Source organism: Flavobacterium sp. DSP2-3-1 (assembly GCF_049896865.1).
In the GTDB taxonomy this organism is placed as follows: Bacteria; Bacteroidota; Bacteroidia; order Flavobacteriales; family Flavobacteriaceae; genus Flavobacterium.
Genome location: NZ_JAFCVD010000001.1, coordinates 1 through 57671, shown reverse-complemented (window position 1 = coordinate 57671; position 57671 = coordinate 1). Strand labels below are relative to the sequence as shown.

Below are 57671 nucleotides of genomic sequence, written 5' to 3'. Positions count from 1 at the left end.
CTTTAAAATGACAAAAACAAAGATAGACAATTAGAAAACAAATATAAATTCACCTCAAATGACTATTTTTACAATAACCAGATTCTAAATGGGGTAAAATCAACGGCGGTAAACAAATGATGCTTATGAGAATTGTGCACTGGATTCTTCTTTTATTTTTATTTTTTCCAACAACAAAATCAAATGCGCAACAAAAAAAATATGTCATTCACACCGTTGCGTTTTATAATTTCGAAAACCTTTTTGACACCATAAACGATCCGGATACTTTTGATGAAGAGTGGACTCCAACTGGTTTGCAGCGTTGGACCTACGATAAATACGAAAAGAAACTGGCGAATTTAGCCCGAGTTTTATCGGAGATAGGTTCTAATGAAAATACTGATTCACCTACATTCATTGGCGGATGCGAAATAGAAAACCGGGGCGTTTTGGAAGATTTAGTGAAACAGCCCAAACTAATCGAGAAAGATTACGGAATTATCCATTTTGATTCGCCTGACAAAAGGGGAATCGATGTGGCGCTGTTGTATCAGAAAAAGAAATTTCAGCCCACGAGTTACAATAATATTCCGTTATACATTTATAAAGAAGGAACTGTTACGAATGAAAATTCCAAAGCCAATGCTGAAGAAAAAACAGATGATGAGTTGCAAATAAGCACCAAAAATTATCGGGTTTACACCCGTGATCAGCTTCTGGTAACTGGATTTCTCGATGGCGAGGAAATCAATGTCATTGTCAATCACTGGCCGTCGCGTTCTGGCGGAGAGAAGAAATCAAGTCCGTTTCGTGAAGCCGCAGGAGCATTAAACCGAAAAATAATCGACTCTTTGCAACGGATAAATCCTGATTCAAAAGTGATTGTTTTGGGCGATTTGAATGATGGACCGTATAATAAAAGTGTCAAATTTGGGCTTGGCGCCAAAGCAAAAAAGGCAGATGTGCTTCCGTTCGGAATTTACAATCCATTTGAAGAAATGGCCAAAAAAGGATTTGGAACCATTGCATTTCGAGATGCTTGGGATATTTTTGATCAAATAATGGTTTCCGAAACTTTACTTCAAACGGATTATACGAGTTTTCGGTATTGGAAAGCAGGAATTTACAACAAGTCATTCTTGATACAAACCAGCGGACAATACAAAGGATATCCGTTACGACATTCCGCCAGCGAAATAGGATTTAGCGACCATTTCCCCGTCTATATTTATTTAATAAAGGAAAAAAAATAACGATTTATTATTTCATAACTTTACATTTAAAATAAAAATCATGGCAATAGCAAAATCTTTCAACCTCAATAAATGGATTGACGAAAACCGTCATCTGCTCAAACCGCCCGTTGGGAACAAGAATTTATACACAGAATCCGGTGATTATATCGTTATGGTGGTTGCGGGTCCAAACGCCCGAAAAGACTATCATTACAATGAAACCGAAGAATTGTTTTACCAACTTGAAGGCTCCATAAAAGTAATTATTCAAGAAGACGGTGAGCGAAAAGAAATGGAATTACATCCCGGTGATATGTACCTTCATCCCGCTAAAATTCCGCATTCTCCAGTTCGTTCCGAAGGTTCTATAGGACTTGTCATTGAACGAAAAAGAGCCGGACAAGGATTTACAGATGGCTTGCTTTGGTTTTGTGATAATTGCAATCATAAGCTTCATGAAGTATATTTTGAACTTGTTAATATTGAGAACGATTTTCTACCTCATTTTGAATATTTCTATAATTCAGAACACTTGAGAACCTGCGAAAAATGCGGGACTATAATGGAAACCGACCCAAGATTTGTTGCTAAAAAATAATTCAATGCTGAATTTATATCGGTTTTAGGAGCTAAGTACTTCGTCAGTTCGCTTCGCTCGTGTCCGCTATCCGTTCTATCTTTTGCGGTCTCGTAAAAAAAACGAGACCACAAAAGGATGCCACTCGTATCGTGGCTAAAAAGCGTAAAATAAAAGTAGCAATGTTTACTATTTCACGTTAAATCAATATATTTGTAAAAAAATATAACAATTTTTAATAAAAAAGTTACAATGATAACAATAGCAGATCAATTCGGAATCAAAGACGCCCTTAAGCAATTAGGGATTGAGGAGATAAATGAAGGAACATCAACTGGAGCAGCTAATTTTGCCAACGGAAAAATCATCGAAAGTTATTCACCAGCAGATGGCACTTTAATTGGAAAAGTAAAAACATCTTCTAAAGAGGATTACGAAAAAGCGATGCGAAAAGCTTCAGAAGCGTTTCTGGAATGGCGTATGGTTCCAGCTCCTAAAAGAGGTGATATTGTTCGTCAGATGGGAGATGAATTAAGAAAATTCAAAGAGCCTCTTGGAAAGCTGGTCTCTTATGAAATGGGAAAAAGTCTTCAAGAAGGATATGGTGAAGTACAGGAAATGATTGATATCTGTGATTTTGCGGTGGGATTATCCCGTCAATTGTATGGATTAACAATGCATTCTGAAAGACCTTTGCACAGAATGTATGAGCAATACCACCCAATAGGAACTGTTGGAATCATTTCAGCATTTAACTTTCCGGTAGCTGTTTGGAGTTGGAACGCAATGATTGCGTGGGTTTGTGGTGATGTTGCGATTTGGAAACCAAGTTCAAAAGTACCTTTATGTGGAATTGCTTGTCAAAATATTATCAAAACAGTTTTAAAAAGAAATAACGTTCCCGAAGGCGTCAGTTGTTTAGTAACTGGGAACGAATCAGGAGATTTAATCAACAATGATAAAAGAATTTCGTTAGTTTCTTTTACAGGATCAACCAGAATTGGACGTCACGTATCAAAAACCGTTGCAGAACGTTTTGGAAATACCATCCTTGAATTAGGAGGAAACAATGCTATTATCGTTTCGGAACATGCGGATATCAGTATGGTATTGGTTGGAGCCGTTTTTGGAGCGGTAGGAACAGCAGGACAACGTTGTACATCAACCAGACGTTTAATTATTCACGAAAGTGTGTATGATAAAACTATCAGTGTACTGAAAAATGCCTACGGTCAGCTGCAAATTGGAAATCCATTGGATGAAAATAATCACGTTGGACCGCTTATCGATAAAGGAGCTGTTCAGGATTATTTAAATGCGATTGAAACCGCCAAAAAAGAAGGCGGAAAAATCATCGTTGCAGGCGGATTGGTTGAAGGCGAAGGATATGAAAGTGGTTGTTATGTAAGACCATGTATCATTGAGGCTGAAAATCATTTTGATATCGTTCAAACAGAAACGTTTGCTCCTATTTTATATGTAATGAAATACAGCACGATTGAAGAAGCGATTGCGTTGCAAAACGGAGTTCCACAAGGACTTTCTTCTTCTATTTTTACAAACAGCATGAGAGAAATGGAATTGTTTCTTTCTCAATCAGGTTCTGATTGTGGAATTGCCAATGTAAATATTGGTACTTCCGGAGCAGAAATTGGTGGTGCTTTTGGTGGTGAAAAAGAAACCGGTGGCGGACGTGAATCCGGTTCTGATGCATGGAAAGCCTACATGAGAAGACAAACTAACACGATCAATTACGGAACCCAATTGCCATTGGCCCAAGGAATAAAATTTGATTTGTAGGACCAAAATATAATATACTAAAAAAGGCAATTTGAATATTTCAAATTGCCTTTTTTAGTATTACAAATTCCTTGGAAACTTATTAAAAAAAACACAACAATCTTTGTGATGTAATCTAACCCGACGTACACATCGAAAAAAAACAAAACCTTTTCTACAGCAATAATAAAATCCAAAGTGCCCAGACAAAAATATTTGACTTAAACAATCTTTTTTTATTTTTTAAAGCTCGTACAAGTGTTAATGTAACAGTAATAGATCACTTTTTAGCACAGGTTAAAGAAAATAGGACATTTAATTTCTTCCTTTCTCGTCAAAATACAATTGGTCCAAAGGTTCGCTTTGCCAGAATTGTTTGGTATCAACATCCATAATGCTCAATGGTCCTTTGAAAGCCGCTCCGGTATCTACGTTCCAAACATTTGCTTTTTGAACGGGAGTCGTTTCACCTATTCGGGTGACGGGCGTGTGACCGATGTAGATTTCTTCGTACAAGGTAAAACGTTTTGGATAAAACGGGTGCTCCACTTTCATTTTTGTGTCTAATGCCAATGCAGTTTCCCACAAAGTTCTGTCCCAATAGAAAAGTCCCGGGAAATATTCAAAATCAACACCATTCATATTAGTAAAACCAGCATGAACAAACAGACGACGTTGCTCATCCAGATAAAAATTTTCCAGCGATTTTAGGAATTCAATGTGCTTTTGCTTTGTTTCTTCATTAACGGATTCGTAGGCCAATACCGTTGCTTCCCCGCCATGTTTGTACCACAAGAGATTGTCTTTGCTTTCGTCAAGCCATTCCAGCAATAAATCATCGTGGTTTCCGCGGATGCAAATGCAGTTTTGTTTGGTTTTTAAATCAATGATAAAATCAAGTACCTGAGGAGATTGACTCCAGCCATCAACGTAATCTCCCAGAAAAACAAGGGTGTCTTTTTTAGTAACGTTAGCTCTTTCCATAATTTGGTGCAATGCTCGCAAACCACCGTGGATATCGCCTATAACAAGTGTTCTCATGGACTTTTTTTCGTTTATTAATACAAAAATAGCAGAAAATGAATACTATTTTTCAAGTTATAAAATTAAGTAAAAGAGTGATGAACGAAGCTTTTTTGGTTTATTTATTTTAAAAAAATAAAAGAATTTGTATTTTAATATAAAATTGAAATATCACGGTTTTAGGTGATTGTTTTATTTAGTTTTTCAGATTAGTTTTACAAATAATTAAACTTTTTTCAAATGAGTACATTACTTGCGTTATCGTTACTGTTGGCCAAAATGATTTGTCAATTTTTAAAAGAATTGTTGGCTTTTATATAGAATTATAAATCAATAAATTTGTGTCAAAACTATTAGTGCAATCAGATATGCGCTCGAAATTTATATGAAAACATACCTACAAATACTAGTTTGTTTGCTTTTGTTCAGTTGTATGTCCAATAAAAACGTAACAAATGCTAAAGTCAATAATCAGGAATTTGAAGTCAAGTCAGATAGTGCCAACTGGTTGGACAGTTCCAGAAACAGATTAATTCCGGTCGCGTTTTATAATTCGATTGTAAAAGATAAAATTAGAAATCAACAATTGGTAATTGTAAGTCATGGTTATGGAGAAAATAAACCCGGCGCAAATAAATCGTACTCATATTTAACGAAAAAATTAGCGTCTAAAGGCTATTATGTAGTCAGTATTCAGCATGAATTACCAACGGATGATTTGTTGCCTTTGACAGGAATACCTCGAGTTGTACGACGATCAAATTGGGAAAGGGGAGCAGAGAACATTCTCTTTGTTTTAAACGAATTGAAAAAAATAAAACCAGAATTAGACTTCAAACATGTAAATTTAATTGGACATTCAAACGGAGGTGATATGACAGTTTTGTTTGTCCAGAAGTATCCAGATTTGGTTAATAAAATAATTTCTTTAGACAACCGAAGAATGGAATTACCAAGAACTTCTCAGCCTAAAATCTACTCGCTTCGTTCGAGCGACCAGCCTGCAGATGAAGGAGTTTTGCCTACTATTGCAGAGCAGGAAAAGTTTGGAATAAAAATTATTAAACTCGCCAATACCATTCACAATGACATGAATGATAGAGGGAGTAAAAAACAAAAAAGAGAAATTAATATGTATGTAATGGGATTTCTTAGCGAATGATATATCTAAAATAGGGCATTTACTGCACATCATATTTCATCTTTCTCAAAATCCGCAACGCTTCTTTAAACGATAAATATACTTGGTTGAAAGGTTTCAAAAGTACTTTTGCATCAATCAGTTTTTGTTTGGCTTCTTCAAAACCGTTCAGGTAACAAATCATGAAGGTGGAAGGCAGGTTTTCTAAATCTTTATGCTCTCTTTCGGTTAAAGAAAGTCCTTTCTGGAGTTTTTTTAGCAAAGCAATATTGGTATTGTAAATGTGAAAAAGCATTTTCTTGTTGAATTCTGGCGGCTGAAAAAGAATCTCTCTTTCAATTTTGTAATAGCCATTGTCATGAAAATGAATGGTCTGTTTTTCTAAAGGATAATAGCTGGTTTTGTCGTTCAAACCTAAAGGAACATATTCAATAATGGTAAAAGTATCATCATCAAAAGTAATTTCGACCACATCCTGAGCCGAATAAAAAAGCTTGATTTGTTCGTTTATCAATTCAATATCGACGCGTGATAAATAGGTTTTGTCACGCGATTTTTTTGCGACACCTGCCCAGCAAATCACAAATAATTCTTTAAACACTTTATATTTTGGCGCCATATCCTTGTGGCGAAAATTCATGAAATCAATCACGCCATCAAGTGTGTTTTCGATGCTGTTTCGAGAGTTGTTTTCTATGCCAATTACGGTTTCTGTGTTTTGGTAATTTTTTTCAATTTCGCCTTCAATCGGCATTGTGTTACTGCCTCTTCGGATAAAAACACTGTTGGCAGGAATTGTGTAAATTCCTTTTTTGAAATGGGAAGTTTTGCTTTTTGGCTTGACCGTTACCAGTCCGATAACTTTATCTTTTGGTAAATTTGGAAAAGGTACATTTTCGTACTGAATTTTGGGAGGATTTTCCAGATAAGCATTCACTAGATTCTGAATCCTGCTGTCGTCAAAAAAATCATCGCCCACAATAATATTGTCTTGATCTTCGACACCCACAACAATATAGGAATTATTTGCAGGATTTGAATTGGATAGTGCGCAAATGTGCTTAAGGAACTTGGCTTTGCCTTCCCGTGTATGCAAATTCAACTGACGCTTTTTGTCATAAAAACTACTCTCATCATTGTGAGCGAGCAGGTTCTTGATAAGAATGCGTTTGTTGATCATTTGCAATTAATTATTATTTATTTCTATTTTTTATTGTTTTTAAGTCACAGTTATTAGTCATATTTTGAACCTTTTCTATCAGAACTTTTTAAAAAATTCATGAATTTTGAAATTTGGTCGATTATATTTTGAGATTTCAAAGTTAACTCCAAATAATTTTCTTCGTTGATATGTTTTCTGTCGAAGGTTCTTTGCAGTTGTGCTTTTGTTTCACAGCATGAACCTCTTGAATAACTCAGAAAAGTAATAAATTCTTTGTTTCCTCCTCGGCCAAAACCCTCCGCAATATTATCCATAACTGATCCGGAAGAACCATTGATTTGATCTTTCAATTTATAATCTTGACCAAGAGTGGTGTTTTGAATTAAATGCCAAACATGATTGCTTTGTTCTCTAGCTAATTGATAAATTGCCATTTCCTCAAAAGAATTGTAATTCGACATATTTCAGTATTTTATAAGGAATAATAAAAATAAATAATAATTAATGGTGAAAATTAATCTCTTTTTAAAATAGTCGCTGCGGCTTGTGCTGTCGGCAAAACCATTAGATCAGCAATATTTACGTGATACGGTCTAGAAACTACAAAGTGAATAATATCAGCGATATCTTCTGGATGTAATGGTTCAAAACCTTTGTAAACATTGGCGGCTCTGTCTGCATCACCCTTGAAACGCACTTCGCTAAATTCAGTTTCTACCGCACCGGGATTAATGGCACCAACGCGAATTCCGTAAGGATTTAAATCCATTCGCATAGCTTGGTTTAAGGCGTCAACGGCATGTTTGGAGGCGCAATAAACGTTTCCGTTTGGATATACTTCTTTTCCGGCGATGGATCCAATGTTGATAATATGACCTGATTTTCGTTCAATCATTTGCGGAATTATGGCTTTTGAAACATATAAAAGCCCTTTGACATTGATGTCAATCATGGCGTCCCAATCGTCTAAATCCCCGTTTTGAATAGGATCTAAACCATGCGCATTTCCGGCATTGTTAATTAAAACATCGATTGTAGCAAAGGCTTCCGGTATGGAATTGATGTTTTCAAAAACCGCTTTTTTATCCCGAACATCAAAGGTTAAAGTATGCACTTCTGTAAATTCCGAAAGTTCTTTTTTAAGATCATTTAATCGGTCTTCGCGGCGTCCGCAAAGAATAATTTTATAGTTATTTTGAGCTAATATTTGCGCTGTTGCTTTACCAATTCCGCTGGTAGCTCCAGTCACTAAGGCTGTTTTAGTCATGATTTTTTTATATTTTATATTCTAAAGTTTCTGAACGGAACACTAATTTAGGCTACATTATTTCCCATGCTTTCTGCCCAAATAGCAAACCAATCCTCTTGGTCTAATTCTAATTCAACAGCTTTCATCAGTGATTGAATTCGGGCCACATTCACCGTTCCCGCAATTGGAATTACTTGTGCCGGATGTTTTAAAATCCAAGAAAGTAAAATGGAATCCGACCCCAAATGGTATTTTGAAACTAAAGTCGCCAGTAATTTTTTCAATCGTCTGGTTTGTGGAATATCTTTTCTAAAAACAGATCCCAGCGGATTCCAGGACATAGGACGAATTTTGTTGGCTTGCATGTAATCAAAACTTCCATCGACCATAGGCTCAAAATTTGTTGCCGAAAATTGGACTTGATTGTACAAAACTTCTGTTTTTTGTCGAATCAATTCGGTTTGTGTAGCCGTGAAATTAGAAAGTCCAAAATCATTAATTTTACCATCTGATTTTAGTTTTAAAACCGCTTCGGCAATTTCATCAGCCTGCATCAATGGACTTGGTCTGTGTAATAAAAGAACATCCAGATAATCCGTTTGTAGATTTTTTAAGGAATTTTCAACAGACCAGATAATGTACTCTTTTGAATATTCGTAATGTTTTATGGTATTATTACGGTTTTCCGTTACCATTTGGATGCCGCATTTTGATATTAATTGCATTTTTTCTCTGGCAATTTTACCCGAAGCAAATGCTTTTCCAAAATCAGCTTCGGTCGTGTAATCCCCATATATATCGGCATGATCAAAAGTAGTAATTTTGTTCTCCAAACATACGTTAATCATGTTTTCCATTTCTTTGGTGTTGAGATTTTTATCCCAAATTCCCCAATTCATGACACCCGCTACAACAGGGGATAATTTTGTTTTATTCATGGTTTTTATTTTTTAATGATATTCATAATTCTACTATTTCAAAGTATATTTTTCAAAGTTCTTAAAAATATAAAAATTGTATCATAATTCGTCCTTAAAATTAGAGTTTTTGTCGAAGTTTTAACCATTTATTAACATCTTACTTCTAAAAAAAAATTCAATTTGCACCTTCAAAACGAAGGCATTAAATTCAAGGTTTTAAAAATAATAAAATGGAAGAAAATACATCGACTTTAGATATCAGAGCAATTAACGAAAAAATTGAAAGAGAGAGTGCATTTATAGACCTTCTCACGATGGAAATGAACAAGGTTATTGTGGGTCAAAAGCACATGGTGGAGCGTTTATTAATTGGACTTTTGGGTCAGGGCCATATTTTATTAGAAGGAGTTCCCGGATTAGCAAAAACTTTAGCAATAAATACTCTTTCACAAGCCGTTCAGGGATCTTTCAGCAGAATACAGTTTACGCCAGATTTATTGCCAGCCGATGTTGTAGGAACAATGATTTACAACATTAAGGCTAATGAATTTTCGATAAAAAAAGGACCAATTTTCGCTAATTTTGTCCTTGCCGATGAGATTAATCGTGCTCCTGCCAAAGTGCAATCGGCATTATTGGAAGCGATGCAGGAAAAGCAAGTTACTATAGGCGATACCACTTTTAAACTAGACCGACCATTCTTGGTTTTGGCTACTCAAAATCCAATTGAACAAGAAGGAACTTACCAATTACCTGAAGCGCAGGTCGATCGTTTCATGCTAAAAACGGTGATCGATTACCCAAAAATGGAAGATGAGCGTTTAGTGATTCGCCAGAACTTGAAAGGAAGTTACGAAAAAGTAAATGCAGTGGTTTCGGTAGAACAAATTTTACGTGCTCAAGAAGCAGTTCGTGAGGTTTATATGGATGAAAAAATAGAAAAATACATACTTGATATCATTTTTGCCACGCGTTATCCAGAGAAATATAAATTGGCTGATTTAAAACCATTAATCAGTTTTGGAGCGTCACCGCGTGGAAGTATCAATTTGGCGACGGCCGCAAAATGTTACGCCTTTATTAAACGTCGCGGCTATGTAATTCCTGAAGATGTTCGTGCGGTAGTTCACGATGTGTTGCGTCATAGAATTGGAGTTACTTACGAAGCGGAAGCCGAAAATATTACTTCAGTAGACATCATTAACAAAATTGTAAACGAAGTAGAAGTACCATAAGCAGTTGGCAGTTTTCAGTGATCAGTTTTCACTTAGAACGCATTAATGACTTATGAATTAAATAAAACTTTTTGCCTTTGCGCCTTTGTGGCAAGAAAAAAATGGAAACAAAAGACCTCTTAAAAAAAGTACGAAAAATAGAAATTAAAACCCGAAGATTGAGCGATCACATTTTTTCGGGAGAGTATCATACGTCTTTCAAAGGGCGTGGAATGACGTTTAGCGAAGTGCGTCAATACCAGTACGGAGATGATATTCGTGCCATTGATTGGAATGTAACCGCACGCTACAATGAAGCACACGTAAAAGTTTTTGAGGAAGAACGAGAGTTGACCATGATGTTGATGGTTGATATTTCGGGTTCAGAAAGTTTTGGTTCGAAAAATCAATTCAAAAAAGATATTGTTACGGAGATTGCCGCAACGATGGCCTTTTCGGCGACCCAAAACAATGATAAAATAGGTTTGATTTTGTTTTCAGATGAAATTGAATTGTACATCCCGCCAAAAAAGGGAAGATCACACGTATTGAGAATCATTCGGGAATTGATAGAGTTTCAGCCGAAAAGCCGTAAAACAGATATTGCTCAAGCCTTAAAATTTTTATCGGGAACCCAAAAAAAGAAAGCGATTGTGTTTGTAATTTCTGATTTCATGTCGGAAGATTACGAGCAAACATTAAAAATAGCCTCCAAAAAACACGATATAACGGGGATTCGCGTATACGACATTCGAGAAGAAAAAATGCCGGATTTAGGGATGGTTTCCATGCTTGATGCCGAAACCGGAGCAATAGAATTGATAAATACCGGTTCGAAAGCAGTTCGAATGAATTATGAAAAACAGTACCGCGACAAAGTAAACTATTTTAAAGAGACATTCAGTAAATCAGGTTCAGGTGTTGTAAACACAAGGGTTGACGAAAGTTATGTGACGAAATTGTTGAGCTATTTTAAATCGAGATAAAACGAAACCTAGCCCTACCAGAGTTTTAAACCCTGACAGGGTTAACTAGATAAAAAATGAAAATTAGACTTTACCTACTATTATTGCTGCTTTCTACGGCTGTTTTTGCACAACAAAAGCAAGTAGTCACAAGTATTGACACGATTAAAAATAAAATTGGCGCGGAATTTAAACTATCCATAAAAACTACTGTTGATACTTCTTCTAAAGTAATTTTCCCGAAATTAAAAAACTTAGGCGCTTTAGAGGTGATTCAGTCATATCCTATTGACACTGTCAAAATGGACGGTCGTTATGAATTAATCAAAAAATACGGTTTAACCCAATTTGATTCTGGTAGATATGTAGTTCCAAGTATCAAGATTTTTATCAACAGCAAACCGTTTATGACGGATTCACTTTTGGTTGAAGTGGCAAATGTTCAGGTAGATACTTTGAAACAAAAAATGTTCGACATTAAAGATATTGCTCCAGCGGATAACCCGATTGGAGACTGGTGGAAATACCTATTGATTGTCGCATTGATTGTGGGTATTGGAGCATTTATTTATTGGTTTATTAAAAAGCGTCAAGAAAAGAAATTACAGGAAGAAATTTTCAAGACGCCAATCGAGAAAGCGACTAGTTTGCTGGACACTTTAGAGAAAAAAGAACTTTGGCAAAAAGGAGAAGTTAAAGCCTACTATAGTGAATTGACGGATATTGCCAGAAATTATATTGAAGAAGCGATAGAAATTCCGGCTATGGAAAGCACAACTTCGGAATTGATTCAAGGACTTAGGGCTGCTTCTGTCAAAAAGAAAATGACGCTTTCTCAGGAAATAATCGAAAATCTGGAGCGTGTTTTAAAACAAGCCGATTTAGTAAAATTCGCCAAATCAAAACCATTGGATTTTGAAATCACAGAAGACCGAAATAAAATTCAAAAAGCAATTCTGACATTAGACAATTCAATTCCTGTGGAAGTACTAGTTGAGGAAGATATGCTGTTGAATGAAGCGCAAAGACAAAAACAAATCCAAATTCAATTGCGCAAACAAAAGAACAAACGCATCTTGACTGCGGTGGTTTCGGTTGTTTTTTTGTTGGCAGCGACTACTACTTTTTTCATCGTTACCAAAGGGTTTGACTATGTAAAAGACAACATTATTGGTCATCCTACCAAAGAATTATTGGAAGGCGAATGGGTAAAAAGCGAGTACGGAAATCCGGGAATTATCATAGAAACACCAAAAGTGCTCAAGAGAGTGGATTTGACTAAAACACTTCCTAAAAACGGAATGGCTTTGATTAAAGAAATGCAATCCTTTGCGTATGGAAGTGTTTTGGACCGTTTTTATGTGATGGTTTCTACTTTAAAATTTAAACAAGAGACGCAAATCGATTTGGCTAAATCTATGGATGGAGCTTTGCAATCACTCGAAGCGCAAGGTGCTCAAAACATGATTGTAAAACAGGAAGATTTTGAAACCAAAGAGGGAATCAAAGGATTAAAAGCGTACGGAACCTTCTCACAAGTTGATAGCGATAATAAGACCACTGCGAAAATGTATTATGAAGCAATATTGTTCAGTCAAGAAGGCGGATTGCAACAGATTTTACTTTTTCATGAAGAGGGAGACAAGTATGGCAGTGAAATATCAGAACGCGTTTTGAATGCTGTCGAATTAAAACAAGCGAGTAAATAATGGAGAAAATAACTTTTTTAAACTCGGAATTTTTTTGGTTGTTTCTGCTGATTCCAGTTGTAATTTTCTGGTTTATGCGAAAAAAGAACCATCAATCCGCCACATTAAAAATAAGTTCGTTAGAAGGATTTAAAGGGAATAAATCGTATTTGACAAAGTTAAAACCGATGTTAAATGTGCTTCGGGTTTTGGCTTTATGTTCTTTGATTGTAGCTATGGCACGCCCAAGAACGGTCGATGTAAGTAATAAAACTAAAACGACGAAAGGAATTGATATTGTAATGGCAATAGACGTTTCCGGAAGTATGCTTGCCAAAGATTTGAAGCCAGACCGAATGCAAGCACTGAAAAGAATAGCTGCAGATTTTGTTGAAGAACGACCAAATGACAGGATTGGACTAGTTGTTTATGCCTCTGAAGCGTATACAAAAGCGCCGGTAACCAGTGATAAAGCAGTTATACTTGATGCGATCAGAAGTATAAAATACGATAATGTTTTAGTAGACGGAACTGGAATAGGAATGGGATTGGCAACCGCTGTCAACAGATTGAAAGACAGTCAGGCAAAGAGCAAAGTGGTTATCCTGATGACTGACGGGGTGAATAATGCAGGGTTTATTGAACCAGATACTGCTTCGGATATTGCAAAAGAATACGGAATAAAAGTATATACAATAGGAATAGGAACAAACGGAATGGCCATGTTTCCGTATGCTATTGCACCAAACGGAAAATTTCTTTTCCAAATGATGAAAGTGGAGATTGATGAGCAAATGATGAAAAAAATTGCTAATCATACTGGTGGAAAATATTTTAGAGCAACGAGCAATAGTAAATTAGCCGAAATTTATGCAACAATAAATAAGCTGGAAACTACTGAAATCGAAGAATTAAAATTCTATGATTATGATGAAAAATTCAGACCTTTTATTTGGTTTGCCGGTTTTTTATTATTGCTGGAAGTAGGGTTAAGGAATACTGTTTTTAGAAGCTTTATATAAAATCCCCACTCCAGCGCTCCCGAAGGAAAGGGAGTAAGAACTGGAATATTGGAACTGGAATGACCAAGTTTAGAATTTTGATTTAGAGTAAAAATCTAAGATCGAAATTCATAAATCTAAAATTAAAAATGGAATTAGACGAAAAAAAATATTTATATCTCCTCTTAATACTGCCTTTAGTGGTGTTGATTTTTCTGTTCAATTTATATTGGAAAAGAAAAAAACAACGCGAGTTTGGAGATTTAGAAATGGTGAAAAAGCTGAGTCCTGAAAGTTCAGTTTTTAAACCCGTTTTGAAAGTGTCAGTACTGATTTTAGCATTGCTAGGTTTAATTCTCGGTTTGGTAAATCCAAAAATTGGTACCAAAATGGAAACCGTTAAGAGAGAAGGAATCGACATTGTTTTTGCAGTGGATGTCTCCAAAAGTATGCTGGCTGAAGACATAGCCCCAAACCGATTGGACAAAAGCAAGCAGATTGTTTCGCAAATCATCAACCAGTTAGGAAGCGACAGAATAGGAATCGTGGCGTACGCCGGAAGTGCGTTTCCGGTATTGCCCATCACTACTGATTACAGTGTTGCAAAAATGTTTTTGCAAAGCATGAATACTGATATGGTTTCCTCCGTAGGAACATCGTTCAACGAAGCAATCAAATTATCGTCAACCTATTTTGACGATAAAAAAACGAGTAAGCTATTGATCATGATTTCGGATGGTGAAGACCATAATGAAGGTGCAGAGGAAGCCGCCGAAGAAGCCAATAAGTTGGGAATTAAAATTATTACAATTGGTGTTGGAACTGAAAAAGGAGGTACAATTCCATTGAAAAGAAATGGAATTATCGAAGGTTTCAAGAAAGACAATAACAATGAAGTGGTTATAACGAAATTGGTTCCAGAAAGTTTGACAGCCATTGCTAAAGCCACAAAAGGGGGTTATGTAAATGGCAATAATACCAAAGAAGTGCTTGAATATGTAAAGAATGCATTAGATAATATTCAAAAAACCGAATTTGAAGCGACCGAAATGGCGGATTTTCAATCACAATTTCAATGGTTCTTAGGTTTTGCTTTTTTGCTGTTATTTGTGGACGTTTTCCTGTTGGAAAGAAAAACAAGTTGGGTTAAAAAATTAAATTTATTTAACGAGAATAAATAATTATTTCTAAAAGGTTTCAAAGCCTTCTGGACATATAGATACAATAAATGAAAAGATTTAAAATTATCATAATTGCCTTTTTAATCGTTGCTTTTTCGGGTACAGCCGGATTGCATGCGCAACAAAAAGATCGAATTTTGCCCAAAGCAAACCAAGATTATGCGGACAATAAATTCGTGGAAGCTGAAGCCAATTACCGAATTTCAGATTCAAAATTTCCTAACAAAGCCGCTGCGCCTTTTAATCTTGGAAACAGTATTTACAAGCAAAAACAATCCTCCGAAGCTAAATTTGCGTTTGCTAAGGCCTTAAAAAATTCAAAAACAAGACCTCAGAAACACCGTGCTTTTCATAATCTTGGAAATGTGTTCATGATTGAAAAAGATTATACACAAGCGGTAGAAGCGTATAAAAACGCATTGCGTAATGATCCGACTGATGAGGAAACCCGTTATAATTATGCTTTGGCAAAAAAAATGCTGAAAGACAATCCACCAAAAGACGATAAGAAAAAAGACGAGAAAAAAGATCAGGATAAGAAAGACGATAAAAAGGACGAAAAGAAAGACGGCGAAAAAGACAAAAAAGACGACAAAGACAAAGATAAAAAAGACGATAAAGGCGATCAGGACAAACAAAACAAAGATCCGAAACCCAACGATAAAGGAGAACCAAAACCTGCGCCAGGAGGAATCTCAAAGGAACGTCTGGAAAATCTATTGGACGCCGTAAACAAAGAGGAAAAGAAAGTTCAGGACAAAGTGAATGCCCAAAAAGTAAAAGGAAAACCAGTTAAAACGGAAAAGGATTGGTAATTCAATTAGAGAGTTTGAAAATGAAAAAATACTTAGCAGCGATTGTTTTATTGGTGTGCAGCACACTTAGCGCTCAGGTCCAGTTTGAGGCCAGAGTAAGCAAAACTACGCTGGGATTGAATGAAAGACTGCGTATTGATTTTATGATGAATGTAGATGGCGATAATTTTGTGCAGCCGTCTTTTGATGGTTTTCAAATTATAGCCGGACCAAGTCAGCAGGTGAGTCAGTCATGGGTAAACGGGAGAAGCTCTTTTGAAAAAGCGTACTCTTATTTTTTGGTACCCAATCAAAAAGGAACATTCATAATCAAGCCGGCGGCTATTGAGTACAACGGTCAAATCTATAAAACTGCACCTGTAAAAATCATTGTGACCGCTGCTACGGAACAGCCCAGAGACCCTAACGACTCGCAAATATCTGGCGATGAAAACCTGTATCTGGTTGCTGATGTTTCTAAAACAAATCCATACATAAACGAACCCATTACGGTTGTTTACAAGTTGTATTTCGCTAACATTGGAATTTCAAATCTAGGGGAATCAAGTAAGCCTAAATATAATGATTTTTGGAGCCAAAATATCGAAATCAAACAACTTGCTGCCGAAGAAGGAATTTTCAAAGGCCAGAATTTCAGGTTTATTGTACTCAAGAAAGTAGTGCTGTATCCGCAAAAATCAGGCAGACTTAAAATTGAGCCATTATCATTATCGGTAGATGTGCAATTACCAACAAACCGTAGGGATATGTTTGGTCGAATGATGCTCACGGAAACCACAAAGCGAGTTTCGGCTGGAGCCAAAATCATCAACGTTAAGCCATTACCCGAGTCAGGAAAACCAGAAGATTTTAGTGGTGCGGTTGGAGATTTTGACTTTAAAGTTACACCATCAAAGACTAATTTGAAACATGGAGAAAGCCTGGATTTGGTTGTAAGTGTAACTGGAAAAGGAAATTTAAAACTATTCAGCTTGCCAAAACCAGTAGTGCCAAATGCGCTGGAAATGTACGATGCCGTTCACAGCGAAGATATTAGTACACCACTTTCTGGAATGGCTGGAAAATCGTCAGACAGTTATGCAATAATTCCACAATATAGAGGGAATTATCCGGTCAAACCAATGCAGTTTTCTTATTTTGATTTGAGCTCCGGAACCTATAAAACACTGCGTTCTCCACAGATTATGATTAATGTTCTGGATGGTCCGACACCGGCTGATTCTACTGCAGCAGGTGGAAATAAAAATAAAATTGCAGCCGCAGAAGAATTTAAAGATATTAAGTCACAAACCAATCTTGTTACCATTGACAAAGAGGATTTCTTTGGATCGAATTTGTTTATTGGATTGTTATTGGTTCCTTTTTTACTTGTGCCAATAATTATTTTATTCAAAAAGAAGAAAGAAGCTATGGATGGTGATATTTCCGGAAATAGAATCCGAATGAATAATAAGCTCGCCAAGAAATATTTATCAGAAGCGAAGAAACAAATTAACAACAAAGAATTGTTTTACATTGCGCTGGAAAAAGCGATGCATAATTTCCTGAAAGCGAAATTACACATTGAAACTTCAGAAATGAGCAAGGATAACATTCAGGAATTATTGTTGTCCCGAAATGCAAAACCAGAAGCGGTAAATGATTTTATTGCGCTTACTGAAAATTGCGAAGTTGCTCGTTATGCACCTTCGTCAAGTGTTACAATACAACAGGATTTTGATAAAGCGGTATTTATAATATCTGAATTAGAAAAACAAATTGCTTAATAGTTTGCTTAACCACAAAGTGAGTAAAATTTACATAATTACTAACGTATTTGAGATTAGGATTGCTAATTAATTTTAATGTAAAATTGCTAAAAGAAGGAGTAAGACGAGTCATAAATGGAGCGCTTTAAATAGTGGTCTTTGCGACTTCCTTGTAACCTTCGTGTTTAAATTTTTATGAAAAACATACTATACATACTTTTACTTTCAACTCAGGTTTTCTTTGCCCAAAACGGCTTTGAAAAAGGAAATACGCACTATGCAAAAGGAAAGTACACCGAAGCTGTGGCGGCCTATGAAGGTGTTTTAAAAGACAATAAGCAATCCTCAGAATTGTATTTTAATTTAGGAAATGCGTATTATAAATTGAATCAGATAGCGCCTTCAATTTACAATTATGAAAAAGCATTAGTACTGAATCCAAATGATAAGGAAAGCATAAACAATCTGAAGTTCGCTCAAAAAAGGACTATTGATGAGATTAAAGTAATTCCAAAAGTAGGTTTTGGAAAATTACTTCGCGATTTCACGGGAATTTACCACTATAACACTTGGGGATGGGTTTCTGTAGGACTGGCGACATTTTTTTTATTGTTTTTTATCGGGTACTATTTTTCTCAAAAAACGCTTTCTAAACGGATTTTTTTCTTTGGAATGTTTGTGGTAATTTTTATGATGCTTATCACGTTATCCGCTGCAATTATGGAGAAAAGTCATTTTGACACTGAAAAACCGGCCATAGTTTTTGCTGAAAAGACTAATGTAAAACCAGAACCCAGAGATGGCGGAAAGCCTTTATTTGCGCTTCACGAAGGAACCAAAGTCTATGTGTTTGAAACTATTGGAAAATGGAAAAAAATACAACTGACGGATGGAACCACAGGCTGGATAGAAAGTAGTGCGATAAAGGAAGTGAAATAATAGTGTTCAATGGTTAGTTTCTACTATTCAGTATTACTATTTAGTTTGAAAGCTGCTTACTTTTTCTTCAAACTACTATACCATTCCTTTAGTGAAGGATACATGTAACCCGCTATTTTTTGGATTGGATTGTAAAAAAGAGAATTGTCCAAAGTTTCTTTTTTGGCTAAAATATGATTGTAATTTATTTTTTCGAAAACTGCAAAGACGATACTAATAATCAAAATTGTTTTCAGCACTCTAAAAAAACCACCGCCCAATTTATTCAACCAACCTAAAAAAGCAAAATCTGCTATTCCAGTCATGAACTTCCCTATTATAGAGACAACAACAACCACAATCATAAAAGTAAGGACAAAAGCCACTATTTGGATTGTATTGGGATTCCATTTGACAAAGCCCACTAAAATATCCCTCATGTAGGAGGAAAATTTGACAGCAATATAAATTCCCGCCAAAAGCGAAACTAAAGAGGCTAGTTCAACAAAAAGTCCGTTTTGTAGTCCTTTATAAAAAGCAAAAGCAAGCAGTACACCCAAAATGATATCCAAAAATCCCATAATAATTCATTAGTAAATAGAAAGGCAAATATAAAAGAATTGTTCTTTACCATTGCCAATTTTCAAGTTCTTATCTTTGCCAAAATAATTTTAGGAGCTATAATTTCATAACTCATAATTCATAATTCAAAAAAATGGCAAGAGACACACAACTTAAAGAACGCTGGGAACAGCTAGTTAATATACTTTCCAATCAATTTTCTCAAGGAGAGGACTTGGATTTAGACGCCATTATTTATTTAATTGGGGTGCAGGAACTTGGGAAAGTACATAAAGAATTTAAAAAAGACGAGAAATTAAACCTGATGCACATCGCGATTTGCCGTTTATTGGAGCCGTATGGTTTTTATGAATTCGAATTTTTTGATGAAGAAGGATGGCCTCATTACAAAGTAAAAGAGGAACTGCCACCACTTAAAGCTGGAGAACAATCGGTTTTGATGAAAGAAGCTATTGTGAATTATTTCCTGGAACGGGAAGTAATTTCGTAGTTTACAGTCTCAGTCTCCCTTTTCAGAACGAATCTAATGAAAACGGAGACTGAAAACTAAAAACTTTTTCTTAAATTTGCACTCTCAATTACGGAAGGAAAATGATAGATAAGATAAAAGAATATATTGGCGAAGCACAAGCCTTTTCAACGCAAAACACAGCAGAATTAGAAACGTTCCGCATCAAATTTTTAGGAAGTAAAGGACTTTTGAAAGCGCTTTTTGCCGAATTCAAAAATGTTCCAAACGATCAAAAAAAGGAATTCGGACAGGTAATTAATCTGCTTAAAACTTCTGCTGAAGAAAAAGTAAAATCAATACAAGAAGCTTTGGAAAGCAAAGAGGAAAGTAAAGGTTTTTACGGGGATTTAACCCGCTCAGCTGAACCAGTGATTATTGGCTCTCGTCACCCTATTTCATTGGTAAAAAACCAAATTATCGACATTTTTTCTACCATAGGTTTCAATGTTTCCGAAGGTCCGGAAATTGAGGACGACTGGCATAATTTCACCGCGTTAAACCTTCCGGAATACCATCCGGCACGTGACATGCAAGACACGTTTTTCATACAAACGAATCCTGATATTTTGCTGCGTACGCACACTTCATCCGTGCAAGTGCGTTATATGGAAAATAACAAACCACCCATTCGTACCATTTCTCCGGGAAGGGTTTTTCGTAATGAAGCTGTTTCGTCGCGTTCGCACTGTATTTTTCACCAAGTGGAAGGATTGTACATTGACAAGGATGTTTCTTTTGCCGACTTAAAACAAACGCTTTTGTATTTTACCAAAGAGATGTTTGGAAAATCAAAAATCCGTTTGCGTCCTTCTTATTTTCCGTTTACCGAACCAAGTGCTGAAATCGATATTTATTGGGGTTTAAAAACTGAAACCGACTACAGAATTACCAAAGGAACTGGTTGGTTAGAAATTGGTGGTTGTGGAATGGTAGATCCTAACGTATTGAAGAACTGTAACATTAATCCCGAGGAATTTACTGGTTTTGCCTTTGGAATGGGAATTGAAAGAATCGCCATGTTGTTGTATCAAATTGGTGATATTCGTATGTTTTACGAAAATGACGTACGTTTCTTAGAGCAATTCAAAGCAAGTATTTAGGCATTGCTAGGAACGAAGAAATCTTATAATGATTTTTGACTTTTGCGTTTTTAGGAGCTATTTCCAGCTATTCGTTACAATCTTTTTTGAGGCAAAAAGCCTAAAAAAGGATTTCCACTGCTATCTGGGCTAGGGATTTTGGGTTCACAGCATATCTGGTTTGAATACGAAACAATAATTAATAATGAATGAAGAGTTGCTTCGTTCTGCCAAATGACATGAAAAAAGACATCATCATCCCCGAAGTAGAGAACGTATTTTTTGCGGCAGTCCAAGAATGGAGTGACGATTTTATGGAAAAGGTATGGTACGCTTATTTAGTCAATGACAGCGATTTCTTAATTGAAAGCGTCATGGTAGTTTCCAAAGCTTTTGGTACCATTGACGGTGAAATGAAAAAAACATCGCTTTTGCGTCACGCTTTTGCTGAGATTCCTGAGGTTTCTGTTGTGAAAGTTGAAATGATTGAAAAAAGTGTTTTGGCACTCAACAATGAGTTCATGCTCACGTTTTTCATGGATGGGAAATTACACGATAAAAAATTTGTTTTCAAAGCCAATTCCATCAATGAAACAGAGGTTGAAGAAGTACCTATTTTATTTGTTGACGGAGTTATTGTTAGATAGATTTTTCAGTGACTTCTTTTTTAATTTTCTGTTTCCAAGAAAAATAGCTTACTACAAAAATCCCAGTTACAATAAAAAATAGCATTCTTAGTAAACTTCTTTTGGATAAAAAGGCTTGTGAAAATGACATTTCTAACAAGTCAAAAACTTGTAAGATAATAGAGAAAGATATCCCCCAAATCAATCCTGTTTTAAGTTGATATTTCCATCTTTCACTCATAAAAATTATTTAGCGGTTTTGTTGTTTAACTTTGGATTTCCAGGTAAAATATCCTAGCACAAATATCCCTACAAGGACATAAGCAACCGCGCGAATGTAAAAATTAACGGTAGCAACCTGTTCCGAAAAAGGAATTTCTTTGATGTCGAACAAAACATTAAAAACCGTCATAAATACACCCCAAATCCCGCCAGTTTTAATCTGATATTTCCATCTTTCGCTCATAAAGTGATTCTATTTTGATAGTTAATCGGTAGATGAATTAATCCAGTTTATCTGTCAGTTTTTTGAATACGGTTTTAGCATCCTGACCTTCGTATAAAATGCTGTAAACGGCATCTATAATTGGTGTTTTGGCACCATACGCCTGATTGAGTTTATACGCACTTTTTGCCGCATAATATCCTTCAGCAACCATACTCATCTCCATCATTGCTGATTTTACGGTGTAGCCTTTACCAATCATATTCCCAAACATTCTGTTTCTGGAGAATACAGAATAACCCGTCACCAGTAAATCGCCTAAATAAGCTGAGTCATTGATGTTACGTTTCATTTTGTGGACTTTCTTGATGAATTTTTTCATCTCACGAATCCCATTACTCATCAAAACCGACTGGAAATTATCGCCATAACCTAAACCGTGTGCCATTCCTGCTGCAATAGCGTAAATGTTCTTTAGCATCGCTGCGTATTCTGTGCCTATAATATCGTCTGTAATTTTAGTTTTTATGTAATTTCCAGATAAATTTTTAGCTACGACTTTAGCTTTTATAGGATCGCCACACGCTATCGTAAGATAGGAAAGACGCTCCATGGCAACTTCTTCAGCGTGACAAGGACCGGTAATTACACCGATATTGTAATATGGAATGTCGTATTTTACATGGAAATGTTCGCCTACAATCAGGCTTGTTTCGGGAACAATTCCTTTTATCGCAGAGAAAATGATTTTATCTTTTAAAGAAACGGTTAGTTTTGCTAACTCACCATCTAAAAAAGCGGATGGAATGGCAAATATAATGTAATCCGCGTATGCTACAGCTTCGTTTATATCGCTGGTTAGTTTCAGTTTTTTGATGTCAAATTCAACCGAACTTAAATAATTTGGATTGTGCTTGTAGGTTTTAATGTGCTCTATAGTAGCTTCGTTACGCATGTACCATGAAATTTCGGTAAGATTTACACATAACATTTTTGCTATCGCTGTCGCCCAACTTCCACCGCCTATTACTGCGAATTTTATATTTTCAGCCATTTTTTTATTGAATTTAATCAAAAGTACTTAAAAAACCATTAATTAAGCAAATTAAATTATTCCAAGAAACACACTGTTTGTCGGGTATTATGATGTAATTGTCTTAATTTTTTAAATTTAAAATAATTATTTTTGATTTTGCATACAATATAAATGCTGCTGTTTCGTTGTAAATATGTATTGTTTAAAAAATTAACAAAAAATACGGATTGAATTAGTTAGTTATATTTTAGAATTTTAAAAGGCGTCCCTATAAATGGAACGCCTTTTTTTAAACAACGATAATCGGTATTTAGTTATTTGAATTAATAACTCTTTTCAACAATAGATTTTACTTTTTCTAAAGTGATGTTTTGTTTTTCACCCAGTCCTAACCAGCCTCTTTCTTTAAAACGATCCACAATAAAATCTGCCGTTTTATTAAAGTCTTTGGTGTAATCTGATAATTTAGTTTCCATTCCCATAGTGTGGAAAAATTCAACTGTTTTGTTGATGGCTTCGTTTGCGATTTCATCCTCTGTTCCAGTCAAATTGAAAATACGTTTTCCATATTGTGCCAATTTTCCTTTTTTAGTTTCAAACATCACTCGGTATAAATTTGGACCCACAACCGCCAATGTTCTTGCGTGATCGATTCCGTACAAAGCTGTTAATTCATGTCCAATCATGTGTGTCGCCCAATCTGAAGGAACTCCTTTTTGGATTAATCCATTTAACGCCATCGTGCAACTCCACATAAAGTTAGAAGCTAAAGCGTAATCTTTAGGATTCTCAACTACTTCTGGACCAACTTGGATTAAGGTTTGCAAAATACTTTCGGCGATTCTATCCTGAAGATAACCTTCATGCGGATAGGTTAAATATTGTTCCAAAACATGAGTGTACGCATCAACAACTCCGTTTTCCAATTGTCTTTTTGGCAAAGATTCAATTACGGTTGGGTCACAGATAGAGAATTTTGGAAACAAGGCACTACCGCCAAAAGATAATTTTTCTTGTGTAGATTCAATAGTTATTACTCCGCCGGAATTCATTTCGCTTCCTGTAGCGGGTAAAGTTAGAATGGTTCCAAAAGGGACAATTGTAGTCAAATCAGTAGTCATTATTCTTTTTTGAAGAATATCTATTGGATTTCCATCAAAGTGAGCCGCAGCCGAAATGAACTTTACTCCGTCAATTACAGATCCTCCACCAACAGCAAGAATAAAATCGATGTTTTGTTCTTTGATAATGGCAACTGCTTTCATCAAAGTTTCAAAATGCGGATTTGCTTCTATTCCGGCAAATTCCACAATATCAAAACCTTTTAGGTTCTCGATTACTTGATCATAAATTCCATTTTTGAAAATACTTCCACCACCATAAGCGAGAAGGATTTTTGCTCCTTCTGGCACTAATGCGGAAAGTTTTTCAATTTGTCCTTTCCCAAAAATTAAATTGGTAGGATTGTATAATTCGAAATTTAACATACTTTTATTTTTTAATATTCAATTGATTTAATAATTTTTCAGCTACTAATTTAGACGAAGCTGGGTTCTGACCTGTAATCAATAAACCATCTTCTACGGCATAAGGTTGCCAGTCGCCGGATTTTGAATAAGTTGCTCCATTTGTTTGTAATGCGTCTTCCAATAAAAACGGAACTACATTTGTCAATCCAACCGCTTCCTCCTCTGTATTTGAAAATCCTGTTACTTTTTTGCCTTTTACTAAATATTCGCCATTTACTTTTACGTTTTTTAACGCTCCTGGTGAATGGCATACAAAAGCTACCGGTTTTTTATTGCTGTAAAAAGATTCAATCAAAGCAATTGAATTTTTGTCTTCGGCTAAATCCCATAACGGACCATGACCTCCAGGATAGAAAACCGCATCATAATCAGATTCTTTAACATCGGCTAATTTGTGCGTGTTTTTCAGTTTTGCCAATAATTCAGTATCAGCATCAAATCTTTTAGTATCTTCAGTTGCGGCTGATGGATCTTCACTTTTTGGATCAATTGGTGGTTGCCCTCCTAACGGTGTAGCAATATCAATTTGGACACCATTATCTAATAATTCATAATAAGGTGCAGCAAATTCTTCTGTCCAAAATCCTGTTTTTTCTCCCGTGTTACCCAATTTATCGTGACTGGTAACAACAAATAATACTTTTTTCATACCTTTTTTATTTTGTGCAGTTGCTGAAATACAACTAACGGTTAATACTAAAATGGCAAATAATGCAATCTTTTTCATTTCGGATTTCCTTTATGCAAATTTAAGGCGAATATGTTATTAGTAAAAATAATTTAAATTATGTTTGTGATAAATATATTTATATCATGGTTAATCTAGAATGGTACCGAACGTTTAAATCCGTGTATAAAAACGCAAATTTTTCTTTGGCTGCCAAAGAACTATTTATCAGTCAACCGGCTGTAAGTCAGCAAATATCAATGTTGGAGGCACATGTAGGTTATAAGCTTTTTAATCGAAAGTCTAAAGGCGTGGAACCAACGGAATACGCTAAGTTACTCAATAATTTAATAATTGAAGCACTGGACCGACTGGAAAATGTCGAGAATGGTTTTCGTGCCAAAGCAATAAATGCCAATCGGTTAATTTCAATTGGAATCTCAAAGCATCTAATGAGTAGTTTGGGAAGTGCCTTGGTTTCAAGATTTGATTTTATTGATTTTAGCTTTCATGAAGACGATACGCTTTTTGAATTGGTCGATTCTAAAAAACTAGATTTTGCAATTGTAACTAAGCAATATGATACGTTTGACACAATTCAGAAAAAGGTTGGCGAAATCAAACAAGTAATTGTTGGTTCCAATAACATTGATGCTTCCGAATTAAAAGCCAACATCAAAATAAAGGATTTCACGGCCACTGAATATTGGTTGAACGACCAAAAATGGTTCAGTCACAATGCACAGATTCCGCATATCAAGTTGTTCTGGTTGCATGTTTTCAACAAAAAAAGACCTTCGATGATTCCCAATTATATCATTCCGTCCGAATATGAAATGCTGGAAATCATTTCGAAAAATACTGGAATAGGAGTAGTTTGGGATATAAACGCGAAAAGATTGTTAGCAGAAAATAAAATCCAACTGTTATGGAACAGCAAGCAAATGCCAAGTACGGAAGTATTTGTATTATCCGGTAAAAATGAAAATTTGACTACTATTTTTCGAAATATTCAAAACGAATTAAAAAGGGTTTTGGGGTAATAATGGTTCTTACAAAGGCTATTCTACCACGTAGAAACTAAGAATTTTGTTATAAATGCAAGAAAAGCTTAGCTTTTATATCGTTTGCATAGCTATGTGTGAAAATTATGTTTTAAACTAATCTTCTTAGATGATTTTATTATGTGAATATGGGTTTAATTTTCAGGCTATTTTAGGATAATTATTTTATTGATTTACTTCTTGTAAAAATTATTATGATCAATATATTCCCAAACTTTTGCAGGCAGTAGCGGTTGCACATTTTTCCCTTTTTTGATATTATCCCTAATGAATGTCGACGATATTTCTACAACCGGAGCGTCAATCATGTGAATTTTCGTCCCGTATTTTTGGAAAATTTTTAAATCTAAATCCTCTGGATTGGTTGAAATTGCTTCATCAGCAGAGCCTTGGGCTTCAAGCCTTGGATAAACATAAATTTCGTGATGCTCCAAAATTGCTTCATAATTTTTCCATTTAGGGAAAGACCTGAGATTGTCTTCTCCCATGATTAACGAGAACTTGTAATTGGGATATTTTTCTTCTAAATGAACTAAAGTATTGACAGTATAATTGGGTTGTGTCAATTTAAACTCAATATCCGAAGGTTTTATTTTTGGAAAATCCTCGGTGGCAAGATGCACCATTTGCAAACGATGATAATCATCGAGCAACGTACTTTTTTTCTTCAAAGGATTGTGTGGGGTAACCACCATCCAGATTTGGTCTAAACCGGAGTGCTCCGCCATGTGATTGGCAATGATGAGATGCCCAACATGAATGGGATTAAAAGTTCCGAAATACAGACCTATTTTCATTAATTTAATTTAAAGATTTAAAAATTAAATAATTTAAAGGTTGGAAATTATTTTGCATTTTTCAATTCTATAATTTTTCAATCTTTTAATCCTTAATAAAATTCTTTACCAATTGATACGCTTCTTCCAAAGCAATATCTAAATCGTAGTTTTTTATAATCACATCAAATTGTGGCGCTGTTGCTAATTCTACAGAAGCTTTGGCGATACGCATATTGATTTTATCGTCGCTTTCGGTAGAACGTTCTTTTAATCTTCTTTTTAGTTCATCCACGCTTGGTGGTTTCACGAAAACTGCCAAAGTTTCTTCAGGAAATTTATGCTTAATACGCAATCCGCCAGCTACATCAATATCAAAAATCACATTTTTGTCTTTGGCCCAAATACGTTCCACTTCGCTTTTTAAAGTTCCGTAGAAATTATCGCGATACACTTCTTCCCATTCCAAGAAGTCTTCGTTTTTGATATGTTTTTTAAATTCTTCCGTAGACATGAAATAATAGTCTTTTCCATTTACTTCTTCGCCTCTTGGTTCGCGAGACGCTACCGAAATTGAAAATTCAAGATTTAAATCTTCTTTGCTTAATAAATGCCTGACTATGGTAGTTTTTCCAGATCCCGAAGGTGCCGAAAAAACGATTAATTTTCCTCCTGTGCTCATTTTATGCTGAATTTATTTCAGTATTTATTTATAGAACGTTTAATACTTGTTCCTTGATTTTTTCCAATTCGTCTTTCATCTGAACGACTAATTTTTGCATTTGTGCGTGATTGGATTTAGAACCCATAGTATTTATTTCACGTCCCATTTCTTGGGTGATGAAACCCAATTTTCTACCGTTGGCCTCAGTTCCATTGATGGTTTCCAGAAAATAGTCCAAGTGATTTGTCAAACGTACTTTTTCTTCAGTGATGTCTAATTTCTCTAAATAGTAAATCAATTCCTGCTCGAAACGATTTTCATCTACATTCACTTTAAGTTCTGATATTGCAGTTTGTAAACGGTCTTTTATAGCTTGAACGCGTTCCGGATCTAGTGCCAATGCTTCCGTCATGTACTGACGAATATTGCCAATTCGCAACTGAAATTCTTTTTCTAAAGACATTCCTTCATCTCTTCTAAAATTCAAGATGTTTTGCAAGGCTTCTTCGACAACGGTTTGGATTTGTACCCAGTCGTTTTCATCGATTTCATCACGTTCTATTTTCATGGTATCTGGCATGCGAACCGCCATTTTCATTAGTTCCGTTTCATCAGCATCAGCATACACTTCTCTCAATTGGTTGATGTAGGCTTTTACAATCGGCACGTTCACTTTTGTTGAGGTTTGTTCCGCGGTACTTTCGATAAAAATAGAAAAATCTACTTTTCCTCGTTCGAGCTTGAGTGCAATTTGGTTGCGTAAACCCAATTCCATTTCGCGGTACAGCGAAGGCATTCTCACATTCAAATCCAAACCTTTACTGTTTAAAGATTTTACTTCTACCGTGATTTTTTTGGTTGGTAATTGCAAAGTCGCTTTCCCAAAACCCGTCATTGATTGTATCATATAATTTTCTAAAAGAGGTCAAAGATAATAAAAAAGTGGCCAGTGGTCCGTTTTTAGTATTCGGTGACTCGGTATAAGTAAATGTTTAGTGATCAGATTTTATTTTTGAGTTGATATAAATAACCTAACGAACATTATAAAAGACACTAACCTGCGATTTATGCACTGAAAACTACTAGCTGATTATTGAACACTCTTCTTCTGCGTCACCAAATAAACGCCGACAAATATTAAAACTGCGGAACCAATTTTTACCAAACTCAATTCGTCTTTGCCCAAGCTTATCGCAAAAATAGTTGCGAAAAGCGGTTGTAAATAAATAAAAACAGCAACAGTAGTTGGTTTTAATTCTTTCATCGAAAGCAAATTCAGAAGATACGTCAGAAAGGTCGAAAAAACAACCACAAATCCTATTTTCCAGCAAATATCCTTTGGAACCAAAGCCCAATTCACAGTTTGAAATTGGCTCCAGCCAAAAGGTAAAACCATAATAAATCCGAACAAATAAATCCATTTTACAAATGTAAAAGCATTGTATTTATCCATTAATTTCTTGACGATAATCAGGTAAAATCCATAAGAAATGGCGTTGACCAAAACCAAGAAATTTCCCAAACCGGCGTTTGTGGCGCTACCAATGGATTTCCCGTACAAAATCAGAAATGCGGTGCCGATTAATCCAAGAATAATTCCAAAAACCATTCGTTTTTGCATGCGCTCCTTCATAATAATGGCCGAAAGCGTCAACACAATCATAGGTGTCGAAACCATAATTACGGCCGCACTTATGGGAGAAGTAAGGCTTAATCCTTTAAAAAAAGTAAGCATATTAAACGCCACGCCAAAGAAAGCCGCAGCAATAATTCGGGGGAAATCACTGAGAGCAATTTTCTCCTTTGGTATAAAAAGCCAAATCAGCCAAAATAATAGCACGGAACCACCTACTCGCAATAGGATAAAGCCATATGCATCAATGTACAAAGGCATGACATCTTTGGCGATGGTAAATGTAACGCCATAAATTATGGAAACAATTGTGGCGCCAATTATGGCAAGATTTCTTTTGGACATTATACCAACGCTTTCATTACCTGTAACATATTTTGTTGTGTATTGCCAATGTAAATTTTGTCTTTGATGATAAAAACGGGACGACTCAAAAACGTGTAATGTTCCAATATGTATTTTTTATAATCGTCTTCGGTCAACGATTTATTTTTTAAATCCATCGATTTGTACAACTGTGCTTTTTTGCTGAAAAGTGCTTCATAGCTTCCGGCAAGGTCCCGCATTTGCTCTAATTCGGCAATAGTAATCGGATCTTGTTTGATGTCGTGAAATTTAAAATCATGTTCTTTAGGTAGTGATTTTATGATTTTTCTGCAAGTGTCGCAAGAGGCGAGATAATATATTTTGTCCATGTAAAAAGCGATTTATTTGTGCAAAGAAAAATCATTTGACACGGAAAATGATTATTTTTATCAAAAAATAAAAAAATGAATCAAACACTTGAGGTCAACATTACGACCAGAAATATGGTTTCAAAATTTCTAACGGACTATACTTTAGAGCAACTCAATACGATTCCGGAAGGATTCAGCAACAATATAATTTGGAATATTGGTCATATTATCGTGTCGCAACAATTATTAGTGTACAAGCTTTCTGGTTTGCCGATGATGGTTTCGGAGGAATTAGTCGAGAAATACAAAAAGGGAACCAAGCCGGAACATATAGTAACACAGGTCGAAGTAGATAAAATTAAATCGTTATTGTTTGCAACAATTGATCAGACTAAAGCTGATTTTAATAATAAAACTTTCAAAAACTATAATGAATATCCTACTTCAACTGGTTTTACCTTAGAAAGTGTTGAAGATGCATTGGTCTTTAATGTTGTTCACGAAGGACTTCACCTGGGGAATATGATGAGTATTAGAAAGTTTATTTAGGATTTATACTTATGAATATTGGGAGCTTAATCCCGATATTCGCTCATATCTTTTACTTTTTAAAGAAAAAAGTAAAAGGATATCCGCTTCTATCGGGGCTAGCAAATCGTTAAAAAAAACACGAAATGGTGTTTAAAAAGTGTTTGATTTTTTAAAGACCATTTATTATTTAACAGCCAAATAATCATTCACTTCAGTGTACGGCAATAATAATTCTTTTGGTCCGTCGGCGTACGATGCTGCTTCGTAGGAATTGTAATAAAGTAGTAAACCTTTATCCGTATAAAAAATATTTTCTGGCAGTTGAAACTTTTCCTTCTCAAACATCAAACCGGTTGCATTGATAGATTTGTTAGCTGGGATTTTATATTTGGATCTGAATTTTTTTTCGGCGAAAGCCATAAAATCCAGTTTATTATAAAACAATTCCTCATTCGAAATGGTTTTTCCGGTATTTGGGTCAAAAAGTAGGGAACGCAAACCTTGGTATCCATGAGCGCCACCGGTGTAGGTGTAGTGTTTGATTTCAATATTCAATACTTCATCTGATTGGTATTTTACGTTTCCTTCAATGTCAGCTTCCCAGCCAAATTTGTCATTGGGAAATTCATTTTGGAGTTTCTCGTAGGAGTCAATAAATGAAGCCAATAAACCATTATAATCAGTTGCAGTGTATGGCTTTTCGCCAAAATAAATAATCTCTTTCATTACCGAAAACACTTTTTTATTGATGCTGTCCGCTACTACTGGGACGGCATTTGCAACGGGAATTTTTACACTGATAGAAGGACAATTTTCTTTGCAGGGCATTGTGGTTTTTTTCTGAAAAGATTCCGTTTCAAAAATCAATTCTTTAGAACATTGCACTGCTGAAAAAAGTAGTAAAGTGTAAATAATAAAGTGTTTCATCTCAAAATTGTTAATTAAAGACAAAGGTATTATCTTGTAGCTTGGTTAAAATAAATTAAAGGGTAAATTTGCGAAACAATTTTGCATTAAAAATTCAACTTATGAAATTCAATACTAAAGTCATTCACGGTGGACAACACCATGATCCAAGCACAGGAGCAGTTATGCCTCCAGTATATCAAACATCAACTTTTGTACAAACCAGTCCGGGGCAGCCTATAAATCCGGATTATGAATACAGCAGAGCTGCTAATCCTACCCGAAGCGCACTTGAAAATGCATTGGCAAGTATTGAAAATGGAACGCGAGGATTGGCTTTTTCGTCTGGATTGGCAGCAACGGATTGTGTGTTGCGTTCTTTTAAATCAGGGGATGAAATTATAGCGATGGACGATTTATATGGTGGAACCTACAGAATGTTTACCCGTATTTATAAAGATTCCGGTATTAAATTTCATTTTGTAGATATGAATGACATCGAGAAATTCAAGTCATTAATCAACGAAAACACGAAATTGGTGTGGGTAGAAACACCAACGAATCCTTTGATGAAATTAGCCGATATTCAGGAAATTGCGAAAATCACAAAGGAAAAGAAAATCCTTTTTGCGGTTGATAATACTTTTGCAACGCCTTATTTGCAAAAACCTTTGGATTTAGGAGCTGATATTGTAATGCATTCAGCAACTAAATATTTGGGAGGACATTCGGATGTTATTGCCGGGGCTTTGATCGTAAAAGATGAAGCGCTGGGGGATCAATTGCATTTTCAACAATTTGCGACAGGAGCAACTTTGGGGCCAATGGATAGTTTCTTGGTTCTTAGAGGAATTAAAACCTTGCATTTGCGCGTGGAAAGACATTGTGAAAATGGAGGAAAAGTGGTAGCGTTTTTAAACAATCATCCAAAAGTAAAAACTGTTTATTACCCGGGATTGCCAAGCCATCCGTATCATGAAATTGCCAAAAAGCAAATGAGTGGTTTTGGAGGAATGGTGTCATTTACTTTTGTTTCAGGCAAAAAAGAAGATGCAATAGACTTTCTGGAGAAATTAAAAGTTTTCACGTTAGCAGAATCTTTGGGCGGAGTGGAATCCTTAGCGAATCATCCGGCTTTAATGACGCATGCTTCCATCCCGGAAGACAAGCGTAAGGAAGTTGGAATTACGGATGATTTGGTTCGATTAAGCGTAGGAGTTGAAGATGCTGAAGATTTAATTGAAGATTTAAAACAAGCATTAGCGTAACAGAATATCTTTTAAACAAAAGCTCCAATTCAAAATTTAGAATTGGAGCTTTCGTTTTTTATAAGGAGTATTTTAAATGCTATTGTAAGTAATAAATATATCCCACATTAAACCAAACCAACCAGTCGTTTGCTTTATTTTCTTTATAAATTTCCGGATTAGGATTTAAACCATCTACCCAATTCGAAAAGAAATATTGGAATCTTAAATCAACCATTAAGTCCGATAAAGGCGCTAATTTATAACGAGTTCCCACACTGGAAACAACGGACCAAACGGTACCGCTCTCCGAAGAAAATCCATAAGGACGGCCGTCGGTTGGCGTTAAATATTTTGGAAACGTTGTCAAAGGGGTTCCTAACGGACCTAGAGCGGATGAAACTTCAGCATTGTAATAACTGAATTGCCCGCCAACGCTTACAAATGGGCCAACGCTGCCTGTTCTTGCTGTAAAATCACGAATACTCCATGGGAAAAATTCCAGTTGCATACCAAGATTAGTTACCGCGGTACTCCCAGTCATTGCTTTCAATTGCTCTTTTCCTAGCGACGGTTTTCCTTCAACATATTGTCCAAAATGTTGCAATTCAGTTTTATTATAAGATAGTTCAGATCTTAATTTAAAGTGGTCATTGAAATACGTTTCAGGAGTATAACAATTACAATCTGCTTTGTAAGAAAAGTTTAAATAGTGAATGATTCCAATACCAATTCCAGTGTTTCCGGCGTTTGTGGAAAAATCATGTCGTTCTCCATAATCCGATTGAAAAGCTAATGGACCGGCAATAATTCCCACTTCATGCGAAAACCCACCGAACTGAGCATTTAGATTAGTAGAGAATCCTACAAAAATTAGTAAAAGTGGTATTATTTGTTTGATCATTAGGGGCAAAATTTTCAAATCCCGACAAATATATAAAAAACATCATTCATTTATGTACATAAATTCACAATTAAAAATAAGCAGACAAATTCTTATTTACTTACGAAAGTGGTAGTGATTAGCTTTAAAAGTGGAGATCTTAAACACTATTGTTTAAGAATGCTTAATAAAAAGATAATTCTATTGATAAATTGAAAAAACAGAGTCCGAATATTTTTATAAAATGTATCTTTGTAAATTATAACGAAATCGTTTTCTTAATTAATTATTTATAATCTATGTTACTAAAAATAAATGATTTTATGGCTCAAGTTGAAGCCAAGAATCCAAATGAACCTGAATTTATTCAAGCTGTTAGGGAATTTGCAGAAACTGTAATTCCATTTATTGCAGAGCAAAAAAAATACGACGGAAAAAATTTGCTCCTTAGAATAACTGAACCAGAACGGTCAATTATATTTCGTGTTCCATGGGTAGACGATCTAGGGGAAATTCAGGTAAATAGAGGTTTCAGAATTCAAATGAATTCAGCAATTGGACCTTACAAAGGTGGAATACGTTTTCATCATACCGTGAATTTATCAGTACTTAAGTTTTTAGCATTCGAACAAGTATTCAAAAATAGTTTAACCACTTTGCCAATGGGCGGTGGAAAAGGAGGATCTGATTTTGATCCACAAGGAAAGTCTGATGGTGAAGTAATGCGTTTTTGCCAGTCTTTCATGACTGAATTGTGCAGACACATCGGGCCACAATTGGATGTACCTGCAGGAGATATTGGAGTTGGAGCCAGAGAAATTGGGTATTTATTTGGTCAATACAAAAGAATCAGAAACGAATTTACCGGAGTATTAACGGGTAAAGGATTAGCTTACGGTGGTTCTTTAATCAGACCGGAAGCTACAGGTTATGGAGTAGTGTATTTTGCGGAACAAATGTTGAGAACTATTGGTCAAAATATTAGCGGTAAGACTGTTTCAATTTCTGGCTTTGGAAATGTCGCTTGGGGAGTTGCTTTAAAAGTAAATGATCTTGGCGGAAAAGTAGTTACAATTTCTGGTCCTGATGGTTACATTTATGATGAAGAAGGAATTTCTGGTGATAAAATTGATTTCATGCTTGAATTGAGAGCAAGAGGTGATAATAGAGCCGAAGCGTATTTAGAGAAATATCCAAAAGCTGTTTTCCACAGAGGAAAAAGCGTATGGGAAGTAAAAGTAGATATAGCGATTCCTTGTGCAACTCAAAATGAGTTGAACGAAGAAGATGCTAAAAAATTAATTGCAAACGGTGTTATTTGTGTAACTGAAGCGGCAAATATGCCGTGTACATTAGAGGCCATCAAACAATTCTTGAAAGCCAAAGTACTTTTTGCACCAGGTAAAGCAGCAAATGCAGGTGGTGTAGCGGCATCGGGATTAGAAATGACTCAAAACTCTATTCGTTTGAACTGGACAAGCGAAGAAGTAGATTCAAGGTTAAAAGAAATCATGGTTGGAATACACAATCAATGTAAACAATATGGTACAGACAGCGAAGGATATGTGAATTACGTAAAAGGAGCAAACATTGCCGGATTTGTAAAAGTAGCGGATGCTATGCTAGCTCAAGGGGTGGTGTAAATAAGGTTTTATTATAATTTAAAATGCCTTCTTCCATGTTATTGGTCGAAGGCATTTTTTTATGTAACAAAATGCTAAGACTTTCGTTTGTTCTATATTTGTAAACCAATAGTCATACAAATAATGAAAAAGAACGTTTTATATTTTTTGCTTCTGCTTTTTGTACAAATGGGTTTTGCCCAAAGTAATTTGTCATGGCAGGGCTATTTCTCCTACAATGAAATTAAAGATGTTTCGGAATCTGCAACCGCTGTTTTTGCCGCATCAGAAAATGCATTATTTTCTAAGAATACCACAACAAATTTAATCAAAACGACCAATACTATTGATGGACTTTCAGGACAGACTATTTCATCGGTTTACAACAGCGCAACATTCAATAAAACAATTGTAGGTTATGAAAACGGACTCATAATTGTCATTAATGAAGCCGATGGAAGTATTCTGAATGTGGTCGATATTGTCAATAAACAGCTTCCGGCAAACATAAAAAAAATCAATCACTTCATGGAATTTGAAGGTGTTACTTATGTTTCCTGTGATTTTGGAATTGTCCAATTTAATTTGACCACCATGCAATTTGGCGATACTTATTTTATTGGTGATAATGGAGCTGAAATCATTGTGAATCAAACTGCATTATTCAATGGGTTTATTTATGCCGCTACCAATAATGGAATAAAAAGAGCCGCTATTTTTAATGAAAATTTAATCGATTTCAAGCAATGGGCAACAATTACAACCGGAAATTGGTCCGGAATAACAACTTTTGGCACCGATTTGTATGCTGTTGATTCTTTTGGGAATGTTCAAAAATTTTCTACCACAGTAAATTCTTTTACTGGAATTATTCAGCTTCCTCAGCGTGCAGTAGATATGCGAGCAACAACAGATTATTTGATACTGACAACTTTGAATAGTATCTATATTTACAACAATCAAATGGTTTTGGTGCGCCAAATAAATACCAACCAAATCCCGGAAAGCAATCTCGGATTTACCTGCGCTACTATAATTGGAGGTGTTGTTTTTATTGGAACAAAAGAAAACGGATTTATTACCACTTCGCTTTCTTCGGCTGCAACTTTTGAAAATATAACGCCTACAGGTCCTTCCAGAAACAATATATTCGCGCTTCAGGCCACACCGAATGTGCTTTGGACAGTTTACGGAGATTATTCAGGCGATTACAATCCGTATCCATTAAACAGTTACGGTATCAGTAAATTCAGTGCTGCTGGATGGTTAAATATTCCTTATGAAAAAGTTTTTGGAGCGAAATCAATAACCAGAGTTACAATTAATCCCAGCAATGAAAATGAAGTATATGCAAGTTCCTTTTTTTCGGGATTATTAAAAATAGAGAATGACGTACCAAAAATTTTGTACAATCAAACCAATAGTGGCTTAGAATCTTTGACATTTGTAGGTCCTAATTACATTGATATCAGGGTTAATGGAACGGCATTTGACAAATCCGGGAATCTTTGGGTTACCACCAGCAGAATAAAAAATGGATTAAAAGTACTAAAACCAAATGGGCAGTGGCAAAGTTATGCTATGGATGCGATTTTGGCTTCACCGATAGATAATAATTTTGCCACAATTGCCATCGATAAAAATGGCACCAAATGGCTTTCTACTAGTGAAGATGGTGTTGTTGGGTTTAATGAAAGTAACAATAAATTTAAAAAAATAACAACAGGACCTGATACCGGGAATTTGCCAATTTCAAATGTAAGAGTGGTTGCGGTAGACAATAGAAACCAATTGTGGATAGGAACGACAAAAGGTTTGCGGGTTTTGCCAAACGTAAGTAGTTTTCAATCAGAGGACCAAATGACAGCGAATCCAATAATAATTTTAGAGGATAACCTGGCGCAAGAGTTGTTGTATGAACAGTTTATTACCGATATTGCCGTAGATGGGGCGAACAATAAATGGATTGGCACTGCGGATTCAGGCTTGTTTTTAGTATCGCCAAACGGACAGGAAACCAAGTATCATTTTACAATAGACAACTCACCGTTGCCCAGTAACGTTATAAATGATATCGATATAAACAATGCTACAGGCGAAGTTTTTATCGCTACTGCGAAAGGATTGGTTTCTTTCAAAGGAGTTTCGACTGCCGCCAATGATGATTTAAGTAATGCATACGTGTATCCAAATCCAGTGCGACCAGAATACCAGGGAACCATCAAAATTGCCGGATTGCTGGATAAAGCTACTATTAAAATTACCGATATTGAAGGAAATTTAGTGCATGAAGCCACCTCAGAAGGTGGAACAATGGAATGGGACACCACGGCTTTTGGTAAATACAAAGTCGCATCAGGGGTATATATGATATTTATTTCGGCACAAGACGGAGTGGAAACGAAAGTAAAGAAAGTAATGATAATTAGATAGTGTTCAGTGATCAGTCACTAAGTATGAGAATAGTGGTTCATTTCCGAAAATCTAATAATTTAAGAAGTCTAATAATTTAATACTATAAACTTGTTAGTAAAAACCAAAGCCATCGTCATTTCGTCTTTAAAATTTCAAGAAAAAAGCTTGATTGTGAAATGCTTCACTTTGTCTCATGGGTTAAAATCGTATTTTGTTCGGGATGCTTTTTCTTCTAGAAAATCCAATCAGAAAATTGCATATTTTCAACCCTTGACAATTCTTGAGATTGAGGCGGTTCATAAAAACAAAGGCACTTTAGAAAATTTCAAGGAAATAAAAATTGCCTCGCCTTTTCATTCAATATATTCAGATATTTATAAAAGTACGATTGTAATGTTCATTTCTGAAATGCTGCACCATTCGATTCATGAAGAGGAAGAAAACGAGCCGCTTTTTGCCTTTCTCGAAGCGGCTTTGCATTGGTTGGACAATCACGATGAAATTGCTAATTTTCATTTGATTTTATTATTGGAAACTACAAAATATTTAGGCTTTTATCCTGATACTTCGGACATGGATATGCCTTTTTTCGAAATGAACGAAGGTATTTTTACGCCTTTTAGCGCCATCAGTTCACTTACGGAGCATGAAAGTACTTTATTTAAAAAACTGATTGATTTAAAATTCGATAGCAATCAAAAAATATTTCATGTCATCGAAAGACAAATCGTATTGCGAATACTGATTGATTACTTCAGTTTTCATTTGGACGGATTCAAAAAACCAAAATCTTTAGATGTTTTAAGAGAAGTTTTCTCTTAAAGATTATTTTTTCTATTAAAATATAATTTTGCATTTAAAAGTAAAGTATATTTGTCTTTTAATCAAGTTTGTTGTCCTTTTAGCAAAGCAAGCTTTATCTAATTATCTTTATGCAGCCAAAAGTAAAACAAGAAGGAGATATCGAGAAAATCAATAAATTTATAGGTTACCAGTTACCAAATAAATTTAAAATTGTTGGTTTGGTGTTATTTATTACTTCAATCCTCTCAATTATTGCATTTGAATCTTTTTTTGGGAATTCAAAATATTATGGTTTACTTGATAGAATAGCGCAGACAGGACTGGTTTTAGGTTTACTTATAATTTCAATTTCAAAAGAGAAAATGGAAGATGAGTTAATGATAAAAATCCGTCTGCAATCGTATAATTATGCGGTTATGGGAGCAGTGCTACTTTATTTAATAATGCCTTTTGTTAACTATGCTCTTTATTTTAACAACTCATATACGCCAAAAATGAATGGAAGTAAAGATGTTGCTGTTTTAGCACTTTTGCTAACTATTCAGATTCTAACTTTTAGAAAGCTAAAAAAAGCGTACAATGAAGAATAAACTAAAAGTTGAACGCGCCATTTTAAACTTAACCCAAGAAGAATTAGCGGAGAAAATAGGCGTTTCTCGGCAAACCATAAATTCAATTGAAACCAATCGGTTTGTGCCATCAACACTTCTGGCGCTAAAATTGTCAAAGTTATTTGAAAAATCAGTTAATGATTTCTTCGAGTTAGAAGGCGATGAAAAATAATAGGTAATAACTGTAAGGAAATAAGAAATTCTGCGTATTTAAAATAATCAATAATTTACTGATATTTTTTCTGATTTAGCGTATCATTAAAAATGCTATTAAAGAACTTATAAATTTTAAAATTGTCAAATAATTATTTAGTATATTTGATATAATTATTCATTTTTATATCACAACCTACTGATAATCATAATTTTGATTACTATGCAACTTATTTTTACTATCCTTCAGTAAAGGAGTAATCAAGTTTTAAAACATCAAAAGTCATAATATAATTTAGTACAACAAGAAGCCCTAATTTCGATAGAATTCATTTACGGAATACTGTTCTTTTATTAAATTTAAAACTCACAACATGAAATCAAAACTAAAAAAATTCGGAACATTGTTGTTAGCGATTGCTTTTTCTGGTGAAGTAGTTGCACAAACAAAAGACGCTTCAAAAGATCCTAACATTGATAGCAATGTCAGAGAATTTTTGAAAGTCCTTAATTCTGCACCGGGTAAACCAGCAGAACAATTGCCACCAAAAGAAGGCCGGGCAGCGCTGACCGCCTTGCAGTCGTCAGTAAAAGTTGACATCTCTGGCGTAGTTGTTACAGACAAAACGATTGTAGTGGATGGACAAAACATTGTGCTGAACATAGTCAAACCCGCAAATGCAAAAGGCGAATTACCTGTTTTTATGTTCTTTCACGGAGGAGGCTGGGTGCTTGGAGATTTTCCTACTCATCAACGTATGATTAGAGATTTAGTGGTTGAATCTGGTGCTGCAGCGGTTTTTGTTAATTATACGCCATCTCCAGAAGCTCATTATCCAGTTGCGATCAATCAAGCTTATAATGCTACGAAATGGGTGGCTGAAAATGGAAAAGAAATAGGAGTAGATGGTAAAAGACTTGCAGTTTCGGGAAACAGCGCTGGCGGAAACATGGCGGCGGTTGTCGCGTTAATGGCTAAAGATAAAAAAGGACCGACTATTAAATTACAGGTTTTATTTTGGCCAATTACCGATGCTAATTTTGAAACAGAATCCTATAACTTATTTGCAAAAGATCGATTCCTGACTAAAAATTCAATGATTTGGATGTGGGATAATTATACAAGTGATCTAAAACAACGTAAGGAAATTTATGCCTCACCCTTGCAGGCAACAACTAATCAATTAAAAGGATTGCCACCAGCATTGGTACAAACAGCACAAAATGATATTTTAAGAGATGAAGGAGAAGCGTATGCACGTAAGTTAGACGAAGCAGGAGTAAAAGTTACTGCAACACGGTATAATGGGATGATTCACGACTGGGGATTGTTAAATCCAATTAGCACCGTTCCCGGAACTAAATCAGCCTTATTACAAGCAGCTTCAGAAATAAAAAAAGCATTGAAATAAAGCTTCATTTTGTACGTGTAAATCAATATATTTTTAAAAAAAGCATCCTTGATCTATCAATTTGGATGCTTTTTTATTGTTTTTTCAGAACTGGACAAAACTGACATATAAATTTTTGTTCCATTTGTACTCCATAAAAGGATCCTAACGTCCTCGATAATGCAAAAACTCTTCACTCTTTACTTATAACTCATAACTATTTATTACTTTCGCACTTTGATATAGAAAAGGATAAAATGAGCACAAAATTTACTGAATACAAAGGACTTGACTTACCAACTGTAGCGTCAGAAGTACTTGATTTTTGGAAGAAAGAAAATATATTTGAGAAAAGTGTAACCACTCGTGAAGGGAACCCACCATTTGTGTTTTTTGAAGGTCCGCCTTCGGCAAATGGATTACCTGGAATTCACCACGTAATGGCGCGTGCTATTAAAGATATTTTTTGCAGATATAAGACTCAAAAAGGGTTTCAAGTAAAGCGAAAAGCCGGCTGGGACACCCATGGTTTGCCTGTGGAATTAGGTACCGAAAAAGAATTAGGAATTACCAAAGAAGATATTGGAAAAACCATTTCCATCGAAGAATACAACGAAGCGTGTAAAAAAACCGTAATGCGTTACACGGATGTATGGAATGATCTGACCGAAAAAATGGGTTATTGGGTAGATATGGAAGATCCGTATGTGACCTACAAATCTAAATATATGGAAACGGTTTGGTGGATTTTGAAACAAATTTACAACAAGGATTTGATGTACAAAGGCTACACTATTCAGCCGTATTCTCCAAAAGCAGGAACAGGATTATCATCGCATGAAGTGAACCAACCGGGAAGTTACCGTGATGTTACGGATACGACTGTTGTGGCACAATTTAAAGTAATTGACGCGCATAAAGAATTGTTATTCTCTAAGTTTTACGATTATATCAGTTCTAATAATTTACTGCATTATAAGTTAGAAGCTTTGGATTTACACGAAATCTTTATTCTTGCTTGGACAACAACTCCTTGGACATTGCCGAGTAATACGGCTTTGACTGTAGGTTCAAAAATCGAATACGCTTTAGTAAAAACATTCAATCAATATACGTTTCGTCCGGCTACATTGATTTTAGCCAAGAATTTAGTGGCAAAACAATTCGGAAAAGGCTTTTTTGAAAGTACTGATCCTGCTGATTTTGAAAACTTTAAGGAAGGCGACAAAAAAATTCCATATCAGGTTTTGGCGGAATGTAAAGGAGCTGATTTAGTTGACATTCGTTACGAACAATTAATGCCATTAGTGCTTCCGTATCAGAATGCTGAAAATGCTTTTAGAGTAATTTCAGGGGATTTCGTGACTACCGAAGATGGGACGGGAATCGTGCATACCTCTCCAACTTTTGGTGCTGATGATGCAAAAGTGGCTAAAGAAGCTACGCCAGAAATCCCTCCAATGTTAGTTCTGGACGAAAATGGAACTCCGGTTCCGTTAGTAGATTTACAAGGAAAATTCACTTCACATGTGGGCGAATATGCCGGTAAATATGTGAAAAACGAATATTATAACGAAGGTGAAGCGCCAGAACGTTCCGTAGATGTTGAAATCGCGATTCGATTGAAAGAAGAAAACAGAGCGTTCAAAGTAGAAAAATATGTCCATAGTTACCCACATTGTTGGAGAACAGACAAGCCTATTTTGTATTATCCTTTAGATTCTTGGTTTATAAAAATCTCTGAAGTTAAAGACAGAATGTTTGACTTGAACGAAACTGTCAACTGGAAGCCAAAAGCGACAGGAGAAGGACGTTTTGGAAATTGGTTGAAAAATGCCAACGATTGGAATTTATCGCGTTCAAGATTCTGGGGAATTCCATTGCCAATTTGGAGAACCGAAGACAAACAAGAGGAAATCTTAATTGGTTCTGTTGAAGAGTTATACAACGAAATTGAAAAATCTATCGCTGCAGGTTTCCAAAAAGAAAATCCTTTTAAAGGTTTTCAAATTGGAAATATGACGGAAGAAAATTATGATTTAGTTGATTTGCATAAAAATGTAGTTGATGAAATTACATTAGTTTCTGCTTCTGGAAAAGCAATGACGCGTGAAGCTGATTTAATTGATGTTTGGTTTGATTCTGGAGCTATGCCTTATGCGCAATGGCATTATCCTTTTGAAAATAAAGATAAAATTGACGAAAATAAAGATTTTCCTGCTGATTTTATCGCCGAAGGAGTGGATCAGACTCGTGGTTGGTTTTATACTTTGCACGCCATAGCAACATTAGTTTTTGATAAAGTAGCCTACAAAAATGTAGTTTCAAATGGATTGGTTTTAGACAAAAACGGACAAAAAATGTCCAAGCGTTTAGGGAATGCCGCTGATCCTTTCGAAACATTAAAAGAATACGGTCCGGATGCGACGCGTTGGTACATGATATCGAATGCAAATCCTTGGGACAACCTGAAATTTGACTTAGAAGGAATCGCTGAGGTTCGTCGTAAATTTTTTGGAACTTTATACAACACCTATTCATTCTTTAGTTTGTATGCCAATATTGATGGTTTCAAATTTGAAGAAGCAGAAATTCCGGTAAACGAAAGACCGGAAATTGACCAATGGATCATATCAGAATTGAATACTTTGATCAAAGAAGTGGACGATTTTTATGCGGATTATGAACCAACGAAAGCAGCTCGTGCAATCTCAGAATTTGTACAGGAAAACTTGAGTAACTGGTACGTTCGTTTATGCAGAAGACGCTTCTGGAAAGGGGAATATGCGCAAGACAAAATCGCTGCATATCAAACTTTATATACGTGTTTGTTAACCATAAGTAAATTGGGCGCGCCAATCGCTCCATTCTTTATGGACAAACTTTACAGAGATTTAACTTTAGCAACACAGTCAGAAAAGTACGACAGTGTACATTTGGCGGAGTTTCCAATTTCGGTTGAAAACTATGTTAATAAAATGTTAGAGAGCAAAATGCAGAAGGCGCAGACTATTTCATCATTGGTTTTATCACTCCGAAAAAAGGAAATGATAAAGGTACGCCAGCCGTTGCAAAAGGTAATGATCCCAGTACTTGACGACAATCAAAGAGCTGAAATAGAGGCCGTTTCTGACCTCATAAAAGCAGAGGTAAATGTGAAAGAAATCGTACTTTTAGATGATGCTTCCGGAGTTTTGGTGAAACAAATTAAGCCTAATTTTAAGACGCTCGGACCTCGTTTTGGAAAAGATATGGGCTTGATTTCTAAGGAAATACAAGGATTTTCAAAAGATCAAATTTCTCAATTAGACAAGGAAGGAAGTTTGAGTATTACTATTGCAGGAAAAAACGTAATTTTAACTTTAGAAGAGGTAGAAATAACATCACAAGATATTGAGGGTTGGTTGGTGGCCAATTCAAACGGAATAACGGTTGCGCTGGATATTACAATTTCACCAGCATTAAAACAAGAAGGAATTGCCAGAGAATTAGTAAACAGAATCCAGAATATCCGTAAAGATTCGGGATTTGAAGTTACTGATAAAATCAAAGTTCAATTGAAACGAAATGGAATTTTAGAAGAGGCGATTTTAAAAAATGAAGCGTATATAAAATCAGAAACATTAACAAGCGATTTGGTTTTTGTAGATGAAATAGAAAACGGTACAGAAATCGAATTTGACAATATAAAAACAATGCTATTAATTTCAAAATAATATAAAGATGGTAGAAGAAGCAACAAGATACTCAGACGCGGATTTGGCTGAGTTCAAACAGATAATCTTGAACAAAATTCAAAAAGCACAATCAGATTTAGATTTAATAAAAAGTGCTTACATGAATGATTTGAATAACGGTACTGACGATACGTCTCCAACATTCAAAGCATTCGAAGAAGGAAGTGAAAGCATGTCTAAAGAAGCAAATTCTCAACTGGCTATTCGTCAGGAAAAGTTTATTCGTGATTTGAAAAACGCACTCTTCCGTGTAGAAAATAAAACATACGGACTGTGTAAAGTTACGGGCAAATTAATAGGGAAAGAAAGATTAAAAATCGTTCCTCACGCAACAATGAGTATCGAAGCAAAGAACTTGCAACGATAAACCTGTTGTTAAACAAGATTTAACGCTCCATTGGGAGCGTTTTTTTTGATTAAATTGTTATTTTTGCGCCATTAAAATATATAAAATGTCATTACGAAAAGCGTATCTCCTTATTTTTATTTTATTACTTGTCGATCAAGTTTCCAAAATATATATTAAAACTAATTTTATTTTAGGTGAAGAAGTTGAAGTATTCAAATGGTTCAAAATTCTTTTTATCGAAAATGAAGGAATGGCTTGGGGTACTGAAATTCCGGGTACGTACGGAAAATTATTCCTGACACTTTTTAGGTTGGTTGCTGTTGCTGGAATTGGGTATTGGCTGTGGGATTCTGTAGAAAGAAAACACAGTTCTAATTATTTAATTGTAGCCATTTCATTGATTTTAGCAGGTGCCTTCGGGAACATTATCGATTCTGTTTTTTACGGCGTTATTTTTGACGACAGTCAACAACAATTAGCCACTTTGTTTTCAGATCAACCTTATGGAACTTGGTTTCACGGAAAAGTAGTAGATATGTTTTACTTTCCTTTTTGGCATGGAAATTTACCAAGTTGGTTGCCAATTTGGGGCGGAAAAGAATTTACTTTTTTCAATGCAATTTTCAACATTGCAGATATGGCGATTTCTACTGGAGTTGGAATCTTGATTTTTTTCAATAAAAAAGCATTTCATCACGATTAGATTCAACGTTTTTTACCATATACAAAAAGACCTGTTCATGATTTGAACAGGTCTTTTTACTTTATTAGTTTTTGTTGTGTCCGGGTGCGTAACGTTTAGCGCTTTTCCCGCCGTATATTTTTTTAGCTTGACCTGGAGGAAGTCTTTTAGCTTTATAGGTTGATCTGCTGGTTCCGGTTTGAATGCTGCAGTTTGAAAATGAAACTGCGAATAAAATAACCATAACGCTTACGGCAAATCTTGAATTTTTGAATGTTCTCATAACTTAATTGAATTATATATGATGCGAAAGTACGGATTAAAATTAAAACGAGTGAATTGAATTTGGCGTCACACAATAATCCAGTTTTACATCACCTTCAAAAACATCAGTAATCAATTCTTCGGGTTCGAATAAAGAAAGTCCAATTTTAATTACATCCGGTTTACATTCTGATAAAAAGGCATCATAAAATCCCTTTCCATAACCCACACGATTTCCTTTTTCGTCGAAAGCCAAAAGCGGAACAAAAACCACATCGATTTTAGTCGAAGGAATTTCAATGCCATCAACAGGTTCTGGAATGTTGTAGTCGTTTTTCTTGATTTTAGTATTGTCAGTCAATAGGAAATGCGTCATCTTTAGGGTGGCAAAATCAGCTTTGGAGATAATAATTTCCTTGTCTTTTCCAGATAATATGTGAAGAATAAATTCGGTATTTATCTCTTTTTGTTCTGTAATAGGTAGAAAAATATGAAAGTAGGTTTGCTCCCAAAGAGGAAGTGTCAGTATTTTATTGGCTATAGTCAAACTCTTTTCCTCGATTTCATTCTCTGAAAGGGAATTCCGTAAGGCTTTGTATTTTTTTCGTAACGCAGTTTTGTCCATTATAGTAATTTTATTCGCCTTCTTCTCCAAAAGCATTTGACAAATGATAAATGGCATCGCCTTCATACACAATTGGGGAATGATTGGCATTTATAATGTAACCATCGTTTGGCGCTTTTACTTTTCGCTCAAACTTTCCGAACGGATCAGTTATGGTCGCAAGAATAGTTCCTTTTTTTACAAATTTCCCTACAGTGTCGTAATCATGTAATAATCCGGAGCATTTGGCTCGTATCCAGCCTGATTTTTCAATATAGATGGTGTTGAATTTCTGATGGACTACAGTATGTTTTGGGTCTAGCATATCAAGGTGCGAAAGCAGACGTTTCGCTCCATTTATGCCTTCGTCGGCGATACCGTTATTAATATCTAATGACTTTCCGCCTTCAAAAAGTAACATTTTGACATCCATTCTTTCGCTGGAACTCCTAAAGGATCCCATTATGTTTCTGGAATATAGGGTGAAAGGCGCATTAAAGACATCGGCCAGAATTTTTAATTCCGGATTGTTATGCGTTATTCTAATTTGTGGTGCGTTGAAACGGCTGGCTCCACCGGCATGAAAATCGACGGCATATTCAACTAAAGGCATGATCTCAGCTAAAATATGAAATGCAAATCGGCTGGCTAAAGAACCTGTTTTGCTTCCCGGAAACACGCGGTTTAAATCCCGACCGTCTGGAAATTCTCTCGATTTATTTACAAATCCATATACGTTTATGATTGGTATACAAATGATTGTACCTTTTTTTGGCTTGTTAATTTTTTTGTGAATAAGCTGCCTCACGATTTCGACGCCATTGATTTCGTCGCCATGAATTCCTGCCGAGAAAAGCACTATGGGACCGTCAAACTTGGAGCGTCGAACTATAATAGGGATGTTCAGTTTTGTAGTGGTGTGCAGTCTGGCAATTTCGACATTGATGGTTTTGTTTTCGCCCGGAATAATGCTTTCGCCAAAAAGAACGATAGGTGTGGTATTGATTTTCATCATAAGTTCTTCAAACGATAAAAATAAGGATTATAACGAATTAGAAACTAAAATTCTGATAAAAATTTTGCCAGAACGATTTCAAGAGTATTGATTTGTATTTCGGGATTTTTGAGATTAACTTTGTTACATGAATCCAACAACTTTAGCCTTACAAATTCAAACCTTACCTGATAATCCTGGCGTATATCAATATTACGATAAAGAAGGAAAGATTCTATATGTGGGCAAGGCCAAAAATTTAAAAAAAAGAGTTGCGTCCTATTTCAATAAAATTCATGATACGGCTAAAACTAATGTGCTAGTAAAGAAAATTGTCACGATAAAACACATTGTAGTTCCTACGGAAACCGATGCCCTTTTATTGGAAAATAATCTGATAAAAACCTTGCAGCCGCGTTACAATGTGTTACTGCGGGATGATAAAAGTTATCCGTGGTTGTGCATCAAGAAAGAACCTTTTTCGCGCATTTTTGCAACTCGAAGAATGGTAAAAGATGGGTCGGAATATTTTGGTCCGTATACCAGTTTCAAAACCGTAAGTACTATTTTAGAATTGATTAAAGAGTTGTATCCGCTTAGAACTTGCAATTATGATTTGAGTAAAAGCAATATCGAAAGCGGGAAATTCAAGGTGTGCCTCGAATATCATATTGGTAATTGTATGGGGCCTTGCGAAGGATTAGAAACTTTAGAAAATTATCAAAAGCAGGTGGATGCTATTCGCGAAATCCTGAAAGGAAATTTCAAAGAAAGCATGAAGGATTTCAAGCGGGTCATGACGAATCTAGCTGCGGATATGCATTTTGAAGAAGCTCAAAAAATAAAAGAGAAAATCGAAGTTCTGGAGAATTACCAATCTCGGTCCACGATTATAAATCCAAAAATCACTAATATCGATGTGTTTTCAATAGTTTCGGATGAAAGCGCGGCTTATGTGAATTTCCTTCAAATTTCACATGGTTCAATTATTCGTTCGCATACGATGGAAATTAAAAAGAAATTGGATGAACCCGATGAAGAATTATTAGAATTGGCGATTGTCGAGCTACGGGAGCGTTTTCATTTATTATCCAGAGAAGTCATCGTTCCGTTTCACGTTGATTTAGGTGAAAATATAAAGATCACCGTTCCACAATTGGGAGACAAAAAGCAAATTCTGGATTTATCCATTCGAAATGCTAAGTTTTACCGCATTGAACAACTCAAGCAACTGCAAATTGTAGATCCGGATCGCCATACTAAAAGGATTATGGCGCAAATGCAAAAAGATTTGCGATTGCCGGTAGAGCCAAGACACATTGAATGTTTTGATAACTCAAATATTCAAGGAACGAATCCCGTGTCGGCTTGTGTGGTTTTTAAAGATGGAAAACCAAGTAAGAAGGATTACCGTCATTTTAATATAAAAACGGTTGAAGGACCTGATGATTTTGCCTCTATGACCGAAGTAGTGTACAGAAGATACAAACGATTGCTGGATGAAAACCAACCGTTACCGAATTTAATAATTATTGACGGTGGAAAAGGACAATTGTCTTCGGCATTGAAAAGTATTGATGAGCTGGGATTACGCGGAAAAATAGCCATTATTGGTATTGCCAAAAGACTGGAAGAGTTGTTTTACCCGGGAGATTCTATTCCGTTATATTTAGATAAAAAATCAGAAACACTCAAAATAATCCAGCAATTGCGAAACGAAGCGCACCGTTTTGGGATTACGCACCACCGGGACAAAAGGAGTAAAGCAGCGCTGAATTCTTCAATAGAATCCATTCCCGGCATTGGAGAAAAAACCATGTTGACTTTGATTCAGCATTTTAAAAGTGTTAAAAGATTGAAATTGGCGACAGAAAAAGAAATTTCGGACGTTATAGGTATATCGAAAGCCAAAAAAATTACCGAATTTTACAAGGCAACAAAGGAAAATTAATATTCGCCCATTCTATCACGGAACAAATGGCTGTTTATGAAGAAAATCGCACTATTATTCATTGTTTTTGCCAGTTTGGCTGTGTTTTCGCAAGAGCAAAAACGACCTAAAATAGGTTTGGTTTTGAGTGGTGGTGGTGCAAAAGGATTTGCTCATATTGGAGTTTTGAAAGTATTGGAAGAAGCCGGAGTCAAGATTGATTACATTGGCGGAACCAGTATGGGAGCTGTTATTGGGGGACTTTATGCTTCGGGATACAATGCTAATCAGATTGATTCTATTTTTCAGGCGACAAATTTCAATGAACTAATCAACGATTTTATTCCCAGATCTTCTAAAAATTTTTACGAGAGAAGAAATGATGAATTGTATGCGTTGGTTTTGCCGTTTAATAAAATGAAAATTGGAATTCCGGAAGCCTTGTCTAAAGGAATGTATAATTATAATTTATTGAGCACAATTACGAGAAACGTAAGACACATCAGGGATTTCAATCAGCTTCCGATTCCTTTTTTATGTATTGGTACTAATATTGAAACCGGTGAAGAAGTCCTGTTAAACAAAGGAAATTTGGCGCAGGCCATGATTGCAAGCTCCGCGTTTCCCTCTTTATTTTCCCCTGTTGAAATTGATGGAAAAATTCTGGTAGATGGTGGAGTTGTTAATAATTATCCCATTGAAGAGGTACGAAAATTAGGTGCTGATATCATTATTGGGGTCGATGTTCAAAATGATTTATACGACCGAACACAACTCAGAGATGCCACTAAAATTTTGGTGCAAATCACGAATCTTCAGTCTATCGAGCGAATGAGGAAAAATGTAACCAACACGGATATCTACATTAAACCGGATGTTACGCAATATGGAGTGATTTCATTTGACAAAGGAAACGAAATTATAAGAAAAGGGGAAGAAGCTACCTTTGCGGTTTACGAACAAATAAAAAACATTGTCGATGAGTCCAACCCTTACCGGAAACCAAAGTTAGAATTACGTTCCGACAGCATACAAATTAGAGCAATAAACAGCAATGAATTAGATAATTACACGAAAGAGTATGTCATTGGGAAATTACGATTTAAGCCGGGGACAAAAACGTGTTACAATGATTTATTAAAGGGAATTAATAATATTAATGCCACAAAAAATTTCAGTGCCATATCGTATTCCTTGGAAGCAAACAAGGAAGATGTTGACCTAAATATTAGTTTGAGAGAAAATCCGACAAAAACTTATTTGAAATTCGGGTTGCATTATGATAATTTATTCAAAAGTGGGGTGTTAGTAAATTTGACTCGTAAAAAAACACTTTTTAAAAATGATATTGCGTCATTGGATATTATTTTAGGCGATAATTTCAGGTACAATTTAGATTATTACATTGAAAATGGATTTAATTTAAGTTTTGGTTTCAAATCCCATTACAACCAATTCAATAGAAATGTGGCTAAGGAAATCAGTAGTACAACATTCAACAATCCGGATATAAATTCCGTTAATATTGATTTTACTGATTTTACAAATCAAGCTTATTTTCAATCGTTATTTGTTCAAAAATTTTTAATTGGTGGCGGAGTAGAATTGAAATTTTTAAAAATAAAATCTGAAACACTCGCCAATGTAGATCCAATAATTGACAACAGTAATTATTTAAGTCTTTTTGGGTACATGAAATACGATTCTTTTGATAATAAATATTTCCCCAAAAAAGGATGGTATTTCACAGGTGATATTCAATCGTATTTGCTTTCTTCGAATTATACGGGCGATTTTAAACCATACTCAATCGCCAAGGGTGATTTTGGGGTGGCAGCAACTTTATTTAAAAACGCGACAATAAAATTACAAACGGATGCTGGATTTTCTTTTGGTCAGCAAAGCGTTGCTTTTTTTAATTTTATTTTGGGGGGTTATGGTTATAATCCGCTTAATAATTTCAAATATTTATACGGTTACGATTATTTGAGCTTGGCTGCCAATAGTTACATAAAATCAACGGGAACGGTAGATTATGAGTTCTACAAAAAGAACCACATCAATTTTTCGGCAAATTTTGCTAATATTGGTGATCGGATTTTTGAAACGGTGGATTGGATTTCAATTCCAAAATATTCTGGTTATGCCGTCGGATATGGTTTGGAAACAGTCATTGGACCCATAGAAATAAAATATTCTTGGTCCCCGGAACAGCCCAAGGGATTTACATGGTTCAGTATTGGGTTTTTGTTTTAATTATAATTTATTTCAATAATAATTCCGATATTTGTTATAATGAAAACAAAATGGCTAGGTTTATTAGAGTATCTTCAATTTCTTATTAAGAGAAATCCTGAGTAACTGCTCTTTTTTTGATTTATCATAGCACATTATAAAGTACTCTCAACTTTAATTTGTTACACTTTTAAACAAAAAAATCATGCCTTTATACCACAAATTAGGGATTTTTCCTCAAAAAAGACACACACAATTCGAAAAACCAAATGGTGGTTTGTATTACGAACAACTCTTTGGCACAGAAGGATTTCACGGTAATTCGTCCTTATTGTATCATGTTCACAGGCCTACGCAAGTCAAGGAAATTCTCAATTCGTATTCGGTTGAGCCGAAAATTGCCATTGGAAAAAACATCAAATCATTACTGTTAAAAGGTTTTGAGTTAATGCCGGAGGACGATTTTCTGGACAGCCGCAAAGCCATGTTAATCAATAAAGATTGTATTATAGGACTAGCCGCACCAAAACAATCATTACGAAGTTATTTCTATAAAAACGCCGATGCTGATGAAATGATTTTCATTCATAAAGGGAAAGGAAAATTACGCACCATGATGGGAAATATTCCTTTCGAATATGGAGATTACTTAATTATTCCTCGTGGAATGATTTACCAAATTGATTTTGAAACTTCGGAAAACAGACTGTTTTACGTCGAATCATTTGCGCCTTTTTACACGCCAAAACGCTATAAAAATGAGTCAGGTCAACATTTAGAACATTCTCCATTTTGCGAACGCGACTTTATTTTGCCAAATGAGTTAGAAACACACGATGAAAAAGGTGATTTTCTAATCAAAATCAAGAAAGAAGGAATGATGCATGAAGTCGTTTATGCCACGCATCCCTTTGATGTAGTAGGTTGGGACGGTTATAATTTTCCATACGGATTCAGTATTCACAATTTCGAACCCATTACAGGTCGGGTACACCAGCCACCACCAGTTCATCAGACTTTCGAAACTTCGACTTTTGTTGTTTGTTCGTTCGTTCCACGATTGTACGATTACCATCCAAAAGCCATTCCTGCACCTTACAATCACAGTAATATAGATAGTGATGAGGTTTTATATTACGTAGATGGCGATTTCATGAGTCGCAATAATATAGAGCAAGGTCACATTACACTACATCCAAAAGGGATTCCTCACGGACCGGCGCCAGGTGCTATGGAACGCAGCATTGGTCATACAGAAACGCACGAATTAGCGGTTATGGTTGATACCTTTCGCCCGTTAATGGTCACCGAAGAAGCAATGGGATTGGACGACGGTCAATATTACAAATCTTGGGTAGAGTAATTAGGAGCTATTTCCTGCTGTACGCTTTATCTTTTCCTGGCTAAAGAAGCCAGAAAAAGGATGCCGCTTTTATCAGGGCTAGGGCTTTAGAGTAAACAACAACATAATTTTAAATTAATAAATCCGTGTCCATCTGTTTTATCCGCGTCATCCGCGTTCCAAAACTAGAAATACCGAATCAAAAAATAAATCACAATGAGCAAAGAACTTAAATCAGTAGAATACGGACTAGAAAAAATATTCGAAGGAGCGCAAGATTTCCTTCCGTTATTAGGAACCGATTATGTAGAATTCTACGTAGGAAACGCAAAACAATCCGCACATTATTATAAAACTGCTTTCGGTTACCAGTCATTGGCTTATGCAGGATTAGAAACCGGAGTACGAGACAGAACATCGTATGTGCTGAAACAAGATAAGATCCGCATTGTATTAACTACTCCATTAACACAAGATTCTCCAATACACGAACATTTGAGAAAACATGGTGACGGAGTGAAAGTAGCTGCACTTTGGGTCGAAGATGCCACAAGCGCTTATGAGGAAACAATGAAACGTGGTGCGCGTTCTTTTATGGAACCAACAGTCGAGAAAGACGAATTTGGAGAAGTAGTACGTTCAGGAATTTACACGTACGGGGAAACGGTTCATATTTTTGTGGAACGAAAAAATTATAATGGTGTTTTCCTGCCTGGATATAAGGAATGGAAATCCGATTACAATCCAGAGCCAACCGGATTAAAATATATAGATCACATGGTTGGAAATGTGGGTTGGAACGAAATGAATACTTGGGTTAAGTTCTATGAAGACGTAATGGGATTTGTGAATTTTCTTTCTTTTGATGACAAACAAATCAATACTGAATATTCCGCGTTGATGAGTAAAGTAATGTCAAACGGAAACGGAAGAATCAAATTTCCAATCAACGAACCTGCTGAAGGGAAGAAAAAATCGCAAATCGAAGAATATTTAGATTTTTACGGTGGACCTGGAATTCAACATATCGCTATTGCAACGGATGATATTATCAAAACGGTATCTCAATTGAAAGCGAGAGGAATCGAATTCTTATCCGCTCCACCGCATGCCTATTATGAGGCCATTCCGGAGCGATTGGGTGATCACATGAAAATGATGAAAGAAGATTTGAATGAAATCGAGAAATTAGCTATTATGGTCGATGCCGATGAAGACGGATATTTATTACAAATTTTCACAAAACCGGTACAAGACAGACCAACCTTGTTTTTTGAGATCATTCAAAGAATGGGTGCCAAAGGTTTTGGTGCGGGTAACTTTAAAGCGCTATTCGAATCAATTGAGCGAGAACAACAATTGCGAGGAACGTTGTAAAAACCTATTATTTTTACATATAGTGAAAAAAAAACCGATGAACAGCATGTTTTTTTGTAAATGTTATGTTAAACTTTATTTTTAACAAATATAACTGAATTTGTTAACTACCTTTGCACTCGCAAAAAGGGAAGGGGTGGTTTCCTTCCTAATTTCATATAAATTTCATAGTTTATAGTTTTTTGGTTAGTTAATAGCATAAAAACTCAGTCATTTTTTGACTGAGTTTTTTTGTTTTGATATATTTGGAACAAAATTTGATCATGCTGTCAATAAATTGACAAATTAAGTAATGAAAAAACTAATCTTATTCTTTGTATTAATTATAACAGTAAGCTTTGATTCTCCTCAGGAAGATGCTTACGACGTGGGGGAATTTTTCAAATTCAGGATACATTATGGAATAGTGAATGCTGGATATGCAACATTAGAAGTAAAAGATGCAACGATAAATAATAAAAAAACTTTTCATATTGTTGGGAAAGGATATACCACGGGAATGTCCCGGTTTTTCTTTAAAGTAGATGATTTATACGAAAGCTACATTGACAAGGAAACGAAAAATCCCTATCGCTTTGTTCGAAAAATTGATGAAGGAGGCTACACTAAAAATCAAGAAGGTTTTTTCAATCAGTCCGTCAATAAAGTTGTTGTAAAAGATTACAAACACAAAACCGAAAAAACGCTTTACATTCCAAAAAACACACAAGATATATTATCAACATTTTATTACTTAAGGAATCATCCTAATATTGATAAGTTAAAAATTGGGGAATCAGTGACAATTGACATGTTTTTTGATGATGAAACTACTAAATTCAAGCTAAAGTTTGTGGGAAGGGAAAATATTACCACTAAATTTGGCGTCGTTCCATCAATGATTTTTCGACCCTTGGTACAATCAGGCCGTGTTTTTAAAGAGCAAGAAAGTCTTACGGTTTGGATCTCGGATGATGACAATAAAGTGCCATTAAGAATAAAAGCCAGTTTGGCAGTAGGTTCAATTAAAGCAGATATAGATGCGTATAAAGGTTTAAAAAAACCTTTTAAAACAAAACAATAATGAGCAATAACGACAATTCAGAAGCTATTTTAAAAGAAATTGAGCATAAATATGAAGCAATAAATCAAAAAACGGAGACGCAGCTCGAAGGGTTATTGTGGTCAAAACCAATTACATATTGGGATTATATCCAAACAGATGCTTTATTGAATCTTCAAATTCAAAGAACGACGCTACCTGACGAAATGGTTTTTATAATGTATCATCAGGTTAATGAATTGATATTTAAAATGATACTGTGGGAAATGAAGCAAATTTCCTATTGTGAGGCTATTAATACGGTTTTCTTTACCGAAAGATTAATGCGAATCAGTCGTTATTTTGATATGTTAACCACCTCTTTCAGCATTATGGGAGACGGAATGGAAGTGGAGCAGTACATGAAATTTAGAAATACACTGACACCTGCGAGTGGTTTTCAGAGTGCGCAATATCGCCTAATAGAATTTTCTTCGACTGACCTAATAAATTTGATTGACCACCGTTATAGAGATACAATTGACAGACATACCTCTTATGAGTTTGCACTGGAACATTTGTATTGGCAAGCCGCCGGTAAAGATTATCACACTGGGAAAAAATCATTTTTATTGGAGGAATTTGAAAAAAAATATAAAAAGGAATTCCTGGCTCACATGGAGGAATACAACACCGTAAACATTTGGCAAAAATTTAAACAATTGCCGGAATTGGATCAAAAAAATCCCGAATTAGTTCAAGCGATGCGTCATTATGATCACACGGTGAATATTACTTGGGTAATGCAACATTTAAATACAGCAAAAAAATACATTGATCAAAGTGGAAAAGGAGATGGAGAAGCTACTGGTGGAAGTGATTGGAAAAAATACATGCATCCAAAATACCAGAGAAGAATTTTCTTTCCGGAATTATGGAGTAGCCATGAATTAGAAAATTGGGGAGTAGAAATGTAGGTTGAATTAAAAAACAAGGTTTGAAACAAATATTTATAGTTATAATAGCAATATTTTCTTTAGTATCATGTAATAAAACGGAGGAAATAAAGGAGGAAAAAGTAGTAAAACTTATTCCTAAAAAAAGTGAGTTTGGGTTCGTATATGCTGATTTTAATGTCGTTCACGACACTATAAAAAAAGGAGATACTTTTGGGACCTTGTTAGAAGAGCAAAATATTGGAGAGCGAGAAGTATATGATATTATCGCTAAAGTCAGGGATAGCTTTGATGTGCGAAGCATTAGGATAAATAAACCCTTTACAGTCCTTCGGTCAAAAAACAAAAAGCATGAATTACAGGTTTTTATCTACCAACCTGATAATTTAAGTTATTATGTAGTTGACTTTCGCGATACAGCGGTCGCTGTTTACAAAAAAACAAAACCAATTACCATAAAGCGACGCACTATTGGTGGCGTTTTGAAAGAATCATTATCAGAAACTTTAGGCAATGCCAAGATCGAAGGGGCGTTAGCTAGTAAAATAACCAAAATATACGCTTATTCCATTGATTTTATGAAGCTAAAAAAAGGCGATCGTTTTGCGATAACTTTTACTGAACGGTTTATTAATGATACTATTTATGATGGAGTGGAAGAACTCGAAGCTTCGTTTTTTGAATACAAAGGAAAAATTATTTATGCATTTCCTTTTGCTCAGAATTTGAATAAAATAGATTATTATGATGAACAAGGGAAAACACTGAAAAATTTCTTTCTTAAATCTCCAATAAAATTCAGCAGAATATCCTCTCGATTTTCCACAAGTCGTTTTCATCCGGTACAACACCGCTGGAAGGCACACAAAGGAACGGATTATGCGGCACCACGCGGAACTCCTATCACAGTTACGGCAGGAGGTGTTGTAGAGCAAAGTGGTTTTACGGCCGGAAACGGGAATTTTGTAAAAGTAAAACACAACGGAACCTATTCTACACAATACCTGCACATGTCAAAAATATTAGTCAGACGCGGACAGCGTGTCAATCAAGGACAGGTTATTGGTTTGGTAGGAAGTACTGGTTTGGCAACAGGTCCACATGTGTGTTATCGATTTTGGAAAAATGGTAAGCAAGTTGATGCGCTAAGGCTTAAACTGCCTAGTGGCGGACCCATGAGCGGAAATAACAAAAGTCGTTTTCTTGAACAAATAACGCCTTTAAAATTTCAGTTAGACAGTATTGCTAATTTATAATTTAACAATGCATACCTCTTTAAAAAGCAGGATTCAAGTTATAAATGCAACTTTTTGATTAAACATATAATTAGGTGTTTCAAAATTAAATCTTTTTCTTGGTCTATTGTTTAATTTCTCTTGTATTTCTATAATTCTCTCTGGAGTTATTTCATCAAATGATGATGATTTGGGTATGTATTGTCTGATTAATCCATTTAGATTTTCATTTGCACCACGTTCCCATGGGCTGTAAGGGTTGGCAAAGAAAAAATCTATTTCAAGTGCCGAACTGATCTCTTGATGTTGCGCAAACTCTTTCCCATTATCAGAAGTTATTGTATTTATAAAGTGTTTCCAGTGCTGTAGTAATTCAATTGTTGCTTGTTTTACCAATTCACTTTCTTTACTTTCTATCTTCTTCATTCTCAATATTCCAGTTGCTCTATCGTTTATTGTTACGATTGCTCCTTTATGATTTTTTCCAATTATGGT

General features: G+C 35.4%; 56 protein-coding genes. 34 read left to right on the top strand and 22 right to left on the bottom strand.

The features are described 5' to 3' along the window. The first annotated feature begins 125 nt into the window (after window positions 1–125). The 3 genes from ACP7AT_RS00280 to ACP7AT_RS00270 all read left to right on the top strand — a co-directional run bounded on the left by ACP7AT_RS00280 (window position 126) and on the right by ACP7AT_RS00270 (window position 3594). Window positions 126–1235, top strand: a complete 1110-nt coding sequence (locus ACP7AT_RS00280; RefSeq protein ID WP_426062374.1) for an endonuclease/exonuclease/phosphatase family protein — start codon at window positions 126–128, stop codon at window positions 1233–1235. A 40-nt stretch (window positions 1236–1275) separates the two neighbouring features. Next, window positions 1276–1815, top strand: coding sequence for a 3-hydroxyanthranilate 3,4-dioxygenase (locus ACP7AT_RS00275; protein ID WP_426062373.1), 540 nt, complete (start codon window positions 1276–1278; stop codon window positions 1813–1815). A 231-nt stretch (window positions 1816–2046) separates the two neighbouring features. Further along, the gene (locus ACP7AT_RS00270) at window positions 2047–3594 is read left to right on the top strand and encodes an aldehyde dehydrogenase family protein (protein ID WP_426062372.1); all 1548 of its coding nucleotides are present in this window, start codon (window positions 2047–2049) and stop codon (window positions 3592–3594) included. 294 nt (window positions 3595–3888) lie between these two features. Here ACP7AT_RS00270 and ACP7AT_RS00265 read toward each other — a convergent pair whose 3' ends face one another. Continuing rightward, window positions 3889–4614 carry a metallophosphoesterase family protein gene (locus ACP7AT_RS00265; protein ID WP_426062371.1) on the bottom strand — a complete coding sequence of 242 codons (726 nt, stop codon included), beginning with the start codon at window positions 4612–4614 and terminating at the stop codon, window positions 3889–3891. 367 nt (window positions 4615–4981) lie between these two features. Here ACP7AT_RS00265 and ACP7AT_RS00260 point away from each other — a divergent pair, with 367 nt between their 5' ends. Continuing rightward, window positions 4982–5758, top strand: a complete 777-nt coding sequence (locus ACP7AT_RS00260; RefSeq protein WP_426062370.1) for an alpha/beta fold hydrolase — start codon at window positions 4982–4984, stop codon at window positions 5756–5758. A 19-nt stretch (window positions 5759–5777) separates the two neighbouring features. Here ACP7AT_RS00260 and ACP7AT_RS00255 read toward each other — a convergent pair whose 3' ends face one another. From ACP7AT_RS00255 to ACP7AT_RS00240, 4 genes are read right to left on the bottom strand one after another with little or no spacing between them, the layout of a single operon-like run. Then, a complete protein-coding gene (locus ACP7AT_RS00255) occupies window positions 5778–6917 on the bottom strand; it encodes an ATP-binding protein (RefSeq protein ID WP_426062369.1) in 1140 nt (379 codons plus the stop codon). A gap of 53 nt (window positions 6918–6970) precedes the next feature. Beyond that, a complete protein-coding gene (locus ACP7AT_RS00250; RefSeq protein WP_426062368.1) occupies window positions 6971–7360 on the bottom strand; it encodes a four helix bundle protein in 390 nt (129 codons plus the stop codon). 53 nt (window positions 7361–7413) lie between these two features. Continuing rightward, window positions 7414–8166, bottom strand: a complete 753-nt coding sequence (locus ACP7AT_RS00245) for an SDR family NAD(P)-dependent oxidoreductase (RefSeq protein ID WP_426062367.1) — start codon at window positions 8164–8166, stop codon at window positions 7414–7416. Window positions 8167–8213: 47 nt separating this feature from the next. Then, the gene (locus ACP7AT_RS00240) at window positions 8214–9086 is read right to left on the bottom strand and encodes an aldo/keto reductase (RefSeq protein WP_426062366.1); all 873 of its coding nucleotides are present in this window, start codon (window positions 9084–9086) and stop codon (window positions 8214–8216) included. Window positions 9087–9298: 212 nt separating this feature from the next. Here ACP7AT_RS00240 and ACP7AT_RS00235 point away from each other — a divergent pair, with 212 nt between their 5' ends. From ACP7AT_RS00235 to ACP7AT_RS00200, 8 genes are all read left to right on the top strand, one after another. Further along, window positions 9299–10303: an AAA family ATPase gene (locus ACP7AT_RS00235; protein WP_131908066.1), complete on the top strand. Its 1005-nt coding sequence runs from the start codon at window positions 9299–9301 to the stop codon at window positions 10301–10303. A gap of 101 nt (window positions 10304–10404) precedes the next feature. Beyond that, window positions 10405–11268, top strand: a complete 864-nt coding sequence (locus tag ACP7AT_RS00230) for a DUF58 domain-containing protein (RefSeq protein WP_091203440.1) — start codon at window positions 10405–10407, stop codon at window positions 11266–11268. 56 nt (window positions 11269–11324) lie between these two features. After that, window positions 11325–12956, top strand: a complete 1632-nt coding sequence (locus tag ACP7AT_RS00225) for a hypothetical protein (protein WP_426062365.1) — start codon at window positions 11325–11327, stop codon at window positions 12954–12956. Continuing rightward, on the top strand, window positions 12956–13957 hold the full coding sequence (locus tag ACP7AT_RS00220) for a vWA domain-containing protein (RefSeq protein WP_426062364.1): 1002 nt from the start codon (window positions 12956–12958) through the stop codon (window positions 13955–13957). The genes ACP7AT_RS00225 and ACP7AT_RS00220 overlap by 1 nt, the downstream gene beginning before the upstream one ends. Before the next feature lie 128 nt (window positions 13958–14085). Then, on the top strand, window positions 14086–15117 hold the full coding sequence (locus ACP7AT_RS00215; protein WP_091203443.1) for a VWA domain-containing protein: 1032 nt from the start codon (window positions 14086–14088) through the stop codon (window positions 15115–15117). 47 nt (window positions 15118–15164) lie between these two features. Then, the gene (locus ACP7AT_RS00210) at window positions 15165–15932 is read left to right on the top strand and encodes a tetratricopeptide repeat protein (RefSeq protein WP_091203444.1); all 768 of its coding nucleotides are present in this window, start codon (window positions 15165–15167) and stop codon (window positions 15930–15932) included. 20 nt (window positions 15933–15952) lie between these two features. Then, a complete protein-coding gene (locus ACP7AT_RS00205) occupies window positions 15953–17698 on the top strand; it encodes a BatD family protein (protein ID WP_426062363.1) in 1746 nt (581 codons plus the stop codon). Between the two features lie 177 nt (window positions 17699–17875). Next, window positions 17876–18619 (top strand): tetratricopeptide repeat protein, encoded by a 744-nt coding sequence (locus tag ACP7AT_RS00200; RefSeq protein ID WP_426062362.1) that lies wholly within the window; start codon window positions 17876–17878, stop codon window positions 18617–18619. A 56-nt stretch (window positions 18620–18675) separates the two neighbouring features. On the opposite strand, the gene ACP7AT_RS00195 is transcribed toward ACP7AT_RS00200, so the two are convergent. Beyond that, a complete protein-coding gene (locus tag ACP7AT_RS00195; RefSeq protein ID WP_426062361.1) occupies window positions 18676–19179 on the bottom strand; it encodes a CvpA family protein in 504 nt (167 codons plus the stop codon). Window positions 19180–19313: 134 nt separating this feature from the next. On the opposite strand from ACP7AT_RS00195, the gene ACP7AT_RS00190 reads away from it, so the two are divergent. The 3 genes from ACP7AT_RS00190 to ACP7AT_RS00180 all read left to right on the top strand — a co-directional run bounded on the left by ACP7AT_RS00190 (window position 19314) and on the right by ACP7AT_RS00180 (window position 21417). Then, a complete protein-coding gene (locus ACP7AT_RS00190) occupies window positions 19314–19670 on the top strand; it encodes a hypothetical protein (protein ID WP_426062360.1) in 357 nt (118 codons plus the stop codon). Between the two features lie 101 nt (window positions 19671–19771). After that, window positions 19772–20791, top strand: a complete 1020-nt coding sequence (gene pheS, locus ACP7AT_RS00185; protein ID WP_426062359.1) for a phenylalanine--tRNA ligase subunit alpha — start codon at window positions 19772–19774, stop codon at window positions 20789–20791. Between the two features lie 218 nt (window positions 20792–21009). Further along, window positions 21010–21417: a hypothetical protein gene (locus ACP7AT_RS00180; RefSeq protein ID WP_426062738.1), complete on the top strand. Its 408-nt coding sequence runs from the start codon at window positions 21010–21012 to the stop codon at window positions 21415–21417. Here ACP7AT_RS00180 and ACP7AT_RS00175 read toward each other — a convergent pair. The 5 genes from ACP7AT_RS00175 to ACP7AT_RS00155 form a co-directional block, all read right to left on the bottom strand. Further along, the gene (locus ACP7AT_RS00175; RefSeq protein WP_426062358.1) at window positions 21410–21637 is read right to left on the bottom strand and encodes a hypothetical protein; all 228 of its coding nucleotides are present in this window, start codon (window positions 21635–21637) and stop codon (window positions 21410–21412) included. The two genes, ACP7AT_RS00180 and ACP7AT_RS00175, sit on opposite strands and share 8 nt — an antisense overlap. Window positions 21638–21646: 9 nt before the next feature. Further along, window positions 21647–21862, bottom strand: a complete 216-nt coding sequence (locus ACP7AT_RS00170; protein WP_426062357.1) for a hypothetical protein — start codon at window positions 21860–21862, stop codon at window positions 21647–21649. Window positions 21863–21899: 37 nt separating this feature from the next. Beyond that, window positions 21900–22895: an NAD(P)H-dependent glycerol-3-phosphate dehydrogenase gene (locus ACP7AT_RS00165; RefSeq protein ID WP_426062356.1), complete on the bottom strand. Its 996-nt coding sequence runs from the start codon at window positions 22893–22895 to the stop codon at window positions 21900–21902. Between the two features lie 305 nt (window positions 22896–23200). After that, window positions 23201–24364: an iron-containing alcohol dehydrogenase gene (locus ACP7AT_RS00160; protein ID WP_426062355.1), complete on the bottom strand. Its 1164-nt coding sequence runs from the start codon at window positions 24362–24364 to the stop codon at window positions 23201–23203. A 4-nt stretch (window positions 24365–24368) separates the two neighbouring features. Continuing rightward, on the bottom strand, window positions 24369–25133 hold the full coding sequence (locus tag ACP7AT_RS00155) for a type 1 glutamine amidotransferase domain-containing protein (protein WP_426062354.1): 765 nt from the start codon (window positions 25131–25133) through the stop codon (window positions 24369–24371). Window positions 25134–25219: 86 nt separating this feature from the next. On the opposite strand from ACP7AT_RS00155, the gene ACP7AT_RS00150 reads away from it, so the two are divergent. Continuing rightward, a complete protein-coding gene (locus ACP7AT_RS00150; protein WP_426062353.1) occupies window positions 25220–26116 on the top strand; it encodes a LysR family transcriptional regulator in 897 nt (298 codons plus the stop codon). 194 nt (window positions 26117–26310) lie between these two features. On the opposite strand, the gene nadD is transcribed toward ACP7AT_RS00150, so the two are convergent. From nadD to ACP7AT_RS00125, 5 genes are all read right to left on the bottom strand, one after another. Then, entirely contained in the window at window positions 26311–26934 is a 624-nt protein-coding gene (gene nadD, locus ACP7AT_RS00145) for a nicotinate (nicotinamide) nucleotide adenylyltransferase (protein ID WP_426062352.1), read from the bottom strand. A gap of 85 nt (window positions 26935–27019) precedes the next feature. Then, window positions 27020–27595 (bottom strand): guanylate kinase, encoded by a 576-nt coding sequence (gene gmk, locus ACP7AT_RS00140; RefSeq protein WP_426062351.1) that lies wholly within the window; start codon window positions 27593–27595, stop codon window positions 27020–27022. 28 nt (window positions 27596–27623) lie between these two features. Next, a complete protein-coding gene (locus tag ACP7AT_RS00135) occupies window positions 27624–28484 on the bottom strand; it encodes a YicC/YloC family endoribonuclease (protein ID WP_426062350.1) in 861 nt (286 codons plus the stop codon). A gap of 183 nt (window positions 28485–28667) precedes the next feature. Then, a complete protein-coding gene (locus tag ACP7AT_RS00130) occupies window positions 28668–29555 on the bottom strand; it encodes a DMT family transporter (protein WP_426062349.1) in 888 nt (295 codons plus the stop codon). After that, the gene (locus ACP7AT_RS00125) at window positions 29555–29905 is read right to left on the bottom strand and encodes an arsenate reductase family protein (RefSeq protein ID WP_426062348.1); all 351 of its coding nucleotides are present in this window, start codon (window positions 29903–29905) and stop codon (window positions 29555–29557) included. The genes ACP7AT_RS00130 and ACP7AT_RS00125 overlap by 1 nt, the downstream gene beginning before the upstream one ends. A 75-nt stretch (window positions 29906–29980) precedes the next feature. On the opposite strand from ACP7AT_RS00125, the gene ACP7AT_RS00120 reads away from it, so the two are divergent. Continuing rightward, entirely contained in the window at window positions 29981–30436 is a 456-nt protein-coding gene (locus ACP7AT_RS00120; RefSeq protein ID WP_426062347.1) for a DinB family protein, read from the top strand. A gap of 165 nt (window positions 30437–30601) precedes the next feature. Here ACP7AT_RS00120 and ACP7AT_RS00115 read toward each other — a convergent pair whose 3' ends face one another. Then, the gene (locus ACP7AT_RS00115) at window positions 30602–31345 is read right to left on the bottom strand and encodes a PdaC/SigV domain-containing protein (RefSeq protein ID WP_426062346.1); all 744 of its coding nucleotides are present in this window, start codon (window positions 31343–31345) and stop codon (window positions 30602–30604) included. Between the two features lie 101 nt (window positions 31346–31446). On the opposite strand from ACP7AT_RS00115, the gene ACP7AT_RS00110 reads away from it, so the two are divergent. Beyond that, window positions 31447–32592 (top strand): cystathionine gamma-synthase, encoded by a 1146-nt coding sequence (locus ACP7AT_RS00110; RefSeq protein ID WP_426062345.1) that lies wholly within the window; start codon window positions 31447–31449, stop codon window positions 32590–32592. A 79-nt stretch (window positions 32593–32671) separates the two neighbouring features. Here ACP7AT_RS00110 and ACP7AT_RS00105 read toward each other — a convergent pair whose 3' ends face one another. Beyond that, on the bottom strand, window positions 32672–33475 hold the full coding sequence (locus ACP7AT_RS00105) for a THC0290_0291 family protein (RefSeq protein WP_426062344.1): 804 nt from the start codon (window positions 33473–33475) through the stop codon (window positions 32672–32674). A 278-nt stretch (window positions 33476–33753) separates the two neighbouring features. Here ACP7AT_RS00105 and gdhA point away from each other — a divergent pair, with 278 nt between their 5' ends. The 9 genes from gdhA (at window position 33754) to ACP7AT_RS00060 (ending at window position 45239) form a co-directional block, all read left to right on the top strand. After that, entirely contained in the window at window positions 33754–35097 is a 1344-nt protein-coding gene (gene gdhA / locus ACP7AT_RS00100; protein ID WP_426062343.1) for an NADP-specific glutamate dehydrogenase, read from the top strand. Between the two features lie 123 nt (window positions 35098–35220). Then, window positions 35221–37509 carry a T9SS type A sorting domain-containing protein gene (locus ACP7AT_RS00095; protein WP_426062342.1) on the top strand — a complete coding sequence of 763 codons (2289 nt, stop codon included), beginning with the start codon at window positions 35221–35223 and terminating at the stop codon, window positions 37507–37509. A gap of 90 nt (window positions 37510–37599) precedes the next feature. Continuing rightward, window positions 37600–38313, top strand: coding sequence for a DNA repair protein RecO (recO, locus tag ACP7AT_RS00090; protein WP_426062341.1), 714 nt, complete (start codon window positions 37600–37602; stop codon window positions 38311–38313). Window positions 38314–38423: 110 nt separating this feature from the next. Then, window positions 38424–38885, top strand: a complete 462-nt coding sequence (locus ACP7AT_RS00085) for a hypothetical protein (RefSeq protein WP_426062340.1) — start codon at window positions 38424–38426, stop codon at window positions 38883–38885. Further along, entirely contained in the window at window positions 38875–39078 is a 204-nt protein-coding gene (locus ACP7AT_RS00080; protein WP_426062339.1) for a helix-turn-helix transcriptional regulator, read from the top strand. Before ACP7AT_RS00085 ends, ACP7AT_RS00080 begins: the two co-directional genes overlap by 11 nt. Window positions 39079–39433: 355 nt before the next feature. Continuing rightward, window positions 39434–40471, top strand: a complete 1038-nt coding sequence (locus ACP7AT_RS00075) for an alpha/beta hydrolase (protein ID WP_426062338.1) — start codon at window positions 39434–39436, stop codon at window positions 40469–40471. A 236-nt stretch (window positions 40472–40707) separates the two neighbouring features. Then, on the top strand, window positions 40708–44166 hold the full coding sequence (gene ileS / locus ACP7AT_RS00070) for an isoleucine--tRNA ligase (protein WP_426062337.1): 3459 nt from the start codon (window positions 40708–40710) through the stop codon (window positions 44164–44166). Between the two features lie 7 nt (window positions 44167–44173). Continuing rightward, a complete protein-coding gene (locus ACP7AT_RS00065; RefSeq protein WP_426062336.1) occupies window positions 44174–44554 on the top strand; it encodes a TraR/DksA family transcriptional regulator in 381 nt (126 codons plus the stop codon). A gap of 85 nt (window positions 44555–44639) precedes the next feature. Next, window positions 44640–45239, top strand: coding sequence for a lipoprotein signal peptidase (locus tag ACP7AT_RS00060; RefSeq protein WP_091203469.1), 600 nt, complete (start codon window positions 44640–44642; stop codon window positions 45237–45239). A gap of 64 nt (window positions 45240–45303) precedes the next feature. Here the strand turns inward: ACP7AT_RS00060 and ACP7AT_RS00055 are convergent, their stop codons facing one another. From ACP7AT_RS00055 to ACP7AT_RS00045, 3 genes are read right to left on the bottom strand one after another with little or no spacing between them, the layout of a single operon-like run. Then, window positions 45304–45501, bottom strand: a complete 198-nt coding sequence (locus tag ACP7AT_RS00055; protein WP_091203470.1) for a hypothetical protein — start codon at window positions 45499–45501, stop codon at window positions 45304–45306. Between the two features lie 42 nt (window positions 45502–45543). Further along, window positions 45544–46107 (bottom strand): 5-formyltetrahydrofolate cyclo-ligase, encoded by a 564-nt coding sequence (locus ACP7AT_RS00050; protein WP_426062335.1) that lies wholly within the window; start codon window positions 46105–46107, stop codon window positions 45544–45546. Between the two features lie 10 nt (window positions 46108–46117). Beyond that, window positions 46118–47098 (bottom strand): succinylglutamate desuccinylase/aspartoacylase family protein, encoded by a 981-nt coding sequence (locus ACP7AT_RS00045; RefSeq protein WP_426062334.1) that lies wholly within the window; start codon window positions 47096–47098, stop codon window positions 46118–46120. Between the two features lie 130 nt (window positions 47099–47228). Between ACP7AT_RS00045 and uvrC the strand changes: the two genes are divergently transcribed. From uvrC to ACP7AT_RS00010, 7 genes are all read left to right on the top strand, one after another. Continuing rightward, window positions 47229–49031 (top strand): excinuclease ABC subunit UvrC, encoded by a 1803-nt coding sequence (uvrC, locus tag ACP7AT_RS00040; protein WP_426062333.1) that lies wholly within the window; start codon window positions 47229–47231, stop codon window positions 49029–49031. Window positions 49032–49067: 36 nt separating this feature from the next. Further along, window positions 49068–51266, top strand: coding sequence for a patatin-like phospholipase family protein (locus ACP7AT_RS00035; protein WP_426062332.1), 2199 nt, complete (start codon window positions 49068–49070; stop codon window positions 51264–51266). 184 nt (window positions 51267–51450) lie between these two features. Continuing rightward, complete coding sequence (locus ACP7AT_RS00030) at window positions 51451–52608, top strand: homogentisate 1,2-dioxygenase (protein WP_426062331.1); 1158 nt, start codon at window positions 51451–51453, stop codon at window positions 52606–52608. Window positions 52609–52803: 195 nt separating this feature from the next. Further along, window positions 52804–53964 (top strand): 4-hydroxyphenylpyruvate dioxygenase, encoded by a 1161-nt coding sequence (gene hppD / locus ACP7AT_RS00025; RefSeq protein ID WP_426062330.1) that lies wholly within the window; start codon window positions 52804–52806, stop codon window positions 53962–53964. 292 nt (window positions 53965–54256) lie between these two features. Then, window positions 54257–55027: a DUF3108 domain-containing protein gene (locus ACP7AT_RS00020; protein ID WP_426062329.1), complete on the top strand. Its 771-nt coding sequence runs from the start codon at window positions 54257–54259 to the stop codon at window positions 55025–55027. After that, complete coding sequence (locus ACP7AT_RS00015; RefSeq protein WP_426062328.1) at window positions 55027–55962, top strand: tryptophan 2,3-dioxygenase family protein; 936 nt, start codon at window positions 55027–55029, stop codon at window positions 55960–55962. Before ACP7AT_RS00020 ends, ACP7AT_RS00015 begins: the two co-directional genes overlap by 1 nt. Window positions 55963–55982: 20 nt before the next feature. Further along, a complete protein-coding gene (locus tag ACP7AT_RS00010; RefSeq protein WP_426062327.1) occupies window positions 55983–57197 on the top strand; it encodes a peptidoglycan DD-metalloendopeptidase family protein in 1215 nt (404 codons plus the stop codon). 33 nt (window positions 57198–57230) lie between these two features. Here ACP7AT_RS00010 and ACP7AT_RS00005 read toward each other — a convergent pair. Further along, the coding region (locus ACP7AT_RS00005) for an IS30 family transposase (protein ID WP_426062326.1) at window positions 57231–57671 on the bottom strand (441 nt) is incomplete at its 5' end.

Bases quoted from the DNA above. Each gene is read 5' to 3' on its own strand.
- ACP7AT_RS00055 (WP_091203470.1), bottom strand. From the start codon at position 45,501: ATGAGAACATTCAAAAATTCAAGATTTGCCGTAAGCGTTATGGTTATT.
- ACP7AT_RS00180 (WP_426062738.1), top strand. From the start codon at position 21,010: ATGAAAAAAGACATCATCATCCCCGAAGTAGAGAACGTATTTTTTGCG.
- ACP7AT_RS00200 (WP_426062362.1), top strand. From the start codon at position 17,876: ATGAAAAACATACTATACATACTTTTACTTTCAACTCAGGTTTTCTTT.
- ACP7AT_RS00105 (WP_426062344.1), bottom strand. From the start codon at position 33,475: ATGATCAAACAAATAATACCACTTTTACTAATTTTTGTAGGATTCTCT.
- ACP7AT_RS00195 (WP_426062361.1), bottom strand. From the start codon at position 19,179: ATGGGATTTTTGGATATCATTTTGGGTGTACTGCTTGCTTTTGCTTTT.
- ACP7AT_RS00160 (WP_426062355.1), bottom strand. From the start codon at position 24,364: ATGTTAAATTTCGAATTATACAATCCTACCAATTTAATTTTTGGGAAA.
- ACP7AT_RS00205 (WP_426062363.1), top strand. From the start codon at position 15,953: ATGAAAAAATACTTAGCAGCGATTGTTTTATTGGTGTGCAGCACACTT.
- ileS (WP_426062337.1), top strand. From the start codon at position 40,708: ATGAGCACAAAATTTACTGAATACAAAGGACTTGACTTACCAACTGTA.
- ACP7AT_RS00030 (WP_426062331.1), top strand. From the start codon at position 51,451: ATGCCTTTATACCACAAATTAGGGATTTTTCCTCAAAAAAGACACACA.
- ACP7AT_RS00260 (WP_426062370.1), top strand. From the start codon at position 4,982: ATGAAAACATACCTACAAATACTAGTTTGTTTGCTTTTGTTCAGTTGT.
- ACP7AT_RS00240 (WP_426062366.1), bottom strand. From the start codon at position 9,086: ATGAATAAAACAAAATTATCCCCTGTTGTAGCGGGTGTCATGAATTGG.
- ACP7AT_RS00060 (WP_091203469.1), top strand. From the start codon at position 44,640: ATGTCATTACGAAAAGCGTATCTCCTTATTTTTATTTTATTACTTGTC.
- ACP7AT_RS00210 (WP_091203444.1), top strand. From the start codon at position 15,165: ATGAAAAGATTTAAAATTATCATAATTGCCTTTTTAATCGTTGCTTTT.
- ACP7AT_RS00075 (WP_426062338.1), top strand. From the start codon at position 39,434: ATGAAATCAAAACTAAAAAAATTCGGAACATTGTTGTTAGCGATTGCT.
- ACP7AT_RS00095 (WP_426062342.1), top strand. From the start codon at position 35,221: ATGAAAAAGAACGTTTTATATTTTTTGCTTCTGCTTTTTGTACAAATG.
- ACP7AT_RS00275 (WP_426062373.1), top strand. From the start codon at position 1,276: ATGGCAATAGCAAAATCTTTCAACCTCAATAAATGGATTGACGAAAAC.
- ACP7AT_RS00080 (WP_426062339.1), top strand. From the start codon at position 38,875: ATGAAGAATAAACTAAAAGTTGAACGCGCCATTTTAAACTTAACCCAA.
- ACP7AT_RS00245 (WP_426062367.1), bottom strand. From the start codon at position 8,166: ATGACTAAAACAGCCTTAGTGACTGGAGCTACCAGCGGAATTGGTAAA.
- pheS (WP_426062359.1), top strand. From the start codon at position 19,772: ATGATAGATAAGATAAAAGAATATATTGGCGAAGCACAAGCCTTTTCA.
- ACP7AT_RS00135 (WP_426062350.1), bottom strand. From the start codon at position 28,484: ATGATACAATCAATGACGGGTTTTGGGAAAGCGACTTTGCAATTACCA.
- ACP7AT_RS00130 (WP_426062349.1), bottom strand. From the start codon at position 29,555: ATGTCCAAAAGAAATCTTGCCATAATTGGCGCCACAATTGTTTCCATA.
- ACP7AT_RS00225 (WP_426062365.1), top strand. From the start codon at position 11,325: ATGAAAATTAGACTTTACCTACTATTATTGCTGCTTTCTACGGCTGTT.
- ACP7AT_RS00150 (WP_426062353.1), top strand. From the start codon at position 25,220: ATGGTTAATCTAGAATGGTACCGAACGTTTAAATCCGTGTATAAAAAC.
- ACP7AT_RS00265 (WP_426062371.1), bottom strand. From the start codon at position 4,614: ATGAGAACACTTGTTATAGGCGATATCCACGGTGGTTTGCGAGCATTG.
- gdhA (WP_426062343.1), top strand. From the start codon at position 33,754: ATGTTACTAAAAATAAATGATTTTATGGCTCAAGTTGAAGCCAAGAAT.
- ACP7AT_RS00170 (WP_426062357.1), bottom strand. From the start codon at position 21,862: ATGAGCGAAAGATGGAAATATCAGATTAAAACTGGCGGGATTTGGGGT.
- gmk (WP_426062351.1), bottom strand. From the start codon at position 27,595: ATGAGCACAGGAGGAAAATTAATCGTTTTTTCGGCACCTTCGGGATCT.
- ACP7AT_RS00015 (WP_426062328.1), top strand. From the start codon at position 55,027: ATGAGCAATAACGACAATTCAGAAGCTATTTTAAAAGAAATTGAGCAT.
- ACP7AT_RS00165 (WP_426062356.1), bottom strand. From the start codon at position 22,895: ATGGCTGAAAATATAAAATTCGCAGTAATAGGCGGTGGAAGTTGGGCG.
- nadD (WP_426062352.1), bottom strand. From the start codon at position 26,934: ATGAAAATAGGTCTGTATTTCGGAACTTTTAATCCCATTCATGTTGGG.
- ACP7AT_RS00190 (WP_426062360.1), top strand. From the start codon at position 19,314: ATGGCAAGAGACACACAACTTAAAGAACGCTGGGAACAGCTAGTTAAT.
- ACP7AT_RS00050 (WP_426062335.1), bottom strand. From the start codon at position 46,107: ATGGACAAAACTGCGTTACGAAAAAAATACAAAGCCTTACGGAATTCC.
- ACP7AT_RS00250 (WP_426062368.1), bottom strand. From the start codon at position 7,360: ATGTCGAATTACAATTCTTTTGAGGAAATGGCAATTTATCAATTAGCT.
- uvrC (WP_426062333.1), top strand. From the start codon at position 47,229: ATGAATCCAACAACTTTAGCCTTACAAATTCAAACCTTACCTGATAAT.
- ACP7AT_RS00230 (WP_091203440.1), top strand. From the start codon at position 10,405: ATGGAAACAAAAGACCTCTTAAAAAAAGTACGAAAAATAGAAATTAAA.
- ACP7AT_RS00085 (WP_426062340.1), top strand. From the start codon at position 38,424: ATGCAGCCAAAAGTAAAACAAGAAGGAGATATCGAGAAAATCAATAAA.
- ACP7AT_RS00280 (WP_426062374.1), top strand. From the start codon at position 126: ATGAGAATTGTGCACTGGATTCTTCTTTTATTTTTATTTTTTCCAACA.
- ACP7AT_RS00215 (WP_091203443.1), top strand. From the start codon at position 14,086: ATGGAATTAGACGAAAAAAAATATTTATATCTCCTCTTAATACTGCCT.
- ACP7AT_RS00045 (WP_426062334.1), bottom strand. From the start codon at position 47,098: ATGAAAATCAATACCACACCTATCGTTCTTTTTGGCGAAAGCATTATT.
- ACP7AT_RS00110 (WP_426062345.1), top strand. From the start codon at position 31,447: ATGAAATTCAATACTAAAGTCATTCACGGTGGACAACACCATGATCCA.
- ACP7AT_RS00235 (WP_131908066.1), top strand. From the start codon at position 9,299: ATGGAAGAAAATACATCGACTTTAGATATCAGAGCAATTAACGAAAAA.
- ACP7AT_RS00155 (WP_426062354.1), bottom strand. From the start codon at position 25,133: ATGAAAAAGATTGCATTATTTGCCATTTTAGTATTAACCGTTAGTTGT.
- ACP7AT_RS00065 (WP_426062336.1), top strand. From the start codon at position 44,174: ATGGTAGAAGAAGCAACAAGATACTCAGACGCGGATTTGGCTGAGTTC.
- hppD (WP_426062330.1), top strand. From the start codon at position 52,804: ATGAGCAAAGAACTTAAATCAGTAGAATACGGACTAGAAAAAATATTC.
- ACP7AT_RS00175 (WP_426062358.1), bottom strand. From the start codon at position 21,637: ATGAGTGAAAGATGGAAATATCAACTTAAAACAGGATTGATTTGGGGG.
- ACP7AT_RS00020 (WP_426062329.1), top strand. From the start codon at position 54,257: ATGAAAAAACTAATCTTATTCTTTGTATTAATTATAACAGTAAGCTTT.
- ACP7AT_RS00270 (WP_426062372.1), top strand. From the start codon at position 2,047: ATGATAACAATAGCAGATCAATTCGGAATCAAAGACGCCCTTAAGCAA.
- ACP7AT_RS00115 (WP_426062346.1), bottom strand. From the start codon at position 31,345: ATGAAACACTTTATTATTTACACTTTACTACTTTTTTCAGCAGTGCAA.
- ACP7AT_RS00035 (WP_426062332.1), top strand. From the start codon at position 49,068: ATGAAGAAAATCGCACTATTATTCATTGTTTTTGCCAGTTTGGCTGTG.
- ACP7AT_RS00255 (WP_426062369.1), bottom strand. From the start codon at position 6,917: ATGATCAACAAACGCATTCTTATCAAGAACCTGCTCGCTCACAATGAT.
- ACP7AT_RS00120 (WP_426062347.1), top strand. From the start codon at position 29,981: ATGAATCAAACACTTGAGGTCAACATTACGACCAGAAATATGGTTTCA.
- ACP7AT_RS00220 (WP_426062364.1), top strand. From the start codon at position 12,956: ATGGAGAAAATAACTTTTTTAAACTCGGAATTTTTTTGGTTGTTTCTG.
- ACP7AT_RS00125 (WP_426062348.1), bottom strand. From the start codon at position 29,905: ATGGACAAAATATATTATCTCGCCTCTTGCGACACTTGCAGAAAAATC.